The organism is Bacillus sp. 9.4 (assembly GCF_055486415.1).
Genome location: NZ_JBVFMU010000007.1, coordinates 1 through 57,671 on the forward strand (window position 1 = coordinate 1; position 57,671 = coordinate 57,671).

Here is a 57,671-nt window from a genome sequence, read left to right on the forward strand (position 1 = left end):
AAAGCACTTGATAAAGAGGTTACTCTATTAAAAGGCAGATCATCAGTAAGCTTAGGCTGCGATAAGATCAGTACAGTAAGTTTGTATTTCTGTGGTAACTAAGATTACTCACTGTTTAGACTAAAGGAGGTAAAACAAATGAAAAAGCTATTATCACTTCAGCATAAAGCACTTGATAAAGAGGTTACTCTATTAAAAGGTAGATCATCAGTAAGCTTAGGCTGCGATAAGATCAGTACAGTAAGTTTGTATTTCTGCGGTAACTAAAGATTACTCACTGTTTAGACTAAAGGAGGTAAAACAAATGAAAAAATTATTATCACTTCAGCATAAAGCGCTTGATAAAGAGGTTACTCTATTAAAAGGCAAATCATCAGTAAGCTTAGGCTGCGATAAGATCAGTACAGTTAGTTTGTATTTCTGTGGTAACTAATGATTATGGACAACCCTACTTAAAGAAAAGAGAGGGGATCATCCTCTCTTTTCTTTGTATTACCCAAAAAGTAAATACAATAAACTATTTAAAAAATATAAAAGGAGTTGGATGAAATGTCAAGAGGAAAGCAAATCAGTAATATCCTGAAATTGCAGAGCTTAGAAAGTGGTCCAGTATATACTGCAGGAGCGACAGGAACTGTTGAAGGTCAATCACTTATTTCACCTGCTAGTATAGCTTTTTGTTTAACTCCTCTTCCTGTCAGTACCATGAGTGCAGCTTTTTGCAATAACTAATCTCTTGAGAGGGTTGTAAATATGGACTTACGATACTTCAAATACTTTATCTCGACAAACAATTCTTTTTATACAAAGCCCGATACCCCTAACAGGGAATCGGCTTTGTATATTTCTAATATACCTAATAATTATAAAACCATAAGAGAAAATCATTGGATTCATGTTATAAACAAAGAGCATAAACTTCCAATGCAAGGTTGGAAGATACATATAAGTACTACAATAGATTCTGCAGAAAAAACATTAGAAATTGTATCAAATGTCCTATTCGATTACAAAATCTCTTTTAAATACGTTAAAAGCTTATGGGAATTAAGTATTAAAAATTCAAAATACAGCAATAGGTCTGCTGCGGGTAAGTTTATTACAATTTTCCCGCCAAATGAACAAGTATTTTTAAATTTGTTAGAAATATTAAGCAGTCTGCTAGATACTCTTCCTAGAGGCCCTTATATTTTAACTGATAAAAGATGGTACGAAAGTAATGTATATTTTAGATATGGTGCATTTTTAAGTATGTATTATTATGAAAATAATAAAAAGGTATTTGCTATTCAAAGTCCTTCTGGTGACTTAGTTGAAGACTCAAGAAGTCCTCATTATTCTATACCCGAATTTATCACTGAACCTGCTCCAATAAGAGAGATGGATAATAAATTAGAAAACGAAATAGCTGAACCTACTCCATTAGATGATATAGAGGTTATCCATGCAATTCATTATAGTAATGGAGGGGGAGTCTACTTAGCCCTAGATATACTAGACAAAAAAGTTATCCTTAAGGAAGGAAGGCCAAACATTGGATTAGATAGTCTGGGAATTGATGCCTTTACAAGAATAAAAAATGAAGCGATGATTTTAAAAAAACTTGAAGGAACGCGTTACCCCGTAAAAATATATGATTTTTTTAAGGCGTGGGAACATCATTTTATTATAGAAGAATATATTGAAGGCACATCACTTAGAACTTGGCTTGCAACAAAATATCCTTTTTATACGAATGAAACAAATAAAGAATACTTAAAAACAGTATTAAAAATTTTGAATCAATTAATAGATGCTCTAACTGAAATACATAATCAAGGAATAGGGATAGGAGACTTACAGCCCTCAAATATTATTATCACATCAGACGAAAATATACGATTGATCGACTTTGAGACTGCAAGTTTTATTGATGATAGTGTACCATCGGGTTTAAAAACATTTGGTTTTACTGGCGGGCCTAATATGACGAGAAAACAAGCGGATTGGTTTGCGTTACTAAGAATATCGAGATATTTATTTTTACCTATCGGACCAGTTCAAGATATTTCTTCAAAAATTTTAGAGGCACATGATAAATATATTGAAAATTATTTTGGCATCGAAGCTATAAAAATAATTAATAAAATACAAAAAATTTGTTCTCAAGTTCAGGCAAATCCAGCTAAAGATTTATTGAATGTTGAACATAACCATATTAAAGAAATGTCACTAAATGAAGTAAAGATGTTACTTCAAAATAATATAATAAATAATTTGTTTGTTGATGAAAGGGTAATCCCAGGAGATATTAGACAGTATGAATTAGAAAATGGATTATTTAATATCTTAACTGGCGGTTTTGGAGCTGTATTAGCCTTTAATAGAACAAATATACAAAATAAAAAACTAAACGAATGGGTAGGTAATCAATCTTTAAACGATTTATTGAAGATGGAAAATGGACTATTAACTGGCAAGGCTGGAATAGCCACTAGTTTATGGGAATCAGGTTATTATGACAAAGCAAAACATCTTTTTGATAGCATTAATCATTTTAAAAATAACAGTGATATAACGTTATCATCTGGACTATCTGGAATCGGTTTAGCTTTTTTAGGCCTTTCATATGAAAAAGACTCTATCAAATATCTTAACAAATCTATAGAAATTGCAAACCGGCTAGAGGAATTATTAGAAAAAGACGTTTCAATCGTTCCTTATGATATGGATATAATACCTCGTGGTCTTATTAATGGTTGGTCAGGTGTTTCACTTTTTTATTCTTCTTTATATAAAAGAACTAAAAATCATAAATGGCTTATTTTATCGAAAAAAGCTATTGAAAAAGATTTGATCACTGGTAAATTCGATGATTACGGCGTTTATCAATTAGAAGATATCACTAGAGTAGTCCCTTATTTAGATGGTGGAAGCGCTGGAGTGGGATTGGCATTAATTGAATTAAGTTTACTTTTAAAGGAGGATTTATGGGAGAAAGAATTGGAAGGTATTTACAAAATAGCGAAATCGAAGTGTTTTTATAATTGTGGATTATTTAGAGGTACTGCCGGGATAATGGCTGTTAGTAATGCAATTGATAAATATTATAACCGGGGTATAAATGCTGATAATTTGAAAACTTTAGATCTACACCTCTTTAAAGGAAAGGTCGAAATATATACTCCTGGAGACTTTGGGTATCGTTTATCAAATGATATATTTTCCGGTTCATTAGGATTGTTGCTCGTAATACAAGGTATTATAAACAATACTAATTATATGTGGCTCCCTGTGATGAACATCAAAAAAGTATTTGAGTCTAACTCTTAATTATTTATCTCCCTCAATTAAGAGTGTAGGTAGAAACTTTTCTAATATTTTTTTGAATATGGATATCCGAACTAAAAAAGGAGATTATTATGAGACCTAAAAACCCCTTATTCTTTTTATTATGTAAAATAAAACTTCCATTATTATTAATTTTGTTTGCTATTTCTATTTCATCTATAGGCAGCATTAGTGGTTTGTTTATACCTCTATTTACAGGTAAGGTTGTTGATAAATTTTCTGAGAACACCTTTGATTGGAGATTTATAGTAATTTTTTTATGCATGTTTTTAATTAACGCGATCTTGAGTGGTATTGGGTTATATTTGCTCAGTAAAATTGGTGAAAAAATGATTATGGCAATTCGTTTTATGCTCTGGGAACATATAATCAAATTAAAAACCTCTTTCTTTGATAATAATGAGAGTGGTTCAATAATGAGTCGTATCACAGACGACACCAATGTTATCAACGCTTTTGTATCTCAAAAATTACCCAATATAATACCTTCTATAATCACTATTTTAGGCTCTGTTATCATTTTATTAAGAATGGATTGGCAAATGACTCTTATAACTCTTATTATAGTGCCTATATTTTTAGCAATAATTATCCCTTTAGGCGGAATGGTAAGGAAAATCTCAAAAAAAGCACAATCCGAAGTCGCAAGCTTTAGTGGTTTATTAGGGCGTGTCTTAACAGAAATACGTCTTGTAAAGATATCTAATACAGAAAATCAAGAATTGAAAAATGCTTATAACAACCTTTTTGAAATATATAAATTAGGGTTAAAAGAGTCTAAGATCATTTCAATTATACAACCTTTAACTAGCCTCATCCTTTTACTGACTATAGGAATTATTCTGGGATTTGGCGGTATAAGAGTCTCAACGGGTGTAATATCTGCTGGCACCCTAGTAGCTATGATTTTCTATGTCATACAATTATCAGGCCCTTTGACTAATTTTTCAACGTTACTTACAGACTATCAGCGTGCGATAGGAGCTAGCCAAAGATTAAGTGAAATTCTACTTGAGCACAAAGAAGAGCTAGAGTCCAATAAGAATGCTTTAGATATTGATTTCAGCAATCAAAATTTGAAATTTTCAGAAGTAAGTTTCAAATATGATGATAAACCGATTTTGAATGAAATAACTTTTGATATCCCAAGTAGAAAGGTTACTGCTTTTGTAGGACCGTCTGGTTCTGGTAAAAGTACTATTTTCAATTTAATTGCACGTTTGTATGAATTACCCCCAAGTAATGGGAGCATATCACTCGAAGGAATACCGATTAACGAATTTAACTTATCAGATTGGCGGAATAAAATTGGATATGTAATGCAAACCAACGCAATGATAAATGGCACCGTAAAAGATAATATTACTTATGGAATCAAAAGAGAAATTAGTGAAGATGAAATTATTAAGTATTCTAAATTGTCTAATTGCCATGAATTTGTTATGTTGTTAGATAAAGGTTATAGCACAATAATTGGCGAAAAAGGAGTGAAGTTGTCAGGAGGTCAGCGTCAACGAATTGATATTGCAAGAAATTTTATTAAAGATCCTGATATTCTATTATTGGATGAGGCAACAGCAAGTTTGGACAGTGAGAGTGAGAGAAAAATACAGAATTCACTAGAAGAATTAATGAAAAATAGAACTACAGTAATAATAGCTCACAGATTAGCAACAATTAAAAAAGCAGATCAAATCATTTTCTTAGACCAAGGAGTGATTACTGGTAAAGGAACTCATGACCAATTAATGCTTACCCATGAAAAGTACAGGCGATTTGTGTCAGCCCAAAAATTGGCTAACTAACTAAGTTACGAGCTCGCCCCTTTAATCTATTTATTAGTGAATTTAACATAATCATCTAAATCATTTATGTTAAATGAATTAAGATACCTTACAAATTTAGTGTAATCTTAACAATAGTAAGATGAGGAATACTTTTTGCATTAGTTAAACTGAAAAGCAGCTAATTATTCGGCATAGTCTGTGGATGTTATGTCTTGATAAGTAGTAATAAATATTACTTTAGCTGTAATTTGACTGCATATACTTTGATTGAGAACATAAAATGGTTATAGAAAAAGACGGATAACCCGGTTTTAAAGTAATTATAAAAAGGAGTTATAACGATGGTAAAAAGATTTTTTCTGGTTTTACTCACACTAATTATGTCTATAGTTGTTATGCTAGTGGCTGCTAAAAATTCTCCTGGAGATAATGTCATTTCATTTGAACAGCCTCGAATCTTAATGATATCAATTGGGATAGTGGTATTTTTATTCATTCCTCCGTTAGTCATGTCCTTTTTTGGTAATTGGGTTGTAAGAATCGTATCTGGTGTATACCAATGTTTTATCGTTCTAACCTTTCTGGGGCTCATTCCAATAGGATTTCTTATTCCCGATGGCTTTTTAACCATTGTTGTTTCTATTGCAGGAACTTTAATCAGCATAGTTAGCGTTGTAGTAACCTTTATTGATAGGAATAAAGAAGTTAAATCTTAGCTGAAATAATAAAATAAGGTTAGAAGGCTTTATCCTTAATTTCAAGGAAAGGAGCTTTCTTTTTTTATAGGTTTATATGTTGCGAATGACTAACGCCCTTGATGACTGATGGTTGCTTTTAGTGTAGATACTCGGAAAGAAAGTTACAGGGTGTATCTTAACAGTTCCTAAATCTATAGCTCCCAAATTGTTCATTTACAATAAAATAAATCCACTCAAAGGGCTGCAGTTTCTTGTCCATAATTTCTCGGTGTCCTTGAAATTCCAAGAATAGACGCAGAGCTTCGGACTGTAGAGGGAACGGATGCGGATGATTTGGAAAAAGGAGTCGGCCACTACAAAGGCAGTTATTTTCCAGATGAAAACGGACAAATTGTTCTATCAGGTCATCGGGATACTTACCGTATTCCGCCGGACAGGGGAACTAAAAAAAGGTGATCAATTAAAGGTTCTGCTGCCATATGGGAGCTTTTCATATGAAATAGACAAAACAAAAATTGTAGACAAAAAGATACGTCTATTATTACCCTGCAGCATAACAAAGAGGAGCTCATTCTGACAACTTGTTACCCGTTTTCATATATCGGTAATGCACCAAAGCGGTATATTATTTATGGAAAACGGATTTGAGAAATCCAGAATATCAAAGATTAGGCTGACGAATTTTCGTCAGCCTTTTTCGTCAGGTTCTTTCTGCATTCTGGTCCATAATTAAATCAAAGTAATCTTAGTAAACATAAAAGTATTTTATGTTTTTGTATAAGTTTACTTTACTTTTACATAAGGTCGATTTATAATTTGGTTCAAGAGGTGATGGTCATGAAGAAAGATTTTGGTGATTCGATCTCAAATAAGGTTTATGAATATCGTGTACTTGCCAGATTGTCTCAGCAAGAATTAGCAAAGAAAGTCGGGGTTTCCAAACAAACCATCTTTGTAATGGAGAAAGGAAATTATGTTCCGACTCTGCTGTTAGCTTTTCGAATTGCCGAATTTTTTAATGTAGATGTAAACGAGATTTTTACTTATGAGAAAGGAAATGATCAAAAATGAAAATGAATTCGATCACAGATACGATCACTAACGCTATTTTTTCTCCTTTAAAGTCCTGGGCTGAACATTCTCCGGGAAATTGGAGTATTCTCATTGGCAGCGGATTTGTATTGCTTGTAGTCGGATTGATTCTGACATTCGTATTTACTAAAAAAATGGGTAAGACTGACGAAAGAACAAACCAAATCGCTTTAAAAGGAAGCCTCTGTACGTTATGTGCACTAATTTTTTGCGACTTGCTTTTCCCAAAAGAATATATGTGGCAAGTTTTCTTCTTATTTAAGTATTCTATTGCATTCTTCGCTTCAGCAATCTATCTAGCTGTTCGATATAAAAAAGATTTTTTGTGAATTCAATAACCGAGAAAGATAGTGTCTCTGAAGTTTTAATTGTTTTAGGAGAGGGAACGAATATGAAATCATTTTATAATGAGATTTGGAGAAGTGAGGAAGTGGGTTTTTGCTCACCAATTATTAACCATAATTCATACAAACTTATCGAGATGATGTAAAGTGGAGTTAGAAAGTGTAATGAAAATAAGCTTTCATAACTAATGTTATGGATTTATTATGTTGAGGGCCCAGTGGGGGGAATAACCCGTAAAGGTTCAAGTTCTCTCGACCGCACCCAAATAATACCAAGGGCTTAACCATCTTTGGTGTTATTTTTTTGCGGAAAATACGGCAACAAATGTACCTCATTGTGGAGTCCACTAAAAAAGTGCTGACTTCTGCACAACATCGTTGCGCGAGTCTGCACTTTCTGCGATTATGGGGAGTTTATTTAATCCGTTGTTAGCCGCGCCGATACTTGGCTTTTAGAAGCTTTTTTTAAGTGGCTAAAACTAACAAATTTTTTGCCTTCTTCATCCCATAGGCGGAACTTTAACGATTTAAGGCTTGTTGCCAGTGTAATGGTCGGAACGTTTTGCAATGGTTTAGTGTTGTTATGCACTTTTTCAAGCTTATAGTTTGGGACTCTCGGGCTTAAATGATGAACATGATGAAAACCGATATTGCCTGTTAGCCACTGCATGACTTTTGGAAGTTTATAAAAAGAGCTTCCTTCAACTGCTGCTTTTACATATTCCCAATTCTCATCTTCTTCAAAATAAGAATCCTCAAACGTATGCTGAATATAAAACATCCAAATTCCGAGAGAGCCCGATATCATAAAAATCGGCACCTGAACCAGCAGGAAGTTTTGCCAGCCAATAGCCCAACATAAAAGTGCTGCCAAAGCGACGATCCCCAGGTTCGTTACATACGTATTCATCCGTTCTTTGCGTTTTGCCCCTTTTCGATTAAAACGATTGGCAATCCCGAAAACGTAAATCGGCCCAATAATAAACATAACAAACGGATTTCTGTACAATCGGTACATTATTTTTGTCTTAGTTGAGGCTTTCTTATATTCCTCAACCGTCAGTACCCAAATATCGCCTGTACCGCGTTTGTCCAGATTGCTGCTTGTCGCATGATGGACAGAATGGTCGTGCGCCCAATGATCAAAAGGATGCAGAGTCAGAATTCCTGTTAATGTTCCAAGGATTCGATTCGCCTTTCTGTTCTTAAAAAAGGAATAGTGGCAGCAATCATGAAAGATGATGAAGGTTCTCACTAAAAAACCTGCCGCAACAACAGAAATCGCTAATGTAAGGAAATAAGAAATCGACAAGCTCTTATATGCCAAACACCATAATAGGAAAAATGGCACCAATGTGTTAATGATTTGACAAATGCTTTTGTGTAAATCGGACTTTTCATAAGGTGTAACCAGTTTTCTCAAAGTCCTTAGGTTTTGTTCTTTCATATTCAAAAGTTTCCCCTTCCCTGGTGATCTTCTAAGTGTAGAAAACGTTTTATAGCCTTAGAAGGCCCAACGTTATACACCCCATATATGATAAGTATTCTTCCCACTCATCTGTAAAATTATTGGAAATAATAAACTGATTTCCAGTTTATTATTAGCAGAGTCAGCCGGGATACAAAAGGCGTATGAAGATTATACCCAGCACTTTATTGGGTCAAACTCTCTCAATGCTCCCCCATGGGGATCGATTTATTTGACCGTGAACATTGATTGTTTGAGGAAAAAAGGAATGAAGTAATGGGTATATCCATGAGTGACTGTTTGGAAACATCTCCAGAAACAAAGTTTTACAAGTGAACAGCCCTGCTTTTAAAAGATTATCTTGCTCTTGAACAAGAAACAGCTGAGCTAAGTACTATTAAGCAAAGAAAAAGGTTTGAAGACACTCGTGATTCACTTTTCACGGTGTTTTCAAACCAAAGTTTTTAATAGGCCTCTTACTCTGCGCTGGTATACACATGTTTAACAAATAATACCATGAATAAATCAGAAATATAATTTGCAGTTATTTCCGATTCCTGATATAATAAAGAAGAATTATTTTTGTTCGGTGTAAAGGATAGTATGAATATTGACTTTTCGTCTTGATGATACTTTGGGCAAGGATAGTATATACTGTGTGGTTACACACTAGGAGGCAACAAAAATGGAACAAGGTACAGTTAAATGGTTTAATGCAGAAAAAGGTTTTGGTTTTATCGAACGCGAAAATGGAGACGATGTATTCGTACACTTTTCTGCAATCCAAAGTGACGGATTCAAATCTTTAGACGAAGGTCAAAAAGTATCGTTTGACGTTGAGCAAGGTGCTCGTGGAGCTCAAGCTGCTAACGTTCAAAAAGCTTAATTTTCAATCGTTTATACAAACAGGCTCTTTATATAGGGCCTGTTTTTTTATGTCTATATCATACTCAATAAAAAACCCTACTCAACGTTCGAGTAGGGAGATGCTACAAGGTAATAGAAAAAGATTTAAAACTTCAAAGGTTTGTTTACAGTATAACATACTGGATTGACAATATGCGGAATGTATATAAATTATTTAATGTTTTGTTCAAATATAGCTCTTTTTTTCACTAACCTGTTCGTTAATTTAAGTAAGATTAATGAATTATAAAAATGGTTTCATCTGGATGTTATCAACTCGCATATCTCTTTTATGAAAAGAAGATAAACAATTATTATTCAATGTGGCAGTGGATATAAGAAATTCTTAAAAATAATGAGGAGATCGATTGTTTTTTTCTTCTGGAAATAATCACTTAGAGATACCTAAAACAATGAAAGCCCTACCTCTCTTCCATCCTTACGGCTCCTTGTCCGTGCCAGTGTGAATCAGGATACTAATAACAAGTGACTATTTTATTGAGTTTTTTGGTAAAACTTCAATCTTCGCAGAAGAAATGTAAATAATAAAAATGGATTAGAATGTAGGAATAACAAAAGAGGTCGTTAATGTTCTAAACATAAGTTGGAGAAGATTTGCTTTTCATCATAATATTCCGAAATATTTTTTGGGATCAATACACTATCTAACCGAAACTTTTTATTTGCTTTTCAGTGATTCCTTTAATTACTTCCAGTTCACTAATCAAAAATTCATATGCATTATCCAGCATTTTTTTTTCGCTTGCATTAAGTGCTTTTTCTTTCTTCATACGCATTAAATCACGTACAACTTCAGCGCCTTCTTGTATTTCACCCGTTTTTATTTTGTCCGTGTTTATTTTATACCTTTGCTTCCATGGCAGTAACCTATCTGATTCTCCATGCTGAAAAATGTTCATAATGTGTTTTAATGCAAGTATATCGGTAACTGGTCGTATATTCGAACTCAATATTTTACGCGTTGGAATCATAACTGTCATATTACTGATTGACATTCTTATGACATAATACTGTTGTTTTTCCTCTAAGAATTCTTTTTCTTCTATGGCTTCAATTATACCTGCTCCGTGCATTGGATAAACAATGTTATCGCCAATTTGAAACATATCATCCACCTCCATATATGGTAACCTTCTTAAGATTACCATATATGGAGGTGGAATATCAAAATTTTAATAATAACATGATCGAATTTTTGATGTCAATAACTTTTTTTAAAAAAACAGATCAAGCAAAAACAATAGGGAACGTGTCGGATTTCCAATCAAGGAAAAGGTCAATTGATCCGTGTATATCCTAAAACTTCGACTAATTAACATAGATCAGTTTTTCATTGAAAATGAGATATTAAATCTCCTTTTTAGGTATCTTTTTTGTAAGGGGAATTCTGTATTGCTGTTAAATTTAATATCTTTACAAGAACCGCATGATTCCCTGCCCCTTTCATTGGCTTATTATTTTGTTGCCTTAATTTCAGAAGGGTGATAAAATACCAATTAACCAAACATCCTATGTTTGATAAGTGCTTTACAGGAGGATAAACAAATGCTTCAGAAAACAAACCGGCAGACGCTGGTTGAGCAAGTCGCTCTACAAATGGAAAGTTTGATCGAATCAGGTAAGTGGGGTGTCGGGATGCGCATTCCTGCCGAACCTGAGTTGATGACCGAGCTGAATGTTAGCCGCAATACATTAAGGGAAGCAATTCGGGCATTGATACATGCAGGACTTTTGAAGACGAAACAAGGTGACGGAACATATGTCTGCTCTTCAAGTGCTTTGGGGGTCGTATTGAAAAAACGCATCTCGCGCACCGATACGTTGCAAACATTAGAAGTTCGGTATGCTCTTGAACGTGAGGGAGCCCATCTTGCTGCACAACGCAGAACCGATGACGAGGCCCGCGAACTTCTTCTCCAACTGGAACGCTGTGAGGGAGCGGCAGAAATCGGTAACATTGATGACTTTGTAACAGCGGATATCTGTCTACATCAAAGCATTGTAAAGGCGTCGCATAATGAAATATTGATCGAAATATACAGCCATATCGCTGAAGCATTACAAGATTCGATTACAAGCCTGACTAGTTTTGAAGTCGATACGGATTTTTTGGAAATGCACCGACAACTAGTCGAAGCGATTGTCGGTCAGGATGCGGATCGTGCCGTGGAGGCAGTTCATCGTTATATCCAGGAATCGAAGGATGTTATCGCCGCTGAAGAGGGGGAGCGGCCATGAGCGTACAAAGTGGTACCAAACCAACTGAGACAAAGCGTTCGCTCTCATTGAGTTGGCCGATCATCATAGGCATCGTCCTTATATCACTGACGATGCGGTCACCGTTAACGTCGGTAGGCCCACTGGTAGGATCGATTCACGAATCTCTTGGATTATCGCATACCGCGGCAGGCTTGCTTACAACATTGCCGCTGCTTGCTTTCTCGATTCTTTCCCCCTTCGCGCCAATCTTGGCACGCCGCTTCGGGATGGAACGGATTATACTTTATGCATTGGTTCTGCTTATGCTAGGTATCACTGTCCGCTCGCTGACTGCAACAGTTCCTTTGTTTGCAGGCACCGTTTTGCTTGGGCTCGCAATTGCGGTATGCAACGTGCTAATTCCAAGTATTGTTAAACGAGATTTTTCTCGTAATGTCGGTCTTATGACAGGGCTGTATTCAGTGTCGATGAATTTATGCGGTGCGATAGCTTCCGGTGTAAGTGTCCCAATCGCCCGCAGTTTTGGCTGGAATGGCGCACTTGCAGTCTGGGGCCTGCTCGCTCTGATAGCTGCACTATTCTGGTTTCCTAAAGCGCGGACGAGTCAAGCGTCAGCCATGGTAGCAACTAGCGGTGCGTCGACGCGGCGAAGTCTGTGGCGTTCACCGCTGGCATGGATGGTTACACTTTTTATGGGATTGCAGTCTCTGCTTTTCTATGTATTGATCGCTTGGTTACCTGAAATCATGACAAGCCGTGGCTTGAATGAAGACAGCGCTGGCTGGATGCTATCGCTATTTCAATTCGCCTCGCTTCCCGTATCATTCATCGTACCGATTGTTGCCGGACGCATGAAGAACCAGCGTTTACTGGTTGTCATGATGACTATCCTGTTTTTTGTTTCATTGGGTGGCCTTTATTTCGGCGATAATGCACTTATTTTCTTATGGACAATTTTACTCGGAATTTCTGGGGGATGTGCGTTCAGCTTGGCTATGATCTTTTTAAGCTTGCGGACGAAGGATGCCTCCGATGCGGCTTCTTTGTCGGGGATGTCGCAATCTGTTGGATATTTGCTGGCTGCAACAGGACCGACCTTGTTTGGTTTGCTCCATGACGTCACGGCAAGCTGGAACTTCCCAATATTACTTTTGCTTATGGTCAGCATTCTGCTGTTCATATTCGGCATGGGTGCGTCAAAAAATCACATGGTATAAGAGGTTTGTTTCAGTAAAGCTTTTGCTAGAGAGCCCATGGAACTGCCTAAGCCAACCGAATCATTGAGCATTGTATTATACAGATGTCCCAAAATTTATGACGTGCTATTAGAAAGAGAGCATAGATACTCAAATATTGAAGTTTCCAGCTGAAACAGTGTAGGCCCAACATGAATATAAAATAAGGGTAATAAATGACTTCAAATGCTAAAATGACGTGCTTTTGTAGCTGAAAATAGAAGACTTCCACTTTATTGAGATCATTTTTGAAACACACCAAAATTCAGGTGTGTTTTTATTTTGCTTCCTTTTTAAACTCATGACGTTCCACTAATTGCTAGATGAACAGCCGATTCATACATGAGAAGAGGCACCATTAACAGGGAATTGAATAAACCTTATGAATTAATGTCTCATATGAATTTTTTTGTATGATAATGGCGTCATATTCATCGCTTGTTGAAATTTACTTATGAAATAACTGGTACTGTTAAATCCAACTTGATAAGACACTTCTGTCACATTGGATTCAGGGTGTTGCAGTAATAATAAGCTTTTTTGAATTCTATAATCCATTACATAACGTAATGGCGACTTATTCAGCATTCGTTTAAAATAACGGCAGCACTCAGAACGGCTCAGTTGGCCAGCTTTTGCAATGTCCTCTAATGTGATTTTTTCAGCATAATGGAGATGGATCCAGTTTAACATTTGTTTCATTCGATGACTTTTTATCATTTCAGATTGATCGTACTCTAATTGAAAACCATTAACTACCAGGTTTTTCCACATTAACGTTAATTGCATCGTAATGTCAATCTCATAGAGCGATGTCTTTTGTTGAATCAATTGATTTATTTTTTTAACAGCATCTAGAATATTTTTTGCCCACTGTTGATTTCCATCCAAAAATAAATAGGACAAATTGGTTGAAAACATATAGGGCTGAACATAGCTTGAATACAGTTCCTGAGATAAAACGAAATGGGGTGACACATTCAAGCAAATATACGTACAATCCGAGCCTTCCTTTTCTTCGGCCATGTGCAGGCAGCCACTATTGATAAATAATCCATCCCCTTCGTGAACCTCTATTTTTTCTTCATTTATTTGAAAAAGAGCTATCCCTTTTAGTATCAAAACAAATTGGATTTCATCATGCCAATGAAGCGGAATATAGCCATTTATATTTTGATTGATCCTTGTCTCGTAACAGGCAACTGGTAATTCTACCGTTCGATGCTCTGTTAATTCTTTTAAATTTTGATCGATCACAAAATTCTTCATTCTGACTTCTCACCTCAATATATTTATATTTTTTCATTCAATTTGAGTATTTTTTATCATGTTTTGCATTTATTATAACACTATTATTATATTTATTAGTGAGGAGTCATGTATGAATACTTCCAATAGAAGAATGGGATTGTTCTATGTTATAACAGGGGCGACATGTTGGGGAATTGGAGGCACAGTAGCCAAAAAACTTTTTCAAGAATATCAAATTGATGTCAATTGGCTTGTAACGACACGCTTGCTTACGGCTGGAATGTTACTTTTAATGCTGCAACTGTTCAGAAAGGATCGGTCTCAGGTTATTGAGGTTTGGAGAAACAAAGCGTCGGCTGGCCAGCTTCTTATTTTTGGCCTATTGGGAATGCTAGCTGTGCAGTACACATATATGGCATCCATTCAACATGGGAATGCTGCCGTTGCTACATTATTGCAATATTTATCCCCAGTAATCGTCATTATCTACACGCTTTTGCGAAAACAAACGGTTCTTACCAAACAAGATATCATTACTGTTGTACTTGCTTTAGTGGGTTGCTTTTTTTTGTTAACAAATGGTTCAATATCTCAACTTTCAGTGCCGGCAGCTGCAGTAGTATGGGGAGTTTTATCAGGATTCGCGGCAGCTTTTTATACTTTATATGCCGTTGGTTTATTACATAAATTTGATTCTCTTGTCGTTGTAGGTTGGGCTATGATTATTGGCGGTTTTGCATTGGGTTTTATCCATCCGCCATGGCAACTGGATTTTCAACGATTAACTGCTGAGGCGTATGCATATATTTTATTTGTGATATTATTTGGAACAATGATTGCGTTCTGGTTCTTCATAAAAAGCTTGGAAAGCCTTTCTCCCAAAGAAACAAGCCTATTAGGCAGTTTAGAACCTCTATCCGCTGTTGTAACAACTGTCGTTTGGTTAAAAGCGCCATTTGGTTCTTTTCAATGGATTGGTGCTATTTGTATTATAGGGATAACTTTAATATTGGCTTTACATAAAGAGCCTTCTATGCAGAGTGAAAAATCTTTATTAAAGATTAGGAATCATGCAAATCGGGATATATAAGGGATTTTTTTGTTTACATGAACGGTACGGCAATGAAAAACACTGGTGGAGTTTGAGCCCTCTCGGCAGTATCAAAAATACCAAGGGTTTTGACGCCCTTGGTATTTTTTCTTCAAGAACCTTCAATTCTTCTTCTCTGATCGAAAAACGTATTACTTTTTTGTAATTGGTATCCAAATTTCACTTTTAAAAGATGGTGATGTTACATCCTTATGCTCGTTCCACAATATTTCTGGACCTTCTATTTGTTCGTAATATGACGATGGAAACCATTCGGAATAAATGCGTCCCCATACTTCTTGCAGTGTATCCGGAAATAGTCCGATTGATTCGAATACAGCCCACGTTGAGGCAGGAACTTCAAGCCGTGAGAAGTTATCTGGACACTGTTTCGTTGTGGCTGCGCCAATATAGTGATCGAGCTCTCCGCTTTCCTCTGTCCGACCTTCAGAAAAATTCGTGGATGCACTAATGAGTCCTGATGGTGCTACATTAGAAAGCTCTTTTAGTTTATTTATTGCTTTTTCATCTAAACTTTCCCACATAGATGCAATCTCCGGATTAATCCCTTTAAAAATAATAGGAACTCTTTTTTTAATGCCAGCGATGCGAAATGCCTCTTTTTCTTCAATACGGTAGTTCATTTCATTTCCTCCTTTAATTGTTAGCTGGAAGGTCATTCGTGGATAAGCTTTAAGGGGATGGCCATTAAGTCTGGCTTTTGATGGGTTTATGGCATGTAAATTTTGGAATGCCCGTGCAAAAGAATCAGGTGAGTTATAACCGTACTTTATTGCAATATCAATCACTTTTACATTGCTGTCTTTCAGTTCAAAAGCTGCAAGAGTAAGACGTCTGCGACGAATATATTCCGATAATGAAATACCTGCAAGGAAGGAAAACATCCTTTTAAAATGATATTCAGAGCAGAAAGCAAGCTTTGCTGCCTCTTGAAAATCAATATCGTTAGTGAGGTTTTCTTCAATATACTTTAACGCCCTATTCATACTTTTAAGCAAATCCATTTATTTGGCCTCCTTTAACCAAAGAATAACAGGAGTGAAATGTATTTATCCGACATTCTGTGCACAGTTTTGCAGGATGACTTATATGAAATAAAGTAAGTGATTCACTTGTATTTGTACAGGTTTTATTGAAGCATGCTGTTCATAAAAAGGCATCAATATAGAAAGTTATAATTGTCTTATAAGCAGCACGTTCATATAATTGAGTGAAAAAGGATGCGTATCATGCCTATCAATTCTTTTGAAAACTATCCGATGAGCTGGAAGCCATCGATTGATAAAGCTGAAAAGCCTATTTATAAAGCACTTGCAGGGCAATTGGAACAGAATATTTTAAACGGAGTTTTATTACCTGGAACAAAACTTCCTCCACAGCGAGAATTGGCCGATTATTTAGATTTAAATGTGAGTACGATTTCAAAAGCATTTAAAGTGTGTGAGTTAAAGGGGTTGTTAAGTGCGACTGTAGGGAGCGGCACATTTGTATCGTATGATGCGTTATCGAATTCGTATTTACTTGAGGATACAAAGCCGAAACATTTAATTGAAATGGGAGCAATACTTCCAGATCACGCTTCATATGAGCCCTTGTTACTCCAACTGAAAAACATGGTTCAGGAGGAGGATTATGAAAAATGGTTTAGCTACGGCCGGGCAGGCGAAAGCCTTTGGCAAAAAGATGCAGCTGTAAAGCTCATCCAAAGAGGCGGATTTGAAACATCCGTTGATCACATTTTATTTGCAAATGGAGGGCAAAATGCGATTGCCGCGACTTTGGCGAGTCTTTGTAAGCCTGGAGACCGCATCGGTGTTGACCATCATACGTACCCTGGATTAAAAACTGTTGCATCATTGCTTAGTGTGCAAATCGTACCGATAAAATCAGAGAACGATGAAATGAGTCCGGAGTCACTTGAATATGCGTGTAAAAATGAAAATATTAAAGGTTTGTATTTAATCCCGGATTATCATAATCCGACGACTTCCTTTATGTCTGTTGAGAATCGAAGAATGGTTGCAGACATTGCAAAGAAATATAATCTGTTTGTTATTGAGGATGCATCGTACCATCTTCTTAGCAAAAAGCCGCTTCCGGCACTCGCCTCATTCGCACCGCAACAGGTTATTCATATTGCAAGTTTATCAAAATCGTTAGCGCCAGGCCTGCGTTTGGCTTATGTAGCAGTGCCGAGACAATATAAGGAGCCAATATCAAAGGCGCTTTATAATTTAAATATAACCGTTTCCCCGCTATTAGCTGAACTTACTGCACGCACGATTGTATCAAATCAATTTGAAGTCTTAATTGAGAGTCATCGTGAACAAACCATTCGCAGAAATCAACTCGTAAACCGATATGTTGCGGGATATACATGTTTAGGTGTTGAAACAGGCATTTTTCGTTGGTTGTTGTTACCGGGTAAAATGTCTGGTGCCGAATTTGAAGAATTGGCTGCTCGACATGGCGTGCAAGTGTATGCGGCTGAACGCTTTGTAGTGGGAAATAGTTGTCCTGAAAGGGCTGTAAGGGTTTCTGTCTGTGCACCAAAAACACTTGAAGAGCTTGAACAAGGATTAATGATCCTGAGACGTTTGCTAGACGATCTTACCTAATATTGTTTGCCATACAATTATGACATTGTATGGCTTTTTTGTGCGTGTTATGATGATCCACATCTAGAGGGAGGTTTATACAAAATTGGCTTTTAGAAAGGAAGGTCAGATGATGTTAGACAAGGACAGCGTAAAAGCAATAGATGTTCAAACTGCTTCATTACAAAGCTACATCAGTTCACCAGAAAAACAAAAATCGTTATACAAGCGTACACTATTCGTTGTGAGTATCTCACAAATTTTTGGCGGTGCGGGGCTGGCGGCAGGAGTGACTGTCGGTGCGCTTATTGCACAGCAAATGCTTGGCACTGATGCGTTTGCTGGTTTGCCTTCTGCTTTATTTACTTTAGGGTCAGCAGGATCTGCATTAATTGTTGGAAGACTTTCTCAACGTTATGGCCGTCGAACAGGTCTTTCAGCTGGCTTTATGATTGGCGGACTTGGAGCAATAGGCGTTATTATGGCAGCAATCATAAATAGTATTTTCTTGTTATTTATTTCGTTGCTTATTTACGGTGCAGGAACAGCCACAAATTTACAGGCCCGTTATGCTGGTACAGACTTAGCAAATCATAAGCAGCGAGCGACTGCTGTTAGTATAACCATGGTTTTTACTACATTTGGCGCAGTGGCAGGTCCAAGCTTAGTGAATGTGATGGGGAATTTCGCTCTTTCTATTGGTGTTCCATCACTTGCTGGCCCTTTCATTTTAGCCGCAGCAGCATATATGTTAGCAGGTGTGGTCCTTTTCATTATGCTTCGTCCAGATCCGTTAGTTATAGCAAGAACAATAGAAGCGGCAAATGAAGAGCCTGGTGATAAAGGACATTTGGCGGCAACTGAGCATACAGAAAACAAAAAAGGGATAATCGTTGGGGCAACGGTTATGGTTCTTACCCAAATAGTAATGGTAGCTATTATGACAATGACACCGGTTCATATGAGACATCATGGGCATGACTTGGGTGCAGTCGGTCTTGTTATTGGTTTTCATATAGGTGCTATGTATCTCCCTTCACTGGTTACAGGTGTTCTTGTAGATAGGTTGGGACGTACCGCAATGGCTATTTCCTCTGGAACAACGTTGCTTTTGGCAGGTGTAATAGCAGCATTTGCTCCGGGAGAATCTATGATTCTTCTCGTCATTGCTCTTTCTTTACTTGGATTAGGGTGGAATTTTGGTTTGATAAGCGGGACTGCCCTTATTGTAGATTCAACTGATACTGCCACACGAGCTAAAACGCAGGGGACAGTGGATGTTCTGATTGCGTTGTCAGGAGCTGCTGGCGGGGTACTATCTGGAATGATTGTGGCAGGTTCAAGTTACCTCGCATTATCACTTATTGGAGGGATTTTGTCCTTATTACTCATTCCGGTGGTGGTATGGTCTAGGGGCCGCTAAAGGGTAGGATTGTTTAATTTACATTAATTTGTTATATTGTTAGATAAAGTCTATTGCAGCATCTAATATTCTAACGAACTATAGTTGCTCCATTAAATCTATTATAAAGATATGACCAGGATTCCTTATAGCTGTGTCACTCACTGCATATTCTTTAATTGAATCACATAAAATGGTTATCGGATTTGAAAAAGGCAGGATTACTCGCTTTAGGTAAAGGAGTCATAACGTTGTTAAAAAGGTTTTCTCTTGTTTTTGTTACACTAATGATGTCTATACTTGTTGTTTTAGCGGCCGCTAAAGAGTCGCCTGGAGATCATGTCATCTCATTTGATGAACCTCTTATCTTGATGATCTCAATTGGGATCGTTGTATTTTTATTTATCCCTCCATTAGTCATGTCCTTTTTTGGCAATTTGGTTGTAAGAATAATATCTGGTGTATACCAATGTTTTATCGTTTTCACTTTTCTGGGGCTCATTCCAATTGGATTTCTTATTCCCAATGGCTTTTTGACAATTCTAGTTTCTATTGCAGGAACTTTAGTCAGTATAGCTAGTGTTGCCGTAACCTTATGCATTGGCAAGAATAAAAAAGATATATAATAATTGAATTGTTATTTTTTCAGATTGTCAGTGGAATAATAAAACAAGATGAGAAGGCTTTGTGGGCCTTCTTTTTTTTGTTGTTGCATCATCCCCACTTTAAGCTTAATCTATTGAATAATAAGAGAAGGAACCTATAGAAGAATAAAATAAATACCGAGATGTCAAAAATAAAACTGGACTTCATTATTGTCAATTCACGTAAATGTAAAAAGCTTGGAAAGAGAGGAATTCCTTCATGACAAATAGCAGAACGAATCCGAAGGTTGATGAATTTTTAAGTAAAGCGAAAAAGTGGAAGGAAGAATTTGAGAAGTTGAGAACCATCATTCTTGACTGTGAGCTGACTGAAGATTTTAAGTGGATGCATCCTTGTTACACATACAATAATAAAAATGTCGTTTTAATACATGGGTTTAAAGAATATTGTGCGCTTCTGTTTCACAAAGGTGCCCTATTACAGGATACCGATGGAATTCTCATTCAACAAACGGAGAATGTACAGGCGGCGCGCCAGATTCGGTTTACAAATGTTCAGGAAATAAATGAGCTAGAAAACATTTTGAAAGCCTATATTCACGAAGCCATTGAAGTTGAAAAAGCCGGTTTGAAAGTGGAAGTTAACAAAAATATTGAATTGAACATTCCTGAAGAACTTCAAAAAAAATTCGATGAAATCCCTGCATTGAAAATTGCTTTTGAAGCTTTGACCCCGGGACGGCAAAGAGCGTACACTCTTTATTTTTCTCAAGCCAAACAATCCAAAACCCGAGAATCGAGAGTCGAAAAATATGTGCAAAAAATTCTCGATGGAAAGGGATTAAAGGATTAGGCACGCCAAGGTTCAGGCTAAAGGAATAGCATCATAGCGTAATAAGGTCCTTTCTATAGAAGAAAAAAACAAGCATAGTAAGATGCTTGTTTTTTCTTAGGACAACATTCACTTACTGCTGAAATGCTTCTTTTGATTAACATTGTATGCCACTAGACAGCGTTATAAAATATTAATGCAACACCTAGAAATAGCTCAATGGTACGGCTCATCACAAATAGAATGCCTAGGAGAACTAATAGAACCGGAAGATTTTTAGCAAGTTACTACAGTTCAAACTTTGTTTTTATATTAATATATCTTATTTCCTTATTAACCCTTTTTTTTAGTCAGGTGCAGACAAACGAATACTGATTAATGAATCATCATGATATCAATGAGCCGCTTGATTTTTTCATCGTCGCCTGTATCAACGTACACTGTTTTTCTGTTTTTTATGATACTCTCAGTCACTTCCCGCATGACGCCTTTTTCTACATCATCAGCGGAATCCCAGCGTAATGGCACATTATATACATGAATCGTGCCATCCCCATTGCCATGATAAGTAACTGATCCATCCACTAAACGAGAACCTGCTAACTGGGTTACATCTTCTGGATAGCTGGCACTTGTATCATCATTAGGATTAATTGGCTCGCCAGCCGAAATATGTCGAACATTTAATTCATCTATCTCTTGATTAGGTCCAAGTTGAAGCCAAACTCTGGCATATTCGATTTTTTCCGAAGAGTATGCTGCCAATACATTGTCTTCTTTGCTTTTCTCTTCTGCTGAAGAGGTCTCATTTGAAGCTTTTGTTGCGGATTCTTCTGATTCTGTTGTTGGCTCCGATTCATCCTTGCGTATTTTGGTGCTCTCTTCAGTCTCAGTGTGTTTTTCGTCAGTTTGTACAGCAGAAGCTTGATTTGAATGTTGTTGTGCTTCTTCATCCTTACTGCCCGTACATCCAGCAAGCAAAATCATGAGCAGCAGGGCAGTAATACAAAAATATATCTTTCTGTATTTCTTCATTCTTTCATTCCTCTCCATTAACTCAGGTCAGTTCATATATAAGTTTATGTATCTAAATATTACCATGGGATAGATAGGATGATATTGAAAACTGTTTAAGAAGAGGAAATGATCTTGAATAGCATCGCAAGAACTTAAGAATTCTTAAGAAGTTTTGCCCCTTTTTCTTCAGGTTTTGAATGTAAAGTGGGATATAAATGCAAAACAAATGGAGAGATTAGATATGAAACGCCTGTTATTCTTATTTCAGTATATAGTGAATCCGAGAACTGTTGGTGCGATCCTTCCTAGTTCAAGGTATCTTGGAGATAAAATGGTGGAAGGAATTGATTTCAAGAAGGCTGCATACATTGTCGAATACGGGCCGGGTACGGGTGTATTCACAAAAAAACTGCTTGAAAAAAGAAGACCTGAAACGACTATTTTATTAGTGGAGCAAAATGAAGAATTTTATTTACTATTGAAAGAGACATTTAAAGACGAAAAGAATGTATTCATTGTAAATGGATCTGCTGAAAATAGCAGCCAGTATGCAAAGGATTATGGTATGCCTTATATAGACTATGTGATTTCTGGCCTTCCCTTTGCAAGCTTGCCAAAAACGGTTTCAGCCAACATTTTATTAGATACCGCAAAGATTTTAAAAAAAGATGGTCAATTCATTACTTTTCAATACACTGCGTTGAAAAAACCGTTTTTTGAACAGTTTTTTACCAAAATAGATGTAAAAAGAGAGCTTAGAAATGTACCGCCGGCTTATGTCTTTAGCTGCTCGATGCCGCAAAATGATTTGGAGGAATTATATGGAGTCGAACGTTCTTATTGTTGATGATGACAAAGACATTAGAAATCTCATCTCTGTTTATTTAGAAAATGAAGGCCTGCACACTCAAAAGGCTAAAGACGCAATCGAAGCTTTAAACCTGCTGGAACAAAAAGAATTTGACCTCATGATTTTGGATATTATGATGCCCAACATGGATGGAATTGAAGCATGTATGAAGATTAGGCAAGAACGAAATCTGCCTATTATCATGCTTTCTGCAAAATCGGAGGATATAGATAAAATTCAGGGACTTGCCGCGGGCGCCGATGATTATTTATCAAAACCGTTTAACCCATTAGAATTAATCGCCAGGGTTAAATCTCAGTTAAGAAGATATAAAAAATACAATACTGATACAAGCAGCACGAAGAACATCATTGAAATTGGTGATTTGACCGTAAATACAGATACACGGCAAGTATGGGTGCGGGGCCGGGAAGTGAGGCTGACCCCAAAAGAATTTGATATACTCGAACTTCTTTGCATGAACAAAGGAATGGTTTTGAGTGTGGAGAAGATATATGAAGCAGTATGGAAGGAAGACTTTTTTAAGTCGGACAACACTGTCATGGTTCACATTACAAAAATCAGAGATAAAATAGAAGAGGATTCCAAACATCCCATTTACATCAAAACTGTTTGGGGAACGGGATATAAAATATGAGAAAGTTTGGAAATAAGCTGGTTGCAAAGCTTCTTGGTGCGATTGCAATTAGTTTTCTTGTTTCATTGGGTATCATGGCACTCATTATATTATCGAACGTCTATCTACAAAAGATGAATTATCTCAAAGAGTTTAGCATCCGGAGCAGCTATTTTATGATACTGCTTCAGTTTTCGGCAGCTATTCTTACTTTTATTGCAGTTTTTTTTATCATGGCACGGAAAAAAATATTATATTTGAAGCTTATTACTGAGAGTGTTCATCATATTGCTAATGGAAAATTAGGCTTGACCATTAGGATTGAAAGTAGGGATGAATTGACCCGGCTTGCACAAAACATTAATGATATGTCCAAAGAGTTAGAAAAAAAGTTTGAACACGAAAGACAGTTAGAAAGGTCGAAAAGTGAACTGATTTCAAATGTATCCCATGATTTAAGAACACCATTAACATCAATTATCGGATATTTGGATTTATTAAAAAAAGGGCAATACGACAGCAAAGCGCAATTTCAGGAATATCTTCAAACGATTGATTCGAAATCGCAAAGACTGAAATACCTGATTGATGAACTGTTTGAGTATACGCATTTATCGAGCCCGGACGTTAAGTTAACCTGTAAAAAAGCTGATTTGTCAGGTTTATTGGAACAAATAATAGGAGAATACATTCCTATTTTTGAAAAGGAACGAATAAGTGTTCAAAAATCAATTGCAGAAGACAATGTACCTGTTGTAATGGATATAGAAAAGATGGTTCGCGTTTATGATAATCTCTTTATGAATGCGATAAAATACAGCAGGAAACCATCTGAATTATTCATAAGCCTTGAGATCATTGGTGACAAAGCACTTTTGAAAACTTCTAATCAAGTTAAGGGTTTTCCGGCTGACAATATAGACAAATTGTTTGAACGGTTTTTAAGGGGTGATAAGGCAAGAACAGATCAACAAGGAAGCGGCCTTGGGCTAGCTATTTCAAAAAGAATCGTTGAGCTTCATAATGGTAATATCCATGCGGAATATAGAGAAGGCTGGATGAGCTTTATTGTCGAACACCCATTGCATATATAAAAGCTTATGGAGGAAAGTTTCCATAAGCTTTTTTCTTTTAGAATAAAACTTAAGAAACCTTAAGAATTTTACGGAGAGTTTCTTCATTCTTATTGCTTATCATGTAGGTATGGAAAGTGAGGAGAGTGTAGAAATTGAAAAATAAATTTCTTATTTTAGCTTTGTGGTTTTTAGCCATTTATATAGCAAAGGAATATCATTTACTGTCACTCGATATGGATGATTTACAGGAATTTATATCGGAGAATACAAAATACGCAATGCTGCTGTTTATTGCGCTCTGGATCATTAGGCTTCTCTTTTTTATTCCAGGAGTAACTCTCATGTTTTTAGGGGGGATATGCTTTGATCCAATTGTTAGTTTTATATTATCGATGGTTGGCATTTTTTTGAGCGAGACCTTGGTTTATCTTTTCTCTAGAATATTTTCAAGCGGAAAAATGATGAAGGATTTGGAGCAGAAACATCCAGAACTAAAAAAGTTATTGGAGACTTACAATTATAAGTTTTTGGCATTGGGGATGATTTGTCCGATAGCCCCAACAGATGTCGTTTGTTTTTTATCAGCAGCAGTGGGGTTAAAATACCGTGTTTACATTTTAACTGTCGTTATTACGAATATTCCCCTATTGATTTTTTCTAGCTTTATTGTCATTAACTTTAGCGAGTCGTTAGCGGGTACTGTTTTGGTTATCGTATCATTTGTTTTGATTTCAGTCGTATCTATTAAAATGTGGAACAGCCTTAAACAGAAGCAAAACACATAGGGGGATAAACTTTAGGTTGTAGATGATGTGATGTTCTGGATATGAAAGAAGATACCATGCAAAACTGGTATCTTTTTTATGTGAGTTTTCCGTAATAACCTTTATATTTCATATATGACAGTTAGTTGAACTATATCGAATCAATTTGAGGAAACTGATTGATGATATATTGCTTGAAGTTTTCGGTGACAGGTGGTAGATATTTCCCTTCAATCCAAGAGATACCGACTGTACGCTCAAACCTTGGCCAACTAATCCGAACCTTTGCGATATTTGTTTGGTCTAACCCTTTAAAATCAGGAAGAATTGAAACACCAAGACCCGCTGCCACAAAACCTGCGATTGTAGCAGCTTCCTCACCTTCAAATACAATGTTTGGGTTAATATTAACCTGTTCAAATATATGATCTATTGTTACTCGAAGAGCGAAACCTTCCTTCATTAGCACAAAAGGCTCATTAGCTATTTCGTTTAACGTAATATCCTCACGAGTAGCTAACACATGATTTTTGGGCAAAAATAAAAAGAGCTCCTCCTTCCATAAGGGTTCCCACATTATATTTGATTCGACTGGAAAAGAAGCAAGCAGGCAAAGATCTAGTTCACCTGATTTTAGTTTATCTAAAAGCTGATTAGAGTGAGACTGGTTTAGTTGGAAATGAACATTTGGGTATTGATTCTTAAATGCTCCAATTAAATTTGGAACGATAGTCGTACCCAGAGTATGTAAAAAGCCTAAAGACACTTCACCTTGATCTGGTTTTAAAAGGGATTGAATTTCTTCCTTTCCTTCAGTAAATTCTTTAATTATGGAATCGACCCTCTTGAGGAATCTTTCCCCATTTTTATTTAATTTTATGGACCGGCCTTGTCTATCAAAAAGCGGAACACCTAATTGATTTTCTAATCTAACAATAGATCGAGAAAGTGCTGGCTGTGTAATTGATAACGTTTCAGCAGCTTTCGTTACATGCTGTATACGAGCAAGAGTTTGGAAGTACTCTAATTGTTCCCATTCCATTAAAAAAATCCTCCTTTTTTATAATTCATTACATGAAGGAATTAAAATCATATTTATTATGCATTATACATCATAATTTATGAGTGTTATGATAAATTCATCAACAAAATATATAAACTCTTATATAAATTTTAAACTAATTATGTGTTCAGAAGGAGGACTATTTTAATGAACTATCGAATTGAAAAAGATACTTTTGGAGAAATAAAGGTGCCTGCTGATAAGTTTTGGGGAGCGCAAACACAACGTAGTAAAGAGAACTTCAAGATAGGTTCTGAAAAAATGCCAAAACGTATTGTTAAAGCTTTTGCTATATTGAAGCGCAGTACAGCGATTGCTAATAATCGTTTAGGGAATTTGGATAGTAAAAAAACAGAGGTTATTACTGCAGTTTGTGATGAAATTCTTGAAGGTAAATATGCTGACAATTTTCCACTCGTTGTTTGGCAGACGGGAAGCGGTACACAAAGCAATATGAATGTTAACGAAGTTATAGCAAACCTTGCAACACTTTTATTAAAAGAGAAAGGCTCTACACAAACTATACACCCAAATGATGATGTCAATCGCAGTCAAAGCTCGAATGACACTTTCCCAACAGCGATGCATGTTGCAGGTGTATTAGCTATCTATGAACAATTAGTTCCTGCACTTGATCAACTTCGGAACACATTAGATGAAAAAGCAAAAAAATTCAATGACATTGTAAAAATAGGTCGTACACATCTTCAAGATGCTACACCTCTTACCCTTGGACAAGAAATTAGCGGTTGGGTATATATGATTGATCGTTCGAAAGAAATGATATTGGAAGCAACTGAAAAAATGCGTGAACTTGCTATCGGGGGTACGGCAGTAGGGACAGGCATTAATGCACATCCACAGTTTGGAGAAGTTGTCTCAGAGGAAATCTCGAAGTTTACAGGCCAACAGTTTAAAAGTTCACCTAATAAGTTCCATGCCTTAACTAGTCATGATGAAATAACGTATGTACATGGTGCTATGAAGGCATTAGCTGCTGACTTAATGAAAATTGCGAACGATGTTAGATGGCTTGCAAGCGGTCCTCGCTGTGGGATCGGGGAAATTTCAATCCCGGAAAATGAGCCTGGCAGCTCCATTATGCCAGGAAAAGTTAACCCTACTCAATGTGAAGCCCTTACCATGATTGCGGCTCAAATTATGGGGAATGATGCAACTATTGGTTTTGCTTCAAGTCAGGGCAACTTTGAACTAAATGTATTTAAACCAGTTATTATCTATAACTTCCTTCAATCCGTGCAGCTACTGAGTGATGGAATAAAATCTTTCCATGATCATTGTGCGGTTGGTATTGAACCTAATGATAAAACCATTAAAGAAAATCTTTCCGGATCTTTAATGCTTGTTACAGCATTGAATCCTTATATAGGATATGAAAATGCTGCGAAAATTGCTAAGTTTGCTCATAAAGAAGGCTTAACGTTAAAAGAGGCTGCTGTCCAACTCGAACTATTAACGGAAGAACAATTTGATGAGATGGTTAAACCAGAAAATATGGTGAAACCAAACATGTAAATCTTTTGAAATAAAAAACTAGTTACTAATCAGTAACTAGTTTTTTATAATTGTGATGAAACCATGAAGGTGTTCTTACTTCTATATAAGGTTTTAATCGATGAAAGAAGCTTGTATGTTACTATGATTGGGTAGTTACATAAACGTGACACCAATAACCAATCGGATAATGCTTTAGACCAAGCCATTGCTTGATCACGAAGTGGGGATAGACGCCAAACTGACGAAAGAATGTCATAGATAGCAACATGAGATCTCTGTTCAATCATTTTACCGTCTTCAATACGCAAAAGACACCGGCAACTGGAGTTCTGTATGCTTCCAAAACAATCGGCTGCAATGTCATCTTCAGCTCTATCGCTTTAATTGGCATTTAAAATCCGGGAAAAGCATCAAAGTTTTTTTCATATTCTATTAAACCATCTACACCCGGAAACGGTGTATCTAATTGCGGGGTAGAATACAAAGTCTTTTTAAGGCACTGTACTTCAATCGTTTCAAAAACGACGCACTCATTCTGTATTGTTCTCACCGGACATTATAACCTTACCCGTCATTAAATAAGCATTTAAAATGAGTATGATTCGCCATCATCAGGCACTAACACATCAGAGGAGATTCCTTTTTCATGAATAAAGGATTTTAATTCTTCTCTTGATAAACTCCAATGGTTGACAGCTTCCATGTGGCTCACGATGATTTTTGCTTTTGCTGCAGCCTTATACGTTTCATAGATATCTTCTTTACCCATGACGAGAGAACCGCCTTCATAGAATTGATTATCTCCGCCGTTCACTACAACGATTTCCGGCTGGTGTGTATCAATCTCTTCTTGAATCGCATCATACCAGACTGTATCTCCAGCTACATATAACGTTTTCTCACTTTTGTGTTTGAACACAACGCCGCATACAAGGCCTGCGAGTTTTAAAATGTCTCCTCTTCCGTGTTCGCCTTTTGTTTTAATAAGCTGAATCCCTTCAAAGACCGTATCTTTTGTTAAAACTTCGACATTTTTGAATCCGGCATTTCGTATTTCTGTTGCGTCTTCTTCATTTTGGGAGAACAGCTTGATATCTTTTGGCAATACCTCTTTAGCTGCCTCATCCCAATGGTCGAGGTGTAGATGGGTAACAATAACAGCATCGATATCGTTAATAATATGGTCAACAGAGGCTGGCAATTCAACCAAAGGATTGTTTTGATCCTGTCTTGGGGCATTTGGGAATGGGGGATAAGCACCCTTCTCAGCTAACATTGGGTCTATTAAAAACGTTTTGCCCGCATATTCGACAACAAGTGTGGCATTACGAATTTGCTGAATGTTCATGTGTAAAACTCCTTTTCTTTAATATCTGTATAGTGTACAGACAGCAGCTGAATAAATACATGGAAAAAATCAAGTCTTTCTGTCGATTGACTTGATTTTTGAAAGTATGTAATTTATTTTGTATAAATTGTCATTAAGGCAGAATCAGATTAATTAAATAAAACAAATGTTAAAGCAATGTGCAGGACTGCACCTTTTTAGAGAGATGATGAACAGAAAGATTTTAGAAGGGATTTGATTTCATGTTGGATTACACAGACATGCAAATATTAGAGGAGTTATCTCAGAATAGCCGTATTACGATGAAAGAATTAGGTGATAAAGTTCATTTAACAGGGCAAGCAGCAGCCTCAAGGGTTGCCAAGTTAGAAGACAACGGCGTCATAGAGGGATATACAATTAAAGTGAACCAAGTGAAATTAGGGTATTATATACATGCTTTGCTTAATATCTATACAAAAAGCACCCATCATCAGCCATACCTGTCATTTATCAAAACACAAAAGAAATATGTCATGAATAATTATAAAATCAGCGGGGATGGCTGTTATCTTCTAGAATGCAGATTTCCGTCTAATGAAGCATTAGATCAATTTTTAGTGGAATTAAATAAGAATGTCAATTATAAATTATCGATTGTGATTAACAAGTAGGAAAAACCTTTTCACTTCTTTATGTGAGGTTCAAGTCCTCTCGGAAGCATGAAAAATACCAAGAGCCGCAGACTCTTGGTATTTTTCATGCTTTCATTTATTTTACTCATCGGCCGATCAGCCTTACTTTGCAAATCTCCGAGCTGCTGCAACGCACATGATAACGGCGATATTCACTGCTACGAGTGCCCAGCCCACTTTCTCGTGCAGAATCACTGAGGCAAGCAGCAGCCCAAAAAAAGGCTGGAGAAGCTGGAGCTGCCCAACCGCCGCAATTCCGCCTTGGGCAAGACCTCGATACCAGAACACAAAGCCGATCAGCATGCTGAATAAGGATACATATGCAAGACTGAGCAATGCGGGAACGCCGATGTCCGACCATGAGTCCGGCGTAAAAAAGAACGACAATGGCAGCATAAGAGGAAGCGACAGAACGAGTGCCCATGAGATCACCTGCCAATTCCCCAGACGCCGTGAAAGCTTGGCCCCTTCTGCATAACCAAGACCGCATACGACGATAGAAGCCAGCATGTACGCGTCACCAAGCGGGGATGAACCTCCCCCCTGAATCAGGGCGAAACCTGCTACTAGCAAGCTGCCGGCGGCTGAGAAAATCCAGAAGACAGGCCGAGGGCGTTCACCTCCGCGCAGTACGCCGAAGACCGCCGTTGCAAGCGGAAGAAGTCCAATGAAGACAATGGCGTGTGCGGATGTGACATGCTGAAGCGCTAAAGCTGTCAGCAACGGGAAACCAATCACTACGCCAAACGCTACCACTAATAATGAAATGAGATCTCTTTTGGCAGGATGCTGCTGCCGGAAGATGAGAAGGAGACCTCCCGCCAGTACACCAGCTATCGCAGCGCGGCATACGGTGAGGAACAGCGGATCGAAGTCCGACACAGCCAAACGGGTCGCAGGCAGCGAGCCGCTGAAAATGAGTACGCCTATAAAACCATTTATCCAGCCATTTGTTCGTTTGTTCATTACAATCACTCCACATATCTTTCTTGTTCATTGTCTGTATTTTCTTAACAAAACCAATAGCTAAGGATTACAATGACTATAAACTGGAATTGGCCTTTTATAAACAGCCAGTTTTCATAAAAAAATGCATACCAGTTAGGAGAACAACGCGCAAATGGATATCACGCCTTTTTTGAATAGAAATCTGGATATTCCGCTTTATCAGCAGCTTTACCGATATTTTCAAGAAAACATGCATCGGGGCCGTATTCAAAAAGGAATGAAGCTTCCTTCAAAAAGACTCCTGGCGAATCAGCTTTCCATCAGCCAAACGACTGTAGAACGTGCTTATGAACAGCTCGCTGCTGAGGGCTATATTGTGAGCAAGCCAAGAAGCGGGTGGTTTGCTGATTATCATGATTCTGATTTTGCTTATGATAGAATGCCAAGCACAACACCCATTCAACAAGAAGCAGAAGAAAATAAACAATGGATTGATTTTCATTATGGGAATGTAGATTCTTCTTACTTCCCTTTTTCCGCATGGCGAAAAAGCATGGTCAATAGCTTAGACCAATATGGACACGAGCTTTATCGGCCGGGACATGTTTTAGGAGAGTTTGAGCTGAGAACACTCATTGCAGAGTACCTGTATCAATCTCGGGGTGTTCATTGCGGCCCTGAACAAGTGATTATAGGTGCCGGGAACCCTATTCTGCTGCAAATCTTGTGCCAAGTTTTTGAGCCGAATATTTCTATAGGGTATGAGGATCCTGGTTATCCAAGAGCACGCAAAATTTTTGAAGCCAATCGCATGAATATTGTTCCGATACCAGTCGATGATGAAGGAATCTGTATACAGAAGATCAAAGAACAGCAGCCAAACCTTGTATATGTCACACCCTCCCATCAATTTACGCTGGGAACCATAATGACAATTAACAGAAGAATTCAGCTGCTCAAATGGGCGGCCGAAAATCAATCCTTTATCATAGAGGATGATTATGACGGGGAATTTAGGTACACAGGACAGCCGGTTCCTTCTCTGCAAGGGCTTGATCAGCATAACCGTGTCATTTATATGGGCACTTTTTCTAAGTCTCTTTTGCCCTCGCTGCGTATCAGCTATATGATTCTTCCTTCACCTCTTTTAAAAAAGGGGCATGAAATTACGTCCTTATATAAGCAAACAGTGTCCTGCCACAGTCAGCTAACCCTAGCTGAATTTATAAAAAATGGAGAGTGGCAAAAACACATCAACAGAATGAGAAAACTTTACCGCAAAAAAAGAGCCATTGTATTAGAGGCAGTGCAAAGGGAATTAGGAGAGCATGTCAGAATTCGTGGAGAAAACTCTGGGCTTCGTATCTTACTTGACGTTTATTTGCCATTTGGTGAAAAAGAGTTAATTGGGAAGGCGAAAAAACATGGAGTAAAAATTTATCCTGTTTCTCTTTCTTATCAACATCATCCTCCTGCAAAAACGGTCTCGCTCGGGTTTGCAGGGGTTTCTGAATCCGACATAAGAGAAGGCATAAAAAAACTGAAGGCTGCCTGGAAGATATGAGGGAGCTTTCAGTTTAGCAAAACGGCCAAGTGACGGAACTAAGTGTTGAGAGCTGTTCAATATTTTTTAAGTATATGATGAGTTCCAGCAGTCCAGCCCACGATATGTCTGTTTAGCGAAAAACAGAATTTTTTATTTGCTCATCACAGTGCTAAAATAAACAAAATAGACAATTGAAAAAATAGAGGTGTAAGAATGAAGTTAGATGAGTTTACAATTGGCCAGGTCTTCAAAACGAAATCATTAAAAGTATCAAAAGATGATATTATGCGGTTTGCGGGTGAATTTGACCCTCAGTATATGCATGTAGATGAAGAAAAAGCGAGTAAAGGCAGATTTAATGGAATTATCGCTTCCGGCATACAAACACTGGCCATATCTTTTAAACTTTGGATTGAAGAAGGTTTCTATGGAGACGATATTATAGCCGGAACAGAGATGAATCATATGACATTTATAAAACCCGTATATCCGGATGATGAATTGTTTACAATTGTTGAGGTTCTTGATAAGCAGCCAAAGAGAAATGAATTGGGAATACTCACAGTATTGTTATCTACTTATAATCAAAAAGAAGTAAAAGTGTTTGAAGGTGAGTTATCCGTATTGATGAAACGATAACTCAGAAAGCCCGCTTTTCGCGGGCTCGATTGAAGCAGATGGGTGAAAGATGTTAGCGGGTTTCTTTTGAAAAATAAGAGGTTAAAATATCATAAACAATAGGCAAAGAAGTAAACCCCTCATTTTCTAGAAAATGACCCCCGTGCTGGACTTCGTATAACGCAGCGTCAATTTGTTGTGCCAGCTCCTTGCTCCATGAAAATGGAACAATTTGGTCGTTCTTAGAAGCAATGACAGCACGGTGCTTCGCGGACTCGATGATTTTTTGATGATCAGACGATCCCTGTGTAAATTCATCTAACATCTGTAAAGTGGGCAACGATTTGGCAAAGCCGGAAACAAGTATGATTCCGCCAAGCTGTTTTCGTAATTGAATATGTTCCAAAAATCTCAAAATGGCAGGGCACCCTAAGCTGTGCGCAACCAAATACGTATTTTCGTGTAAAGTGTGCTGATATAAAGAGAGTGTATCCAGCCAATCCTCAAGTCTTGGCTGGAGCGGATTAGGCATGTTTAAAATGTCTGCTTGGACCCCATCTGCGAGCAGACGTTTTTTCAGCCAAGGGAACCAATGATTTGTTGAGGAGGCTCTGTAGCCATGAATGATATAGACTTGTTTTGTCATTATTTCCTCCTAAGAAATATTTTCATTCAGTATAAAATTCCTCTCATTGGGAAACAAGTACGCACTTTTTTGTAAGTAGCTTTATATATGAGGCACTCCTTGTGCCATTCCCCACTTACACATCTCATCTATGAGGGGGTACAAAGATCGCCCTCTGTCAGATAACGAATACTCTACTTTCAGTGGGGTTTGAGAAACCTCAGACCGATGAATAAGGCCGTCAGTTTGCAATTCCTTAAGCTGTGCGCTTAACATTTTATGGGTGATGAAGGGCATAGCCCTTTTCAGCTCGCCGTATCTCATCGTTTTTTCACACCCTAACTCATAGAGTATTCTCATTTTCCATTTGCCCCCTATAAGAGACAAGGTGTATTCAAATGGGGCTTGTTTACTGCGGCACAGGTTATTCATTGTAATCAAACCTCCTTTTTTAAGTATCATATCAGAATAAATTAGGATTTTCGGTGTTGAAGTTTGAGGGCGATTCACGATCTGAAGTGAAAGGGGCCGCTTGCTCAACAGGCGGCACGGTACATGAATGTTCTAAGTCAAAGAGGGTTACCTTACTGTTAATTACTTTATTTAAAAAAACGCATGTTTTTAGCTGAAAATATCTATTATGGTATATTTAAATATAACGAAATATTTGAGAAATGAGGAATGGTATGAATACACCCAAAAAACATAAGAAATTTAAAGCGAAAATGATTCTCCAAATCATCATGGTTATCATTGGAGGAATCATAGCGGCATATGGACTAGAAACAGTGCTCATTCCAAACAGTGTATCTGATGGAGGAGTGACGGGTCTTAGCATCGTTGGTTCACAGCTATTCAACTTGCCGCTGGGGATTTTGATTGCTGTGATCAACATTCCATTTGTCTGGTTAGGATATAAGCAAATTGGGAAAAGCTTTGCATTATTATCAATTATCGGAATCGTATCGCTTGCCGCGGGGACAAGCTTTTTCCACCACACACCCGCAATTATAGAAGGAGATACCCTTTTAATTACCGTTGTCGGCGGGATTATCCTTGGATTCGGAATGGGGCTGGCGCTGCGTAATGGCGGCGCATTAGATGGAATTGACATGCTTGCTGTGCTGCTATCCCGAAAACTGCCATTCGGAACGAGCGATCTCATTCTATTCTTAAACCTTTTCGTGTTTATTTTTGTTTCCACAGTATTTGGCTTACAAGGGGCATTGCTTTCAGTCATTGCTTACTACATTGCATCCAAAGTGATTCATGTTGTGGAGGAAGGCTTAAGCGGCTCTAAAACCTTTCAAATTATTACAACCCAACCTGAATTAATGGTAGAGACAATACGTGATCAATTAGGCCGAAGCGCCACATATAAAGAAGCTTACGGGGGTTTTTCCCACGAGAAATTTAAAGAAATCACATGTGTCATCAACCGTTTAGAAGAAACCAAACTAAAGGAAATTATTAATGATATTGATAAATCTGCCTTTGTCACCGTATATGACGTAGCTGAAGTGAAGGGCAGCAATTTTAGAAGTCTTAATCATCATTAAAAAATAGAATGACCTTTTTAACCGTAATTGACATGCCGCGGGTAATTTAATCAAAAACACTTTTTGAGGCTTGTGGGTGTCACCGGTGAAGGTCTGAATCACAGAAATACCAAGGGCGTCAAAACCCCTGGTATTTTTTCTGGTTTATAGATTTTATCTTCAGCTTTACGTGCTGCTTCGAGCTTATCAATCCTGTCTTTATATTTTTCTCCCCAATCCTTCATGTGCAGGATAACAGGTTCTAATGTTCTTCCAAACTCAGTTAAAGAGTATTCGACTTTTGGAGGGACCTGTTTATAAACCTCGCGGTGAATCACGCCATCCCGTTCCAATTCTCTTAATTGTAGCGTGAGCATACGCTGGGTAATTTTTGGGTATAGTTTTCGAAACTCATTAAACCTCTTTTTACCGTCAATGAGATGATAAAGAAGAATGCCTTTCCACTTACCTCCGATGATATCTAATGTTGTCTCCACCGGACATCCTTCAAAGTCATCAGAAGAATAATCAATGCCGAGTTTACGATTTCTCAAGCTGTTCACTCCTAATAGTATACTTTTTGATACTATATACATTCAATGTGCGTACTTTTTATATTTTAATATACATCATATAATGATGTCACATCTAAGGAATGAAAGGAATGGATTATATGAAAACACTCGTACTCGTTGTACATCCGAATATAGAATCCTCTCGTATCAATAAAAAGTGGAAAGAAGCCGTTTTAAGTGAACCAGATGTAACTGTCCATGATCTTTATGAAAAATATCGCGATCAACCAATTGATGTGGAATTTGAACAACAGCAGCTCCTGGCCCATGACCGTATCGTTTTTCAGTTTCCATTATACTGGTACAGCAGCCCACCGCTTTTAAAACAGTGGTTTGATGAAGTGTTTACGTTTGGCTGGGCTCATGGTCCCGGCGGAAATAAATTGAAGGGGAAAGAGTGGGTAACTGCCATGTCCATCGGTTCACCTGAACACTCTTATCAAGCCGGCGGATATAACTTGTTTTCGATAAGCGAGCTGACAAAACCGTTCCAAGCATCTGCCCATTTAGTAGGCATGACCTATCTGCCTTCCTTTGCCGAATATCGCGCCAATACAATCAGTGACCAAGAAATTGCCGAAAGTGCGAATCGGTATGTAAAGCATATTACAAATATAGAATTAAACCCGAAGGTTCGCCTGCAAAGATATTTGAAACAGCTGGAGGGTGTCGATTTAACATAAAGATTGATTTTGGAAAATCCTGTACTCACCAAGCAGGATTTTTTCTTGTTCAGCAGAGGGATTTTAACATATAGCGAAAAAAGAAGAAGCCACCAAAAATAAGCTATTTGCTTGGTCCTGACTGCTTATTTTTGGTGAAAGACTTATTTCTCTGTGATGAAATAAAGCAAAGCGATGACCGGAAAAGCGATTCCAATCCATAATGCTGTACTCCATCCCCCTGAGGCATATGCCCATCCTCCAATTGATGACCCTATCGCACCGCCTAGAAAGAAGATCGCCATGAATAATCCGTTTAATCGACTGCGAATTTCAGGCGCCAACGAAAAAATAGCACGTTGACTGAGCACAAGGTTTGCAGATACACCCATGTCTAACAGAATAGCTGCGGCCACTAGAACTGTTATACCGACGGGGGAGCTGCTCTGAATCATGAGCGGCAGTAATAAAGAGACAACGACAACACCGAGAGCGATTCCAGTGGCAAGCCTGGTTAAGCCTCGATCAGCCAGGCGGCCGCCTATTGGTGCAGCGACTGCACCCGCAATGCCCACCAATGCGTAGAGTGCTATTGCCTTCTGAGAAAAATGAAAATCAGGACCCGACAATAATAAAGGAACGGTAGTCCAGAACAAGCTGAAAGCTCCAAATACAAACGCATGATAGATGGCACGGCGGCGTAAAACTGGAGTCGTGCGCAGCAGTTTCCACATTGAACCGAGTAAGGCAGTATAGTTTGTATTTGCTGTTGGTTTTCTGGCAGGAAGCACTTTTGATAATACGATGGCCAGGATAACACTTACCACGGCGGACAAAGCGAATATTGCATTCCACCCCCAGATATCAGCGACTAGACTAGATATCGGACGGGAAAGCATAATACCGAGTAATAAGCCGCTCATGACATTGCCAACAACCCGGCCGCGTGCAGCGTCTGATGCAAGGTATGATGCAAATGGAACAAGCACTTGGGCTGCGATTGATCCCAATCCGACGAAAAACGCAGCTGCTAAAAACAGTGTTCCATGCTTCACAAATGCTGTTAGTGTCAAAGCCGCTGCGCTTAGAAGGAGCGATGCAACGACAAGTTTTTTGTTTTCGATAATATCTCCTAAAGGGACAAGGAATAGTAAGCCGGCAACGTATCCGATTTGGGTGAGTGTGACGATCAATCCAGCACTGCCTGGAGAAAGTCCAATTGCCTTACTAATTAATCCGACCAAGGGTTGTGCATAGTAAAGATTAGCAACAATGATACCGCATGCAGTTGCGAGAAGAAGGGTTAAACTGGGTGAAATCCTCTGAACTGCTTGTTTGTTTCCATTAGCCATATGAATGAACTCCTTTTTAAGTGGTTTTTTGAGTGTAATCATGACTTCTCACAAGTGATTTTATAAACTGAACGTTCAGTTTCGTCGATTAATAAAAATAATATACTAAACGTTCAGTTTTGTAAATGGATTTCTGTTTTCTTTTTTTATTCAAGTTAAGTATACTGAACGTATAGTTTATATTGCGGGAAGGAATGATTTATGTGCAGAGTAAACGAGGGCGGCCGCGTGATGAAGGAACGCATAAGGCGATTCTCTCTGCAGCCTATGACCTATTGCTGGAAAAAGGCTTCGATGCGGTGACAGTCGATAAAATTGCCGAGCGTGCGAAAGTAAGTAAAGCAACGATTTATAAATGGTGGTCTAACAAGGCTGCCGTTATCATGGACAGCTTTCTTTCGACCGCGACGGACAGGCTGCCTGTGCCTGATACAGGGTCGTCAGTACAAGATATAGTAACCCACGCCACGAATTTAGCTAGGTTTTTGACAAGCCGGGAAGGAACCGTTATTAAGGAATTAATAGGTGCAGGGCAGTTGGATGAAAAATTGGCAGAAGAATATCGCACGCGATTTTTCCAGCCTCGCCGCCTCCAAGCGAAAGGCCTTCTAGAAAAGGGAATTCAGAAAGGTGAATTGAGAGAGAATCTTGATATTGAAGTAAGCATAGATCTCATTTACGGACCAATTTTCTATCGTCTGCTTATAACAGGGGATGAGGTGAATGATTCCTATGTGCATGATTTGGTGATGAACGCGTTTAAGGGAGTTCAAGCTACCTCTGCTACAGAGAGTATGTAGCTGATAAGAACTGCAAAAGCTACGGATTATATGACAAATTGGTTCTCTCTAATCGCAAAGTGAGAGATAAGATTTTTGTTGCTGAGCGGAATTATCGGATGTCGAAAAAGAAGTCATTCAATCGTGAATACATAACATCATATTATTACATTTCCTTTTCATCGATTGGAACAAGGGTTCTATACTTCAATGGAATATCGCAAAGTTGGAGTATTTAAAGAACAGGGGAAAATCGATGGCCATTATGTAGGTGTCATGGCAATGGAAAAAATACTTGCAATGTAAACAGGCCTCTAAAGAGACCTGTTTTTTAATATCCAGAGGATCTGTCTATTTTCAGCTTGGGCTCTATGACCACTCCCATAACTGAAATAGTCTAATATTTATACCGGAATATTTGATGTTCCAAATATAAGAGATTGTTTATATAAATAAAAGTTTATATAATGACGGGGGCGCTAAGGAAACGCGGGGAGCGACTCAGGTTTTCGTTTCAAAGTTTTGATCCTTAAGATATACGGAGCGCTACATATGGAAACGTAAAGGGGAATGTATAATCATTTGGCGTGTATATAACGATTTCTTATATATTGATTTGGGAAGGAGGAGCTCATATGACGATTGATGTTGCGGCGATGACTCGTTGTTTGAAAACACTTAGTGATCAAACTAGGCTTATAATGATGAGATTATTTCTTGAAAAAGAATATTGTGTCTGTCAATTGGTTGATATGTTCGAAATGAGCCAGCCCGCCATAAGCCAGCATTTGCGGAAATTAAAAAACGCAGGTTTTGTGAATGAGGACAGAAGAGGCCAATGGCGTTATTATTCAATAAATGGTTCCTGTCCTGAGTTTGATACATTGCAATTGATCTTACATCAAATTGATCAGGAGGATGAATTGTTAAACCATATCAAACAAAAGAAAATTCAAGCGTGTTGCCAGTAAGGAGGCATTAGATTGACATCAATGGTTTTAGCTGTATTCATCTTTTTATTAACTCTAGTATTAGTCATATGGCAGCCGAAAAATTTATCTATAGGGTGGTCAGCCTGTGGAGGCGCAGTGTTAGCGCTGATTGCAGGTGTTGTCAATTTTCATGATGTGTTAACTGTGACAGGGATTGTTTGGAATGCGACCTTGGCTTTTGTGGCTATCATACTGATATCGTTAATTCTTGATAATATCGGTTTCTTTGAATGGGCAGCGCTTCATATGGCTAAGGCTGCAAAAGGAAACGGTGTGCGGATGTTCGTTTATGTATCTCTATTAGGGGCTATCGTTGCCGCGTTATTTGCAAATGACGGTGCAGCTCTTATATTGACACCAATCGTATTAGCGATGGTCAGAGCATTACATTTTAATGAAAAATTGGTTTTTCCTTTTATCATTGCCAGCGGATTTATTGCGGATACCACTTCGCTTCCTTTAGTAGTGAGCAATTTGGTCAACATTGTTTCAGCGGACTATTTTCATATTACGTTTATTGATTATGCATCCAGAATGGTTGTCCCGTACTTGTTTTCGCTGCTGGCGAGCATCATTGTACTTTACCTTTTCTTTAGAAAAAGCATACCAAAACGCTATGATCTGACTGAGGTTAAAAAACCTGTTGAAGCAATTAAAGATCAAAACATGTTCAGACTGTCATGGTATATCTTAGGGCTGCTGTTAATTGGATATTTTGCAAGTGAATTTTTTTCTATCCCTGTATCAGTGGTAGCGGGTAGCATTGCGATCATTTTCTTAATCGCTGCGCAAAAGAGTCCGGCCGTCCATACAAAGAAAGTGGTGAAAGAGGCGCCATGGGCTATCGTATTCTTTTCAATTGGCATGTATGTTGTTGTGTATGGGGTCCGAAATGCCGGATTAACTGATGTCCTTTCAGATGTGATTCAAGCCGCAGCTGATCAAGGATTGTTTGCTGGGACAATTGGAATGGGCTTTATTGCGGCGATTCTTTCTTCCATTATGAATAACTTGCCGACTGTTATGATTGACGCATTGGCTATTGCCGGTACAGATACACATGGGATGATGAGAGAAGCGCTTATTTATGCAAATGTGATCGGTTCAGATTTAGGACCTAAAATAACACCGATTGGTTCCTTGGCGACATTATTATGGCTTCATGTTCTTTCGCACAAAGGTATGAAAATTTCCTGGGGCACGTATTTTAAAACAGGAATTATCCTCACGATACCCACTTTATTGATCACACTTGTCGGCCTGTATATTTGGCTGCTGATAATCCATTCTTGTTTCTAAAAGGACAAGGTCACTATATCAAGGAAAACAATGCACAGGTAACTCTTGCCGCAGTCAAATGGCTGAAGGGTGGGGGAGAAAATACCTTGGGGACAAGTGGAATGTGTACAGCGCAGGAATCGAAGCTCATGGATGACATCGAGTGCTGTCAAAGCAATGAAAGAAGCAGGGATTGATATTTCAAATCAAACATCGGATAAATTTGATGATCCGGCAAAAGCACACGGAACAGAAGAAGTGTTTCCAAAGGGTCCGTGCTGAAATTGGTGACCGTTTAAAACAGTTTGCTGTAACTGGGGAATAAAGAATCGATATACTCAGCGTTTTCTTGGGTTATATAATGCAATGTGTTGTTCAACAGGTGTCTGCGGGCTGAGTGCAGACACCTGTTTTTGTTTTTTTATTTGTCTGAGATTCGTAACAGGGAAGTTATTTAGCTGGTGATAGAGGAAAATTGATTTTGTGAACAGAATCAAGAAGAAGACGGTGTTTTAAAGGAGTTGTCTGTTTTGCAGGAATTAACAAAAGAAAAGTATAGTAGCTTAAAAACAATGTTTGATGACAAATATTGTCCCACATTTGTCTATTCAATATTAGACCAAATCATTCCGGGAGCTGTTTATGCAGATGATCAAACCTTTCCTAAATCGTTTTTTATAGGAACTGAATCAGGCATTTATTTTATTGCGGGAGACCAAGGGAATCGGGATTTTCATGATTTCATTGCAGGATATTATGAAGAACAAGTGAAATCATCAAAACGATTTACCTTGTTTTCTTCCAGTGATACATGGGATAGCGTACTGAAACCCATACTGAAAGATGACTTAAACCAAATGAGAAGAGCTGCATTTTCTTATAAACGAAAATATTCCAAAAAGACTTTGCAACTGCCAAAGGGTCTTGTATTGAAAAGAATAGACGAAGACATCATTTCACACAGCACAGCGTTTAACAGCGCGTATTATGAGGAGTATTGGGATTCTGTCTCACAGTTTGCTTCAAAAGGTTTTGGATTTGCCGTATTACATGGCAATCATGTAGTAAGTGAGTGTACTTCTATATTTTTAGGGCATAATCGAGCGGAAATGGATATCTATACACTTGAGGAATATAGAGGACTGGGGTTAGCTTATTGCGTAGCAAATAGGTTTATAGTGTTTTGTATGGAAAATGGGATTGTTCCTAGCTGGGATTGTGATATCTGCAACAATTCGTCCATTGCATTAGCAGCTAAACTAGGGTTTAAGAAAATAATCGAATACTCTCTTTTTTATTCCGGGAAATCATAAAAAAGAGAAGAGGCAAGAACTCTTCTCTTTACATGAGTAAGCGGTTGGTGAATACCGGTTTTTATTTTATTAAGAATCTAGATTTAATTGCTGGCGAAGTTTCTTCGATAAGTCCTTTCTCGTTTCATCAGTTACAACATGATACCATAAGTGATCTATCTTTTTATCCTCACCTTTTATTTCGATCTGTTTGACATGTTGAACGGCTTCTTTATAAGAGCGTTGAATATCAATCATTTTATCAAGTGTTAAGTTGGTTTGTAGATTTTTTTCTAAGGCAGCCAAAATTCCTTGATAGTTTTTTAATGATTTTAATTGTGCTCCTTCGTGAATAATTTGGTTAATGATTTCTCGCTGCCGCTGCTGCCGCCCAAAATCACCGCGAGGATCTTCTTTTCTCATCCGTGCGTATTTAAGGGCAACCTTTCCATCCAGGTGCTGTTCCCCTTTTGGTATATGCACCCCTTCAAGGGTAAAAGGGAAATCATTATTCACTGTGATTCCGCCAATCTCATCTACAATATCTTTAAACCCTTCCATATTGACTTTGATATAATAATTGATTGGAATGTTTAAAAATTGTTCAACGGTTTGAACGGCACCTTCAATACCCTCGTAAGTATATGCTGCGTTCATTTTAATATTGGTATTCTTTGATCGCATAAATACTCTGGTATCACGCGGTATACTTACCATCGTCGATGTTTTCGTCTCTGGATTTAAAGTCAGTACGATCATCGAATCCGGCCGTCCTTTATCACCGGGGCGCTCATCTACTCCCAGCAAAAGAATCGATATAGGATCATGTCCAAGACTAGCATCTTGTTGCTTAGAATCTCTTTGCAGAGGTTCATACATATGGTTGACCGATTTTGCTACGTTTCGGTAAATGCTATAGCAGGTCAGGCCTCCAATGGTTAACAAGAGGGCTAGAACAAACAATAAAATACTCTGCATTTTCAGTTTCCTTCTCCCGATTTTCACTATCAAATTCCTTTCTGATCAAGTTGAATATTTATATGTTGTACTGGTTCTTAACGGTTCTCTAATAAATAATTCTTTTATCTCCGTGATATTTTGTAGTTCATATAAGATACTTTAAATTTATACTTCAATTGAATCTGAATTGTACCGGTTTGATTGAATCATGAATTGCTTTCATTTCGTATCCGCTTTCCCGGAAATATTTTAATAATTGTTCCAAATACGCCGCGGTAGTTGGCTTTTCATGCATTAATACAATAAGCGGCTCTTTTCCTTCAAGGGTTTTGACTTGCTGAATGACACTCTTAACAAACTCTCCATGAGTGTACTTCCAGTCCTCTGAGTCAACCGTCCAATCCCACAGGTTAAAATGATCACGCTCCACAACATCTCTAAAAGGGCCAGTAATGTAAGGCTTTGACCCGTAAGGTGCTCTTATTAAATGCGTGTTGACTTTGGTTGTTTCTTTAATGTAGTCCAATGTATTGTTCATTTCTGCAGCAAAGCTTTCAGGGGATTTATAGATTTCGGAAACCTGGTGCGTCACGCCGTGAGACCCAACAGAATGGCCGTTTTCCGCCATTTTTCTCACAATATTAGGATTTCGCTCGATATTTGGTTTTAACATAAAAAACGTTCCCTTTGCATTGTATTTATGAAGCAAATCCATAATTTTCTCTGAAGCAGCAGGGTTTGGTCCGTCATCAAATGTTAAATAAACGACCTTCCCGATTTCAGCAGGTTTTTTTTGTTCTTTTTTCTGTGCTGAATTTTTGTGTGTTTCTATATGCGCCTGCTCAGAAGCGTTTGTACTTTCTTTTATTGGTTCCTGCTTTGGGCCGGCAAGTGCCTTCCAGGAAATGCATAGTAACGTTACACCTAGAATAATCAATATCCCAAAACCTATTTTTCCTATTTGATTCAACTTACGATCCCTTCTTGGTGAATTTGACACTTTTTCCAACTCCTCAATTGTAGATATCAAAACTAGTTTTCTCGCGAACGAGTCACATAAATTAGAAGGCCAATGAAACTTTGGAGACAAAGCCCGGTAAAAATGATGCTCTTTTAATATAGATGGGAGTTATCGCAGAAGTTTGATCAATTTGTAAACAAAATGTCAACAAATGAAGGAATCATTGTTATGTAATATCTTGCAGGTATAAGAAAAAACCTTATTTCTATTCAATAGAAATAAGGTTTACTTGAAGGATATGATATAAGAGCGATCGTCAAAAAATCGGGCTGATGAGTTTTCCATAGAAGTATACTGGTTTTGTTCATAAACAAGCAGGTTGCTGCCATCTGGACTCCAATATATTTCTGATGGGTTGGCGCCGTGGTATATAGGTTCTGCGTAGAGGACATTTTTCCCTTGCAGCTTTCCTGCATAAGTATTGTCCTTGTCATATAAAGAGTAAGCGATCTTCTTTCGATCATTAGATATGGTAAAAACAGCTACATTTTCGAGCAGAACAGAGAGCTCACTGTTTCTGAGGTCGTATTCGTATAAGGTTTCTCCGATACCTAAAAATACAAATTGGTCATTGTTTAACCAAACAGGTTTACCATAGGGGCTAATCTGCCGCTTATTTTGAATAGTGATGCTGTCACCGCTGATGGTCCCCGTCATAATGCGATATTGTTGCCCTTGTAACATGGTAAGCAGCAAACTGTGTCCATCATCTGAAATGGAAACTGCCGTAAGCGAATCCTTTTCATCAACATTCTTCAATGGATACGTTTTGAGGGTTCCGGAATCTATGTTGAATACATTGACCGCAGTCTGGTCATTTTTTGTCGTGTCAATGACAAGATAACAAATGTATTTGCTATTATTTGACCATGAAATATCCTGTACAAAGGCATCCTTGCTAGAAGAAAAGCTGGCTACTTCCTTTTTGTTTCTGTTCGTCAGTGATATTAGATTTAGTGTTATCTTATTTGATGACATCGTTAATCCGGCGATACTTTCCCCGTCGGGAGACAACTTAAGGTTGGAAGTATTGCGGTCAATGCTCTGCAGAGTTTCAGGTTTTTCAAAAGGATAGGAGACATTCTGAAGATGCTGCGCTTTACCTTGCGTTGTGTCATTTCCTTTGAAAAAACCAACTACAGAGTTTGATGAAGACCAGCCAAGCAACTGGTCAGCTTGAGGGAGGCGATATATCTTCTTCACCTGAAAGGAGCCCGACTTCTGATCGTCATCAATCTGGCTCTCTTCCTTGTTTGGAATGATAATGGTTTCAGATCGCTTGCCCATATTATAGCTGGATACAAAAATCAAGGAAATCAATAATATCCCTGACAATATAATAAACCGTTTGTTCTTCATGATCATTTCTCAACCTTCATGTAAGCTAGTTCAATAGTGATGATTGTATGGTTTTCTTCGTAGAACATCTTGATTGTTCCTCCATGTTTTTCGACAATTGTTTTAACTATGCTTAACCCCAACCCTAAACTTCCTTCTTCCGTCACCTTTTGGTTTATTGAATAAAAAGGCTGAAACACTTTTGTGTATTGGTTGTCGTCATATGGATCACTTGGATTTTTGAACATAAAAAGAACCTGATCTCCCGCAACTTTAGCCTGAATCATGATTTCTGAATGAGATAAACTGTATTTGATCGCATTGTCCAAAAGATTAATAAAGAGTTGGCGCACTCTATTCTTTTGACCATACACATAGAGACTGTCTTCTATCTCATAGGTGATCTTCTTTTTATATCGTTCTGCACGAAATTTCATAGATTCGCATACATCTTTCAAAATCGTTCCTGTATCAATCCTATCGAATTGTTCTTTAGAGGTTTCTCTAGATACCTCAAGAAGTTTTATAACCAAATTGTGCAGACGCCGGCTTTCTTCAACAATATGATTCATTCCTTTATCAAAAAACGCCTGATCTGATTCCCCTTTTTGTTTTATGATTTCAGCATAGCCTTGAATAGAAGTCAGAGGTGTTTTCAGTTCATGGGTCATATTGTCAAAAAAACGTTTTTCCTGTTCATTAAGTTCCTTTAACCTGTCCCGATCTTTTTCGATAGTTGAAATTTGATCCCTAATTCTGGTGATCATATCATTGAAATTAACCGTAAGCTGGCCAATTTCATCTTTTCTAGAAAAATGGATATCCACATCCAGCTTTCCCTTTTTGACTTCTGAGGTGGCCTCTGTCAGCTTGACGATTGGAATCGTGATGTGTCTGGAGAGTATATAAGAGAAAAGAAACGCCGCCACAAATATCGCAAGAGCGATATAAAAAATAATATTTAAAATCTCTCCGCTTTGTTTGTAAAGCAAATTAAAATCTTTAGAAAAACGCAATATGCCAACTTTTGCACCATCAATGACAACTGGATAAGAAAAAAACACCTGTGCTTGATTTCGATCATAGGTGATATGATAAGCATTTTTTCCGTTAATTGCTTTTGCTAGGTCATCGTCAATGCCTTGTGAAAACATTGTTTTATTAGAAGAAGACAACAAAGTGCCATCTACGGTATAAACGCCTACATTGCTTTCTGTTGAATGAGTTAAACTATCCACTATTTCATCGGCCATATCGCCGAAGTATAGTTCATTGTTTTTATAATGATTGATTAAAAATGCTTGATTGATATACACGATGCTGTTTTTTTTTAACTCTATTAAATCTGAGGTTACAATTTTTTCATTGCTTGACCAAATGACGCTTTTGACCGTTTGATTGAGCACTAGGAAAGAGAGAGAAAAAATCAGAAAAAAACCAATAATAAATTTACCCTTGATCGTCCGTAACACTCTCTACTCCTCCTGCTTCTCGAATTTATATCCAATGCCAAACACTGTTTTAATGAGGTCGCTTGCATCCAGTTTTTTACGGAGTCTTTGGATATGAGTATCTACCGTACGTGTATCCCCGGCAAAATCGTAGCCCCAAACAAATTCCAACAGCTCTGAACGTGTAAAGATTTTTCCACGATGGTCAATCAATGTCTTAAGCAGATCAAATTCTTTAGGAGTCAAATCAACAATGATCCCATCTTTTTTTACTATTCTTTCGTCTGGGATCATCACAATATTTTTTAATTGAATGTGATCCTCATTAGACGATCCTCGATCATTCACGTGGTTAGCTTGTTCAAGACGCCTGAGTATTGTACGAATTCTGGCGATAACTTCACGCAAGTCAAATGGCTTTGTAATATAATCGTCAGCCCCAAATTCCAACCCAAGGACTTTATCAGTGATATCTGACTTTGCGGTGATCATAAGTATAGGGATATTATAGCGTTGGGTCACTTTTTTACAGATATCCAATCCGCTGCAATCTGGCAGCATCCAATCAAGCAGCAGAAGATCGGGTTTGAATTGGTCTAGCTGTTTCATCCCTAAAGCTCCGTTAGATTCAGTACACGTTTGAAAACCTTCCTGCGTAAGCCCGTATGAAAGCAGATCTGCTATTGCTTCATCATCTTCAATAATAAGTATTTTCGTTTTATCCATTATTTCATTCATTCCCTGTTTCATGATTAAATTGAATATATCTATCTTAGAGTCTGCAATATCACTCATTATAGCATTCTTTTTAATAGTGATTATTCAGAACTTCAGACCAAACTATAATTGGATATATTTTCACCATCGTCAACAAAATCGGGGGAATTGAGCTATCGTTGGATTAGAGGACTATGGTAAACAATGCAATTTTAATTGATAAATGAGCTTATTAAAAAGATACCAAATGATGCGGGTATCTTCTTTATTTATGTATAAGAGCGTTTCCATATCGTTTGATTTTATTGGGTGTTAAATAGGTAAAACATACCCCGCCAACTGTAACCACTCCGCCTAGCAGAGAGATCAGTGTGGGTATTTCGCCGATCCAGATCCAAGATATGATCAAGGCTAAAGCCGGTGTAACATAAAGTGAAAGGGTTGCTTCTGAAGCACCGACGAGTGAAGTGACATATGCTAGTGCGAAGTAAGGAATAACCGTCGGCAATAATCCTAAGTAAACGATAGACAAAGTTGCGCTTATTGAAGCGTTCATCATCTCTTCGCCTAAGCCTGGCAGAAACACAAGCATAGGTATTGTTCCGCCCCAAATGGTAAATGTAACAAATGGAATAAAACCATATTTTTTTATATAGCTAGGTTGAAAAACGAAATAAATACTCTCCGAAAATGCTGCCAGCAGGATGACCAAGATACCGCTCATTGAATATGTAAAGTCTCCCGCCCCAAATGCAATCAATAATACACCCAATAAACTGATCATAGAGCCAAGCCATTTCGTAAATCCAAAATGCTCTTTGTAAAACAGGCGGGATAGCATGGCTGAGAAGATCGGTGCCGTAGTAACGAGTAAGCTTGCAACCCCTGCACTAACTGTCCTTTCGCCAATATTTAATAAAATGTGATACAGTGCAAAACCTAAAAACCCTAAAAGAAAAATGGCAGGAATGTCTTTCAAGTCGGGTAGGCGCATCTGAGTCAAAACAGCAAAAAGCAATAATGCCATAGAGCCGATTAACAAACGACATAAAGCAAGGTGTTCTGGTGTGTACCCTTCTAGTCCTGCGCGAATTCCCGGAAAAGCAGATGCCCATAAACCAATCATGAGACTATGAGATATCATTATTTGAACTGTTTTCTTTCGCATTCCTCTCACTCCTCTTTACAAAAACCAACCAGTTATTTAATGTGTGTTTATATTAATAAAGATTTGGTGATATAGCTTCAACCAGTTAAACGGATTTTGACCCAACCAATTTATTTTAAGGAGACCGATTCTATGAGCTTTCCAGAAGAAAAAAAGATGAAAAAGCTCCCTAAGTACAGACAAATCGTTCATTTTATTAAAGAGAAAATAGGAAATGGAGAGTGGCCGATTGGAAGCAAGATTCCAAGCCAGCGCACGCTTGCAAAAGATTTTCAGGTAAATCGGAGCACAGTGATTACAGCCTTAGAGGAATTGATGGCCGATGGGTTAATAGAAGGCACAATGGGGAAAGGCACAGTTGTTATCAACAACACATGGACACTGATGGCTAAGAATTCTGCTCCCGATTGGGATCGATATGTCACCTCTGGTATTCAGATGCCAAGCCGAAAAATCGTTCAAGAGATAAATCAATCAGAATCAAATACAGACCTTATACAGCTCAGTAAAGGTGAACTTTCAGCTGAGATTTTTCCTTTGGCTGTTATGAAAGAGATGATGGGGAAGGTATCTCAACACATGGAGGCATTCGGATATGAAGAACCAAAAGGTTACTTACCTTTGAGGGAGGCATTGAGCAACTATTTAAAAACCATTGGAATCAACGTCTCATCTTCTTCCATTCTGATTGTCTCAGGAGCGTTGCAAGCCTTGCAGCTGATATCAATGGGGCTGTTACAAAGAGGATCAACCGTTTATCTTGATCAGCCCTCCTACCTTTATTCATTACACGTATTTCAATCAGCTGGTATGAAGCTGACTGGACTTCCTATGGATAATGAAGGACTTTTGCCTGAAAATGTTCATTTAACAAGAGGAGAGCGGGGAAGGGCTATCTTATATACAAATCCATGTTTTCACAATCCGACTGGTATTCTCATGTCTAAAAAGCGGCGGGAAGAAATCCTAGCAGTAAGTGAGAATACACAGCTTCCTATTATTGAAGATGACATTTATCGTGAGTTATGGATCGATGAAATTCCGCCATATCCTATTAAAACAATTGATAAAAATGGACACGTACTGTACATAGGAAGTTTATCGAAAACATTAAGCCCAGGCTTGAGGATTGGATGGATCGTCGGACCGGAACCGGTGATTGAGCGTTTATCTGACATTAAAATGCAAACAGATTACGGATCCAGTTCTTTATCCCAAAGAGTAGCGGCAGAGTGGTTTACTTCCGGCCAATACCAGCAGCATGTAGAAAAGGTTAGGCAGCAATTAAAGGTGAGAAGAGAATTGGCCTTGAGTGTTTTAGAAACTCATTTGAAAGATGTGGCGACATGGAATATCCCAAAAGGAGGATTTTTTGTCTGGATAAAAATATTGCCTTCCATATCAATGAAATTACTTTATACTAAAGCCTTATCAAAAGGGATTCTGATCAATCTCGGCAGTATCTATGCTCAGGAAAAAGGGAATTATATTCGCTTATCATATGCTTATGCATCTCTTGAAGACCTTCAAAAGGGGATTTATGAGTTGGGTTTAATGATAAAAGAACTGGCAAGTAAGTAACTTTTATATCCTTAAATGGATGTTTCACTAAAAAAGAGATCAAGCCTAATGATCGCTTGATCTGATAATAACAAGGGTTACTAGAATAGACCAAATCATGGTTCGGTCTTAAAATGATCATGTCTCTGAACGAAAAGTCTTTCCGACTTCTCTTCCTAAACCAAAGTAATGTCTGAAATTATAGATAAGCGGGCTCCATTTGGAAGGGTTGATATGGTTTTCGTCTAGTATAATACTTTCCTCGGCATGAAAATGTAGTGCCTGCGTCTCTACAATTGCGAATGACGATTCATATTCTGGAAACCGAATGTGTTTCACTTCGGCTTCTATTTGAATAGGACATTCTTTGATTCGTGTTGGTGATACTGTTTTTGATTGTAAAGGCGTTAACCCTGCTGCCTCGTATTTTTCTTTTTTATATGTAAATCCGAGCTGTTTCTTCAAAGGCGGTATACTCTTTTTTCCGCTATAAGATGAAATTCTTTCAACGTTTTCCCATAATTCCGGGCCAGGCAAGTTTATGACACATTCTTTGTGTCTTTCCAAATTGTCGATGGCTTTTCCTCCCAGTCCTACTCCAAGGATTATATAATGTCCAAGAGCCCAAGAAGAAGACATAGGACTAATATTAGTGGTTCCATCCTCATTCAATGTGGTTAGAAGAAATGTCGAGGTACCATAATACATGATCTTGGGTTTGATTTCTTTAAATCGACGAGTGTCTCGTTTTTTGATGTCCAATGTTTTTTCCTCCTTGTCACGCTTACATTTATATTGTAAAGGATTAACATTTCAACTATCATCGAAATATGAATGTAAGGAGGAAAATCATGAATCCTAATATTGCAAAAATCTCTTCGTTGCTATCAGATCCCTCGCGTTCTTCCATTCTTCTCAGTCTGATGGATGGAAGGATACACCCTGCGGGAGAGCTTGCATATCTCGCTAACATTAAACCTCAAACCGCAAGTTTTCACCTGAATAAATTGCTTGAAGCAAAGCTGATTAGCGTAGAGAAGCATGGGAGACATCGGTATTACAGATTGTCTGACTCAGATGCTGCAAATGTGATCGAACAATTGCTTCATATTGCGCCTAAAGCAAAAGTCAAATCTTTAAAAGAGTCAAAAGAGAAAAAGGACTTGCATTTCGCCCGTACCTGTTATGATCATTTGGCAGGTTATGTGGGCGTGCAAATGGCACATTCATTAGTTGAGCAGGGGATGTTAAAAAAAGTTGATTTAAACTTTGAGGTGACTTCAGAGGGTGCTTTATTCTTTTCAAAGTTAGGCATCAATGAAGAGCAACAACGGAATAAGAGGAGAGCCTTTGCCCGCTGCTGTTTGGATTGGAGTGAACGGCAGCATCATATTGCAGGAGCATTAGGAAACGCCCTATTGGTGCGCATGTTAGAAGAAGAGTGGATCGTTCGTATGCCGAAAACGAGAGCGATTAGGATTACACAAAGCGGGAAAATCGCGTTTGAAAAGCACCTAAACGTGAAGATTTAGGATGTTGAAACGGAAACATCAGATGATGCGGTACGAAATCTAGGGAGGAGTAAGATTTGTTCTAATCTTACTCCTTCTTCTTATTTTGAAGCAGCTCGATTCCCCATTGCAATTGAGATGCGGTTCCAACTGTTTATTTGATTAATGATCAGAACAAGGTCAACATATTGTTTTTCATCAAAATGTTCCCGCACCCGATGATATAGCTCATCAGGAACCCTTTTAGATGGAATGAGCGTGATGTGTTCAGATAGTTCGAGAGCCGCTTTCTCTTCAGGTGAGTAAAAATCACATTCATTCCAAGCATGTAAACAGTAAATTCGCCGTTCAGTTTCTCCCATTTTGCGGGCATCGGACGTATGCATATCTATGCAGAAGGCACAGCCGTTCATTTGAGAGACTCTGATTTTGATTAGTTCTCTCGTCGTTCGGTTAATTGAGGATTGTTTCGTGTATTTCTCCATATCCATCATGATTTTCATACCTTCAGGTGCAATCTCATAGTAGGACACTCTTTGACTCATAAGGCAAGACTCCTTTCCATAGAATACCTAGATTGTATCCCGGTATTGATCATTTTACCAATGTGCGGTTTGAATGACAGCTGTATCACCGTCTTTTGGAAAGAAGTTTCTTTAAATAAAAATAAGGGTAGCCAGCAATGATGAGTGGAGCTGCTAATGCAAGCAGTATCCATGAGCCTGATTGGCTGTCTCTAGTGACTCTAATGAATATATAAGTACCGATCAGAAAATATAATAAAGCACCTAGAAACCAATACATGTTCAATCCTCTTTTTCCTTGCTTTTTGGTTGCGCATTTTTGGTCATATGGCTTAATCGATCAGGGTTCTGATTTTTTAATACCTTCTCAGTCCGGATTCCTTTTCTCTTTAATGATAAAATTGTGAGATCAATCGATTTCAATGATGATCATTCCTTCAATGAATAGTAAGTTCCTTATGATTTTAAAGGTAAATTTGAAAAGATAAAACGTACATAGAGGCAGAACGTTCATGTACGTTTGGGCAATGATCACTTATTGGAAACTCTAATGTTTCCCTGCACCTGATATTGTTGTGTTCCTTCTCTTCCTATAAAATGATTGGATACATGTATGTTTGCACGTTGAAATATGGGTTCGATTGTCATGAATCTCTATTCGGTGAAACAGGTAAAGGAAGTGGATAAGGTTTGCTTATAAGGAATCCTTTCAAAGATAAATATTACTCACATGATAGGCGGGCATTAAACATGCTTGCACTCAGAGTGCCGGGCCTGGCTTTTATTCTCATGATCTATATAGCCTCTATCGTGCTGCAATTTGTTTCTGGGGGCTGGTCCATTTTATTGCTTTATGCGTTTACCATATTAATCGCCATTTTTGCTTTGCTTCATTGGCACTCATATCGCTGGGTTAAGAAAAGGGTGGTTCTGTATTTTGTGATACAAGGTTTGATCACCTTTACACTTGCTAATCTCATGACTGGCTACCTTATGCTGGTCATCATTGGCCTTTATGCATTTTTGATTGGACAAATTATAGGAATGGCAGACAGAAGAAGGACTTTTCTCATTCTTTATCTATTGCTGCTGCTGGTCATAAATTCGGCGTATCACCTTCATAAAGGTGAAGTTTTGCATTTTATTGTTATTGCTGCGCCGATCATGATTGTCATCATCACTTATGCCGCAACATTTTTTGCCCAAGTCGATGAAAAAATAAAAGCTCAATTGACTCTTGAAAGGCTGGAGCTGGCTCATCAGCAGGTAGAACAGCTGACGCTGCAGAACGAAAGACAGCGGATGGCCCGAGACTTACACGATACGCTTGCTCAAGGTCTTGTCAGTTTAAATATGCAGCTGGATGCGATTCATGTTCATCTCGCCAAAGGCAACACAGAGAGAGCGAAGGAAATCATACAACAATCGATGAAAAGAGTGAAAAGTACATTAGCTGATGCACGTTCAGCTATTGACGATCTCCGCAGCAAATCAGAAGAAATCGGTGTTTTAAAAGAAAGAATTACCTCGCTAATGGATCATTTTATAGAGTCGACAGGCATGGCTTGTTTATTAGATTACAGATTGCATCAGGTGCTGGATGTGCGTACAGCTGAAAACTGTTATTACATCATTGGAGAATGCATGACGAATGCGGCAAAGCATGCTGAGGCGAAAACAATCTGGATATCCATTTGGGATGATGAAAAGGGAAGGCTCCATTTAACAGTTAAGGATAACGGCAAGGGATTTGATGTTGAAAAAGGAAAGAAAAAGAGAGGACATTATGGGCTTCTTGGCATACAAGAACGCGTCAGGGCAATAAATGGCCAATTCAATATCAAGAGTACAAAATTGAAAGGAACACAAATTGAGATCACTGTACCAATTCAGGGAGAGATGCAAGATGAATAAGGTTTTAATCGTTGATGACCATCTTGTCGTGAGGGAAGGTCTGAAGCTTTTAATTGAAACGAATGATCAATACACCATTATAGGAGAGGCGGAAAATGGAAAAGTCGCAGTCCGTCTTGCAGATGAATTAGAACCGGATATCATTCTGATGGATTTGTATATGCCGGAGATGAGCGGGTTAGAGGCCATTAAACAAATAAAAGAAAAACACGATACCCCCATCATTATTTTGACTACATATAATGAAGATCACTTAATGATCGAAGGGATTGAATTAGGAGCGAAAGGATATCTGTTAAAGGATACGAGTTCAGAAACCCTTTTTCACACAATGGATGCAGCGATCAGAGGAAATGTGCTATTGCAGCCTGATATCCTTAAACGTCTGCAAGAAATCCAATTTGAGCGGATGAAAAAGCAGCGCAGTGAGACGCAGCTGACAGAAAAGGAAGTCATTGTTCTAAAAGCAATTGCTAAAGGTCTTAAAAGCAAAGCGATTGCCTTTGATTTGGGCGTCTCTGAGCGAACAGTAAAGTCCAGATTAACGTCCATTTACAATAAATTAGGCGCGAATTCAAGAACTGAGGCAGTAACGATTGCCATGCAAAAAGGTATTCTGACAATAGACAACTAAACTGCATATTTGAAAATTGCCCAAACGTACATGCCCGAATGTACGTTTTTTTCATTTCATTGTCAACTACAATGAGAAAGAATGTGATCAAGCAATGTGTTGAAAGGAGATTATCATGTCAAAAATGTTATATACATTAGGAGGATGGGTTGCTCGCAATCGCATAAAAGCAATATGTGCGTGGATCGTTGTGTTAGTTGCTGCGATAGGCCTTGCAGTAACCTTGAAACCAAGTTTTTCTGAGGATATGTCCATACCTGACACACCTTCGGAAAAAGCGATGGATGTGATTCAAAAAGAATTTCCTCATGGTCCTGATAAAGGGAGCATACGGGTTATTTTCGGTGCTGGTGATGGGGAGAAACTTACTGGGAAGCCAGCAAAAAAAGCAATAGAAGATACGTTCAAAGAAATCAGTAAAGATGATTCTGTTGACTCGATTGCAAGTCCTTTTGTGACAGGGACAATCGCGAAAGATGGCACAGTTGCCTATGCTGATATCAAGTATAAATCATCAGCAGATGATATAAAGGATTACTCTATCAAACACTTAAAAGACAGTTTGAAAATGGCTGATGATGAAGGATTGCAAACTGAGCTAAGCGGAGATGTACCGGGAGCCGAGATGGAGATAGGCGGTGTCTCTGAAATTGTCGGCATTATCTTGGCTTTTGTCGTTTTAGCCATTACATTCGGTTCTTTATTAATAGCAGGTTTGCCGATTTTAACTGCAATGATTGGTTTAGGTGTAAGTATTGGACTGGTTTTGATTGGGACACAAGTATTTGATATTGCTTCCGTCAGTCTTTCATTAGCCGGAATGATTGGCCTTGCTGTTGGTATTGATTATGCTTTATTTATTTTTACGAAACACCGCCAGTTTTTAGGCGAAGGCATACAAAAGAATGAATCAATTGCGAGAGCCGTAGGAACAGCGGGAAGCGCAGTCGTTTTTGCCGGACTTACTGTTATCGTTGCACTTTGCGGATTAACTGTCGTTAACATTCCTTTTATGTCTGCGATGGGGCTGACAGCAGGGCTTAGTGTACTGATGGCTGTTTTGGCTTCCATCACCCTTGTGCCTGCGGTCTTATCGATTGCAGGGAAGCGGATGATTCCGAAATCAAACAAGAAAATAGAAAAACAAAGCACTGAAACAAATGTCTGGGGACGCTTTGTCACCAAAAATCCTATCATTCTAAGTGTATGCAGCATTCTGATTTTGATCGTCATTAGTATACCATCTATGCATTTGGAACTGGGCTTGCCTGATGCTGGGATGAAAGCTAAGGATAATCCGGATCGCCGGGCATATGACTTGCTTGCCGAAGGCTTTGGAGAAGGATTTAATGGCCAATTAACAATCGTAGCGGATGCCACAAATGCTACAGAAAATAAGGCGGAGGCTTTCGCAGATGCAGTGAAAGAAATAAAGGGTTTAGACCATGTAGCAAGTGTCACCCCTGCAATGCCTAATAAAGAAGGGAACTTTGCCATCATTACGGTCGTTCCGGAAACAGGTCCAAATGATGTCACAACGAAAGATTTGGTACACGATGTACGCAGTTTGTCAGATAAAAACGGAGTAGATTTGCTTGTTACTGGATCGACTGCAGTGAATATTGACATTTCAGATCGCCTGAATGATGCGATACCGGTGTTTGCTGTACTTATTGTTGGATTTGCGTTTGTATTGCTGACCATCGTTTTCCGTTCGCTGCTTGTGCCGCTTGTTGCTGTTGCAGGTTTCATGTTGACGATGACAGCCACTCTTGGGATTTGTGTATTTGTCTTGCAAGACGGGAATCTCATCGACTTTTTCAAAATACCTGAAAGAGGGCCGATACTCGCGTTCCTGCCGATTTTATCTATTGGGATTCTGTTCGGGTTAGCCATGGATTATCAAGTATTCCTCGTCAGCAGAATGCGTGAAGAATATGTAAAAACAAAGAATCCAGTACAAGCCATTCAGGCTGGATTAAAACACAGTGGTCCTGTTGTTACAGCAGCCGGCTTGATCATGATCTTCGTTTTTGCAGGATTTATCTTTGCAGGCGAAGCTTCTATTAAAGCCAACGGATTAGCACTTTCCTTTGGTGTGCTCTTTGATGCCTTTATTGTAAGAATGACACTGATTCCAAGTGTCATGAAGCTGATGGGGAATGCAGCCTGGTATTTGCCGAAATGGTTAGACAAGATTATTCCGAACGTGGATATAGAAGGGCATCAACTGACAAAGGAAATACAGCCGGAAATAGATCATGAACAAAAGAAACAAATCAGTGTGTAATAGAAAAAGCAGATCTTTAATGATCTGCTTTTTTGCTTATGGTGGTATTTGGAAGATGGAGTCGGCAGTTAAAAGGAGACACTTATGGCACAATCACTCATTTTCGGTATGGATGGAACTTTGTTTCATATTGGCGGAAGCTGCGTCATACTAGCAGGCATCCCAGGAGAAGTGATAAAGCATATCAAATGATTTTTTTGACGCTGCCTTCTCTCCGTGATGCCTAGGTTCTTGATAATTCTAAGAATAAACCAACTGATTATATAAGAAACCTAAAGAAACAAGCACACAAAACCAGCTGCGGGTTTTGTCCAAGAAAAATAGAGTCCATAAGAGAGACTCTATTTTTTGAAATGCCCGGCTAGAAGCATATTGCAGGACTTTATGAATGCAAATCACTATCTTATAAGCCCTTACCGTGAAATGCCTGTTTCTGCATTGAAAAAACGCATTACACGTTCATTTACGTAAGCGGGTTGTTCCATCGATAAAACATGTCCGGCATTTTTAATGACTTCCGCCTCAATATCAG

Annotated in this window: 60 protein-coding genes and 2 pseudogenes (1 of these 62 running past the window's edge); 39 read left to right on the plus strand and 23 right to left on the minus strand. The window is 38.1% G+C overall.

Features of this window, described 5'->3' with window-relative positions:
* The 10 genes and pseudogenes from ACZ07B_RS20700 to ACZ07B_RS20745 form a co-directional block, all read left to right on the plus strand.
* Positions 1-102 (plus strand): class III lanthipeptide (locus ACZ07B_RS20700; protein ID WP_464877664.1); only part of this gene is annotated, 102 nt, incomplete at its 5' end.
* A gap of 36 nt (positions 103-138) precedes the next feature.
* Positions 139-267, plus strand: a complete 129-nt coding sequence (locus ACZ07B_RS20705; RefSeq protein ID WP_187290710.1) for a class III lanthipeptide — start codon at positions 139-141, stop codon at positions 265-267.
* A gap of 37 nt (positions 268-304) precedes the next feature.
* Complete coding sequence (locus ACZ07B_RS20710) at positions 305-433, plus strand: class III lanthipeptide (RefSeq protein ID WP_187290712.1); 129 nt, start codon at positions 305-307, stop codon at positions 431-433.
* A gap of 116 nt (positions 434-549) precedes the next feature.
* A complete protein-coding gene (locus ACZ07B_RS20715; protein ID WP_029317383.1) occupies positions 550-732 on the plus strand; it encodes a hypothetical protein in 183 nt (60 codons plus the stop codon).
* 21 nt (positions 733-753) lie between these two features.
* Positions 754-3,312 carry a class III lanthionine synthetase LanKC gene (gene lanKC / locus ACZ07B_RS20720; protein WP_464877627.1) on the plus strand — a complete coding sequence of 853 codons (2,559 nt, stop codon included), beginning with the start codon at positions 754-756 and terminating at the stop codon, positions 3,310-3,312.
* A gap of 89 nt (positions 3,313-3,401) precedes the next feature.
* A complete protein-coding gene (locus ACZ07B_RS20725) occupies positions 3,402-5,135 on the plus strand; it encodes an ABC transporter ATP-binding protein (RefSeq protein WP_088325336.1) in 1,734 nt (577 codons plus the stop codon).
* 323 nt (positions 5,136-5,458) lie between these two features.
* Positions 5,459-5,833 carry a hypothetical protein gene (locus ACZ07B_RS20730; protein ID WP_029317380.1) on the plus strand — a complete coding sequence of 125 codons (375 nt, stop codon included), beginning with the start codon at positions 5,459-5,461 and terminating at the stop codon, positions 5,831-5,833.
* Positions 5,834-6,094: 261 nt separating this feature from the next.
* Positions 6,095-6,463, plus strand: a pseudogene (locus ACZ07B_RS20735) (sortase).
* Between the two features lie 189 nt (positions 6,464-6,652).
* A complete protein-coding gene (locus tag ACZ07B_RS20740) occupies positions 6,653-6,886 on the plus strand; it encodes a helix-turn-helix transcriptional regulator (RefSeq protein WP_003240464.1) in 234 nt (77 codons plus the stop codon).
* A complete protein-coding gene (locus tag ACZ07B_RS20745; RefSeq protein WP_247070406.1) occupies positions 6,883-7,236 on the plus strand; it encodes a DUF2178 domain-containing protein in 354 nt (117 codons plus the stop codon). Before ACZ07B_RS20740 ends, ACZ07B_RS20745 begins: the two co-directional genes overlap by 4 nt.
* A 433-nt stretch (positions 7,237-7,669) precedes the next feature.
* Here ACZ07B_RS20745 and desA read toward each other — a convergent pair whose 3' ends face one another.
* Positions 7,670-8,698, minus strand: coding sequence for a Delta(5) desaturase DesA (desA, locus tag ACZ07B_RS20750; RefSeq protein WP_335451503.1), 1,029 nt, complete (start codon positions 8,696-8,698; stop codon positions 7,670-7,672).
* A gap of 139 nt (positions 8,699-8,837) precedes the next feature.
* Between desA and ACZ07B_RS20755 the strand changes: the two genes are divergently transcribed.
* Positions 8,838-8,996, plus strand: a complete 159-nt coding sequence (locus ACZ07B_RS20755) for a molecular chaperone TorD family protein (protein ID WP_349897605.1) — start codon at positions 8,838-8,840, stop codon at positions 8,994-8,996.
* A gap of 408 nt (positions 8,997-9,404) precedes the next feature.
* Positions 9,405-9,605, plus strand: a complete 201-nt coding sequence (gene cspC, locus ACZ07B_RS20760) for a cold shock protein CspC (protein WP_003234247.1) — start codon at positions 9,405-9,407, stop codon at positions 9,603-9,605.
* A 685-nt stretch (positions 9,606-10,290) separates the two neighbouring features.
* Here the strand turns inward: cspC and ACZ07B_RS20765 are convergent.
* Positions 10,291-10,752, minus strand: a complete 462-nt coding sequence (locus ACZ07B_RS20765; protein ID WP_464877628.1) for a CarD family transcriptional regulator — start codon at positions 10,750-10,752, stop codon at positions 10,291-10,293.
* Between the two features lie 439 nt (positions 10,753-11,191).
* Between ACZ07B_RS20765 and ACZ07B_RS20770 the strand changes: the two genes are divergently transcribed.
* On the plus strand, positions 11,192-11,884 hold the full coding sequence (locus ACZ07B_RS20770; protein ID WP_134155704.1) for a FadR/GntR family transcriptional regulator: 693 nt from the start codon (positions 11,192-11,194) through the stop codon (positions 11,882-11,884).
* Positions 11,881-13,083 (plus strand): CynX/NimT family MFS transporter, encoded by a 1,203-nt coding sequence (locus ACZ07B_RS20775; protein ID WP_464877629.1) that lies wholly within the window; start codon positions 11,881-11,883, stop codon positions 13,081-13,083. Before ACZ07B_RS20770 ends, ACZ07B_RS20775 begins: the two co-directional genes overlap by 4 nt.
* Before the next feature lie 405 nt (positions 13,084-13,488).
* Here ACZ07B_RS20775 and ACZ07B_RS20780 read toward each other — a convergent pair whose 3' ends face one another.
* Positions 13,489-14,370, minus strand: coding sequence for an AraC family transcriptional regulator (locus ACZ07B_RS20780; RefSeq protein ID WP_464877630.1), 882 nt, complete (start codon positions 14,368-14,370; stop codon positions 13,489-13,491).
* 112 nt (positions 14,371-14,482) lie between these two features.
* Between ACZ07B_RS20780 and ACZ07B_RS20785 the strand changes: the two genes are divergently transcribed.
* Positions 14,483-15,442 (plus strand): DMT family transporter, encoded by a 960-nt coding sequence (locus tag ACZ07B_RS20785; RefSeq protein WP_464877631.1) that lies wholly within the window; start codon positions 14,483-14,485, stop codon positions 15,440-15,442.
* Between the two features lie 152 nt (positions 15,443-15,594).
* Here ACZ07B_RS20785 and ACZ07B_RS20790 read toward each other — a convergent pair whose 3' ends face one another.
* Complete coding sequence (locus ACZ07B_RS20790; RefSeq protein WP_464877632.1) at positions 15,595-16,467, minus strand: AraC family transcriptional regulator; 873 nt, start codon at positions 16,465-16,467, stop codon at positions 15,595-15,597.
* A gap of 225 nt (positions 16,468-16,692) precedes the next feature.
* Here ACZ07B_RS20790 and ACZ07B_RS20795 point away from each other — a divergent pair, with 225 nt between their 5' ends.
* The 4 genes from ACZ07B_RS20795 to ACZ07B_RS20810 all read left to right on the plus strand — a co-directional run bounded on the left by ACZ07B_RS20795 (position 16,693) and on the right by ACZ07B_RS20810 (position 20,920).
* Positions 16,693-18,081 carry an aminotransferase-like domain-containing protein gene (locus tag ACZ07B_RS20795; RefSeq protein WP_464877633.1) on the plus strand — a complete coding sequence of 463 codons (1,389 nt, stop codon included), beginning with the start codon at positions 16,693-16,695 and terminating at the stop codon, positions 18,079-18,081.
* A gap of 109 nt (positions 18,082-18,190) precedes the next feature.
* Positions 18,191-19,483, plus strand: a complete 1,293-nt coding sequence (locus ACZ07B_RS20800; protein ID WP_464877665.1) for an MFS transporter — start codon at positions 18,191-18,193, stop codon at positions 19,481-19,483.
* Between the two features lie 230 nt (positions 19,484-19,713).
* The gene (locus tag ACZ07B_RS20805) at positions 19,714-20,088 is read left to right on the plus strand and encodes a hypothetical protein (protein WP_014478947.1); all 375 of its coding nucleotides are present in this window, start codon (positions 19,714-19,716) and stop codon (positions 20,086-20,088) included.
* Between the two features lie 238 nt (positions 20,089-20,326).
* The gene (locus ACZ07B_RS20810; protein ID WP_069322394.1) at positions 20,327-20,920 is read left to right on the plus strand and encodes a YdeI/OmpD-associated family protein; all 594 of its coding nucleotides are present in this window, start codon (positions 20,327-20,329) and stop codon (positions 20,918-20,920) included.
* Between the two features lie 354 nt (positions 20,921-21,274).
* Here ACZ07B_RS20810 and ACZ07B_RS20815 read toward each other — a convergent pair whose 3' ends face one another.
* A complete protein-coding gene (locus tag ACZ07B_RS20815) occupies positions 21,275-21,934 on the minus strand; it encodes a hypothetical protein (RefSeq protein ID WP_217020391.1) in 660 nt (219 codons plus the stop codon).
* Between the two features lie 223 nt (positions 21,935-22,157).
* Between ACZ07B_RS20815 and ACZ07B_RS20820 the strand changes: the two genes are divergently transcribed.
* The 4 genes from ACZ07B_RS20820 to ACZ07B_RS20835 all read left to right on the plus strand — a co-directional run bounded on the left by ACZ07B_RS20820 (position 22,158) and on the right by ACZ07B_RS20835 (position 25,264).
* Complete coding sequence (locus ACZ07B_RS20820) at positions 22,158-22,763, plus strand: class I SAM-dependent methyltransferase (RefSeq protein WP_464877634.1); 606 nt, start codon at positions 22,158-22,160, stop codon at positions 22,761-22,763.
* On the plus strand, positions 22,738-23,424 hold the full coding sequence (locus ACZ07B_RS20825) for a response regulator transcription factor (RefSeq protein WP_217020388.1): 687 nt from the start codon (positions 22,738-22,740) through the stop codon (positions 23,422-23,424). Before ACZ07B_RS20820 ends, ACZ07B_RS20825 begins: the two co-directional genes overlap by 26 nt.
* A complete protein-coding gene (locus tag ACZ07B_RS20830) occupies positions 23,421-24,497 on the plus strand; it encodes a sensor histidine kinase (RefSeq protein WP_464877635.1) in 1,077 nt (358 codons plus the stop codon). Before ACZ07B_RS20825 ends, ACZ07B_RS20830 begins: the two co-directional genes overlap by 4 nt.
* A 134-nt stretch (positions 24,498-24,631) precedes the next feature.
* Positions 24,632-25,264 carry a TVP38/TMEM64 family protein gene (locus tag ACZ07B_RS20835; protein ID WP_217020385.1) on the plus strand — a complete coding sequence of 211 codons (633 nt, stop codon included), beginning with the start codon at positions 24,632-24,634 and terminating at the stop codon, positions 25,262-25,264.
* A gap of 130 nt (positions 25,265-25,394) precedes the next feature.
* Here the strand turns inward: ACZ07B_RS20835 and ACZ07B_RS20840 are convergent, their stop codons facing one another.
* Positions 25,395-26,285 (minus strand): LysR family transcriptional regulator, encoded by an 891-nt coding sequence (locus ACZ07B_RS20840; protein ID WP_464877636.1) that lies wholly within the window; start codon positions 26,283-26,285, stop codon positions 25,395-25,397.
* A 168-nt stretch (positions 26,286-26,453) separates the two neighbouring features.
* On the opposite strand from ACZ07B_RS20840, the gene fumC reads away from it, so the two are divergent.
* Entirely contained in the window at positions 26,454-27,842 is a 1,389-nt protein-coding gene (gene fumC / locus ACZ07B_RS20845) for a class II fumarate hydratase (RefSeq protein ID WP_134155677.1), read from the plus strand.
* A gap of 568 nt (positions 27,843-28,410) precedes the next feature.
* On the opposite strand, the gene ACZ07B_RS20850 is transcribed toward fumC, so the two are convergent.
* Positions 28,411-29,172: an MBL fold metallo-hydrolase gene (locus ACZ07B_RS20850; protein WP_133953624.1), complete on the minus strand. Its 762-nt coding sequence runs from the start codon at positions 29,170-29,172 to the stop codon at positions 28,411-28,413.
* A gap of 242 nt (positions 29,173-29,414) precedes the next feature.
* Here ACZ07B_RS20850 and ACZ07B_RS20855 point away from each other — a divergent pair, with 242 nt between their 5' ends.
* Entirely contained in the window at positions 29,415-29,825 is a 411-nt protein-coding gene (locus ACZ07B_RS20855) for an Lrp/AsnC family transcriptional regulator (protein ID WP_041519106.1), read from the plus strand.
* Positions 29,826-29,948: 123 nt separating this feature from the next.
* Here the strand turns inward: ACZ07B_RS20855 and ACZ07B_RS20860 are convergent, their stop codons facing one another.
* Positions 29,949-30,812, minus strand: a complete 864-nt coding sequence (locus ACZ07B_RS20860) for a DMT family transporter (protein WP_464877637.1) — start codon at positions 30,810-30,812, stop codon at positions 29,949-29,951.
* 154 nt (positions 30,813-30,966) lie between these two features.
* On the opposite strand from ACZ07B_RS20860, the gene pdxR reads away from it, so the two are divergent.
* On the plus strand, positions 30,967-32,358 hold the full coding sequence (gene pdxR, locus ACZ07B_RS20865; protein WP_464877638.1) for a MocR-like pyridoxine biosynthesis transcription factor PdxR: 1,392 nt from the start codon (positions 30,967-30,969) through the stop codon (positions 32,356-32,358).
* A gap of 195 nt (positions 32,359-32,553) precedes the next feature.
* Positions 32,554-32,979, plus strand: coding sequence for a MaoC family dehydratase (locus ACZ07B_RS20870; RefSeq protein ID WP_116316440.1), 426 nt, complete (start codon positions 32,554-32,556; stop codon positions 32,977-32,979).
* A gap of 52 nt (positions 32,980-33,031) precedes the next feature.
* On the opposite strand, the gene ACZ07B_RS20875 is transcribed toward ACZ07B_RS20870, so the two are convergent.
* On the minus strand, positions 33,032-33,604 hold the full coding sequence (locus tag ACZ07B_RS20875; protein ID WP_464877639.1) for an alpha/beta hydrolase: 573 nt from the start codon (positions 33,602-33,604) through the stop codon (positions 33,032-33,034).
* Between the two features lie 81 nt (positions 33,605-33,685).
* On the minus strand, positions 33,686-34,015 hold the full coding sequence (locus ACZ07B_RS20880; RefSeq protein WP_464877640.1) for a winged helix-turn-helix transcriptional regulator: 330 nt from the start codon (positions 34,013-34,015) through the stop codon (positions 33,686-33,688).
* Positions 34,016-34,269: 254 nt separating this feature from the next.
* Between ACZ07B_RS20880 and ACZ07B_RS20885 the strand changes: the two genes are divergently transcribed.
* Positions 34,270-35,142: a YitT family protein gene (locus ACZ07B_RS20885; RefSeq protein ID WP_042977057.1), complete on the plus strand. Its 873-nt coding sequence runs from the start codon at positions 34,270-34,272 to the stop codon at positions 35,140-35,142.
* Between the two features lie 98 nt (positions 35,143-35,240).
* On the opposite strand, the gene ACZ07B_RS20890 is transcribed toward ACZ07B_RS20885, so the two are convergent.
* The gene (locus tag ACZ07B_RS20890; RefSeq protein ID WP_464877641.1) at positions 35,241-35,675 is read right to left on the minus strand and encodes a winged helix-turn-helix transcriptional regulator; all 435 of its coding nucleotides are present in this window, start codon (positions 35,673-35,675) and stop codon (positions 35,241-35,243) included.
* A gap of 110 nt (positions 35,676-35,785) precedes the next feature.
* Between ACZ07B_RS20890 and ACZ07B_RS20895 the strand changes: the two genes are divergently transcribed.
* Positions 35,786-36,379, plus strand: coding sequence for an NAD(P)H-dependent oxidoreductase (locus ACZ07B_RS20895; RefSeq protein WP_129092262.1), 594 nt, complete (start codon positions 35,786-35,788; stop codon positions 36,377-36,379).
* Between the two features lie 143 nt (positions 36,380-36,522).
* Here ACZ07B_RS20895 and ACZ07B_RS20900 read toward each other — a convergent pair whose 3' ends face one another.
* The gene (locus tag ACZ07B_RS20900; RefSeq protein WP_464877642.1) at positions 36,523-37,710 is read right to left on the minus strand and encodes an MFS transporter; all 1,188 of its coding nucleotides are present in this window, start codon (positions 37,708-37,710) and stop codon (positions 36,523-36,525) included.
* Positions 37,711-37,913: 203 nt separating this feature from the next.
* Between ACZ07B_RS20900 and ACZ07B_RS20905 the strand changes: the two genes are divergently transcribed.
* The 5 genes and pseudogenes from ACZ07B_RS20905 to ACZ07B_RS20925 all read left to right on the plus strand — a co-directional run bounded on the left by ACZ07B_RS20905 (position 37,914) and on the right by ACZ07B_RS20925 (position 42,072).
* Complete coding sequence (locus ACZ07B_RS20905; RefSeq protein ID WP_015715300.1) at positions 37,914-38,510, plus strand: TetR/AcrR family transcriptional regulator; 597 nt, start codon at positions 37,914-37,916, stop codon at positions 38,508-38,510.
* Positions 38,511-39,124: 614 nt separating this feature from the next.
* On the plus strand, positions 39,125-39,460 hold the full coding sequence (aseR, locus tag ACZ07B_RS20910; RefSeq protein ID WP_464877643.1) for a metal-responsive transcriptional regulator AseR: 336 nt from the start codon (positions 39,125-39,127) through the stop codon (positions 39,458-39,460).
* A 12-nt stretch (positions 39,461-39,472) separates the two neighbouring features.
* Positions 39,473-40,780 carry an arsenic transporter gene (locus ACZ07B_RS20915; protein WP_326237349.1) on the plus strand — a complete coding sequence of 436 codons (1,308 nt, stop codon included), beginning with the start codon at positions 39,473-39,475 and terminating at the stop codon, positions 40,778-40,780.
* A 58-nt stretch (positions 40,781-40,838) separates the two neighbouring features.
* Positions 40,839-41,084, plus strand: a pseudogene (locus ACZ07B_RS20920) (low molecular weight phosphatase family protein).
* Between the two features lie 196 nt (positions 41,085-41,280).
* Positions 41,281-42,072, plus strand: coding sequence for a GNAT family N-acetyltransferase (locus ACZ07B_RS20925; protein WP_464877644.1), 792 nt, complete (start codon positions 41,281-41,283; stop codon positions 42,070-42,072).
* A 69-nt stretch (positions 42,073-42,141) separates the two neighbouring features.
* Here the strand turns inward: ACZ07B_RS20925 and ACZ07B_RS20930 are convergent, their stop codons facing one another.
* The 6 genes from ACZ07B_RS20930 to ACZ07B_RS20955 all read right to left on the minus strand — a co-directional run bounded on the left by ACZ07B_RS20930 (position 42,142) and on the right by ACZ07B_RS20955 (position 48,706).
* Entirely contained in the window at positions 42,142-43,029 is an 888-nt protein-coding gene (locus ACZ07B_RS20930; protein ID WP_464877645.1) for an LCP family glycopolymer transferase, read from the minus strand.
* Between the two features lie 154 nt (positions 43,030-43,183).
* The gene (locus tag ACZ07B_RS20935; RefSeq protein ID WP_174223528.1) at positions 43,184-44,011 is read right to left on the minus strand and encodes a polysaccharide deacetylase family protein; all 828 of its coding nucleotides are present in this window, start codon (positions 44,009-44,011) and stop codon (positions 43,184-43,186) included.
* Positions 44,012-44,257: 246 nt separating this feature from the next.
* Complete coding sequence (locus ACZ07B_RS20940) at positions 44,258-45,397, minus strand: WD40 repeat domain-containing protein (RefSeq protein WP_464877646.1); 1,140 nt, start codon at positions 45,395-45,397, stop codon at positions 44,258-44,260.
* Complete coding sequence (locus ACZ07B_RS20945) at positions 45,394-46,842, minus strand: HAMP domain-containing sensor histidine kinase (protein WP_134155650.1); 1,449 nt, start codon at positions 46,840-46,842, stop codon at positions 45,394-45,396. The genes ACZ07B_RS20940 and ACZ07B_RS20945 overlap by 4 nt, the downstream gene beginning before the upstream one ends.
* 3 nt (positions 46,843-46,845) lie before the next feature.
* Positions 46,846-47,547 carry a response regulator transcription factor gene (locus tag ACZ07B_RS20950; protein WP_024572364.1) on the minus strand — a complete coding sequence of 234 codons (702 nt, stop codon included), beginning with the start codon at positions 47,545-47,547 and terminating at the stop codon, positions 46,846-46,848.
* 256 nt (positions 47,548-47,803) lie between these two features.
* A complete protein-coding gene (locus ACZ07B_RS20955) occupies positions 47,804-48,706 on the minus strand; it encodes a DMT family transporter (protein ID WP_464877647.1) in 903 nt (300 codons plus the stop codon).
* Between the two features lie 132 nt (positions 48,707-48,838).
* Here ACZ07B_RS20955 and ACZ07B_RS20960 point away from each other — a divergent pair, with 132 nt between their 5' ends.
* Complete coding sequence (locus tag ACZ07B_RS20960) at positions 48,839-50,287, plus strand: aminotransferase-like domain-containing protein (RefSeq protein ID WP_024572366.1); 1,449 nt, start codon at positions 48,839-48,841, stop codon at positions 50,285-50,287.
* A 117-nt stretch (positions 50,288-50,404) separates the two neighbouring features.
* Here ACZ07B_RS20960 and ACZ07B_RS20965 read toward each other — a convergent pair whose 3' ends face one another.
* Complete coding sequence (locus ACZ07B_RS20965) at positions 50,405-51,028, minus strand: flavin reductase family protein (protein WP_024572367.1); 624 nt, start codon at positions 51,026-51,028, stop codon at positions 50,405-50,407.
* Between the two features lie 89 nt (positions 51,029-51,117).
* Here ACZ07B_RS20965 and ACZ07B_RS20970 point away from each other — a divergent pair, with 89 nt between their 5' ends.
* Positions 51,118-51,798 (plus strand): ArsR/SmtB family transcription factor, encoded by a 681-nt coding sequence (locus ACZ07B_RS20970; protein ID WP_014478969.1) that lies wholly within the window; start codon positions 51,118-51,120, stop codon positions 51,796-51,798.
* 80 nt (positions 51,799-51,878) lie between these two features.
* On the opposite strand, the gene ACZ07B_RS20975 is transcribed toward ACZ07B_RS20970, so the two are convergent.
* From ACZ07B_RS20975 to ACZ07B_RS20985, 3 genes are all read right to left on the minus strand, one after another.
* The gene (locus ACZ07B_RS20975; protein ID WP_232567110.1) at positions 51,879-52,322 is read right to left on the minus strand and encodes a carboxymuconolactone decarboxylase family protein; all 444 of its coding nucleotides are present in this window, start codon (positions 52,320-52,322) and stop codon (positions 51,879-51,881) included.
* Positions 52,323-52,407: 85 nt separating this feature from the next.
* Positions 52,408-52,587: a hypothetical protein gene (locus tag ACZ07B_RS20980; RefSeq protein ID WP_072175193.1), complete on the minus strand. Its 180-nt coding sequence runs from the start codon at positions 52,585-52,587 to the stop codon at positions 52,408-52,410.
* Positions 52,584-52,724 carry a hypothetical protein gene (locus ACZ07B_RS20985; protein WP_072175194.1) on the minus strand — a complete coding sequence of 47 codons (141 nt, stop codon included), beginning with the start codon at positions 52,722-52,724 and terminating at the stop codon, positions 52,584-52,586. The genes ACZ07B_RS20980 and ACZ07B_RS20985 overlap by 4 nt, the downstream gene beginning before the upstream one ends.
* Positions 52,725-52,991: 267 nt before the next feature.
* Between ACZ07B_RS20985 and ydfH the strand changes: the two genes are divergently transcribed.
* From ydfH to ACZ07B_RS21000, 3 genes are all read left to right on the plus strand, one after another.
* Positions 52,992-54,215, plus strand: coding sequence for a two-component system sensor histidine kinase YdfH (gene ydfH / locus ACZ07B_RS20990; protein WP_425671387.1), 1,224 nt, complete (start codon positions 52,992-52,994; stop codon positions 54,213-54,215).
* On the plus strand, positions 54,208-54,849 hold the full coding sequence (gene ydfI, locus ACZ07B_RS20995; RefSeq protein WP_015382876.1) for a two-component system response regulator YdfI: 642 nt from the start codon (positions 54,208-54,210) through the stop codon (positions 54,847-54,849). Before ydfH ends, ydfI begins: the two co-directional genes overlap by 8 nt.
* Before the next feature lie 115 nt (positions 54,850-54,964).
* Positions 54,965-57,139, plus strand: a complete 2,175-nt coding sequence (locus ACZ07B_RS21000) for an MMPL family transporter (RefSeq protein WP_124060041.1) — start codon at positions 54,965-54,967, stop codon at positions 57,137-57,139.
* 413 nt (positions 57,140-57,552) lie between these two features.
* Here ACZ07B_RS21000 and ACZ07B_RS21005 read toward each other — a convergent pair whose 3' ends face one another.
* Positions 57,553-57,671 carry the 3' end of a carboxylesterase gene (locus ACZ07B_RS21005; RefSeq protein WP_464877648.1) on the minus strand. The gene runs 784 nt beyond the window's last position, so only the last 119 of its 903 coding nucleotides appear in the window; its start codon lies off the right edge, out of view; it ends in the stop codon at positions 57,553-57,555.

Excerpts from the sequence above, each read along its gene's own strand:
- ACZ07B_RS20705 (WP_187290710.1), top strand. The coding sequence starts at position 139 with ATGAAAAAGCTATTATCACTTCAGCATAAAGCACTTGATAAAGAGGTT.
- ACZ07B_RS20710 (WP_187290712.1), top strand. The coding sequence starts at position 305 with ATGAAAAAATTATTATCACTTCAGCATAAAGCGCTTGATAAAGAGGTT.
- ACZ07B_RS20715 (WP_029317383.1), top strand. The coding sequence starts at position 550 with ATGTCAAGAGGAAAGCAAATCAGTAATATCCTGAAATTGCAGAGCTTA.
- lanKC (WP_464877627.1), top strand. The coding sequence starts at position 754 with ATGGACTTACGATACTTCAAATACTTTATCTCGACAAACAATTCTTTT.
- ACZ07B_RS20725 (WP_088325336.1), top strand. The coding sequence starts at position 3,402 with ATGAGACCTAAAAACCCCTTATTCTTTTTATTATGTAAAATAAAACTT.
- ACZ07B_RS20730 (WP_029317380.1), top strand. The coding sequence starts at position 5,459 with ATGGTAAAAAGATTTTTTCTGGTTTTACTCACACTAATTATGTCTATA.
- ACZ07B_RS20740 (WP_003240464.1), top strand. The coding sequence starts at position 6,653 with ATGAAGAAAGATTTTGGTGATTCGATCTCAAATAAGGTTTATGAATAT.
- ACZ07B_RS20745 (WP_247070406.1), top strand. The coding sequence starts at position 6,883 with ATGAAAATGAATTCGATCACAGATACGATCACTAACGCTATTTTTTCT.
- desA (WP_335451503.1), bottom strand. The coding sequence starts at position 8,698 with ATGAAAGAACAAAACCTAAGGACTTTGAGAAAACTGGTTACACCTTAT.
- cspC (WP_003234247.1), top strand. The coding sequence starts at position 9,405 with ATGGAACAAGGTACAGTTAAATGGTTTAATGCAGAAAAAGGTTTTGGT.
- ACZ07B_RS20765 (WP_464877628.1), bottom strand. The coding sequence starts at position 10,752 with ATGTTTCAAATTGGCGATAACATTGTTTATCCAATGCACGGAGCAGGT.
- ACZ07B_RS20770 (WP_134155704.1), top strand. The coding sequence starts at position 11,192 with ATGCTTCAGAAAACAAACCGGCAGACGCTGGTTGAGCAAGTCGCTCTA.
- ACZ07B_RS20775 (WP_464877629.1), top strand. The coding sequence starts at position 11,881 with ATGAGCGTACAAAGTGGTACCAAACCAACTGAGACAAAGCGTTCGCTC.
- ACZ07B_RS20780 (WP_464877630.1), bottom strand. The coding sequence starts at position 14,370 with ATGAAGAATTTTGTGATCGATCAAAATTTAAAAGAATTAACAGAGCAT.
- ACZ07B_RS20785 (WP_464877631.1), top strand. The coding sequence starts at position 14,483 with ATGAATACTTCCAATAGAAGAATGGGATTGTTCTATGTTATAACAGGG.
- ACZ07B_RS20790 (WP_464877632.1), bottom strand. The coding sequence starts at position 16,467 with ATGGATTTGCTTAAAAGTATGAATAGGGCGTTAAAGTATATTGAAGAA.
- ACZ07B_RS20795 (WP_464877633.1), top strand. The coding sequence starts at position 16,693 with ATGCCTATCAATTCTTTTGAAAACTATCCGATGAGCTGGAAGCCATCG.
- ACZ07B_RS20800 (WP_464877665.1), top strand. The coding sequence starts at position 18,191 with ATGATGTTAGACAAGGACAGCGTAAAAGCAATAGATGTTCAAACTGCT.
- ACZ07B_RS20810 (WP_069322394.1), top strand. The coding sequence starts at position 20,327 with ATGACAAATAGCAGAACGAATCCGAAGGTTGATGAATTTTTAAGTAAA.
- ACZ07B_RS20815 (WP_217020391.1), bottom strand. The coding sequence starts at position 21,934 with ATGAAGAAATACAGAAAGATATATTTTTGTATTACTGCCCTGCTGCTC.
- ACZ07B_RS20820 (WP_464877634.1), top strand. The coding sequence starts at position 22,158 with ATGAAACGCCTGTTATTCTTATTTCAGTATATAGTGAATCCGAGAACT.
- ACZ07B_RS20825 (WP_217020388.1), top strand. The coding sequence starts at position 22,738 with ATGGAGTCGAACGTTCTTATTGTTGATGATGACAAAGACATTAGAAAT.
- ACZ07B_RS20830 (WP_464877635.1), top strand. The coding sequence starts at position 23,421 with ATGAGAAAGTTTGGAAATAAGCTGGTTGCAAAGCTTCTTGGTGCGATT.
- ACZ07B_RS20840 (WP_464877636.1), bottom strand. The coding sequence starts at position 26,285 with ATGGAATGGGAACAATTAGAGTACTTCCAAACTCTTGCTCGTATACAG.
- fumC (WP_134155677.1), top strand. The coding sequence starts at position 26,454 with ATGAACTATCGAATTGAAAAAGATACTTTTGGAGAAATAAAGGTGCCT.
- ACZ07B_RS20850 (WP_133953624.1), bottom strand. The coding sequence starts at position 29,172 with ATGAACATTCAGCAAATTCGTAATGCCACACTTGTTGTCGAATATGCG.
- ACZ07B_RS20855 (WP_041519106.1), top strand. The coding sequence starts at position 29,415 with ATGTTGGATTACACAGACATGCAAATATTAGAGGAGTTATCTCAGAAT.
- ACZ07B_RS20860 (WP_464877637.1), bottom strand. The coding sequence starts at position 30,812 with ATGAACAAACGAACAAATGGCTGGATAAATGGTTTTATAGGCGTACTC.
- pdxR (WP_464877638.1), top strand. The coding sequence starts at position 30,967 with ATGGATATCACGCCTTTTTTGAATAGAAATCTGGATATTCCGCTTTAT.
- ACZ07B_RS20870 (WP_116316440.1), top strand. The coding sequence starts at position 32,554 with ATGAAGTTAGATGAGTTTACAATTGGCCAGGTCTTCAAAACGAAATCA.
- ACZ07B_RS20875 (WP_464877639.1), bottom strand. The coding sequence starts at position 33,604 with ATGACAAAACAAGTCTATATCATTCATGGCTACAGAGCCTCCTCAACA.
- ACZ07B_RS20880 (WP_464877640.1), bottom strand. The coding sequence starts at position 34,015 with ATGAATAACCTGTGCCGCAGTAAACAAGCCCCATTTGAATACACCTTG.
- ACZ07B_RS20885 (WP_042977057.1), top strand. The coding sequence starts at position 34,270 with ATGAATACACCCAAAAAACATAAGAAATTTAAAGCGAAAATGATTCTC.
- ACZ07B_RS20895 (WP_129092262.1), top strand. The coding sequence starts at position 35,786 with ATGGATTATATGAAAACACTCGTACTCGTTGTACATCCGAATATAGAA.
- ACZ07B_RS20900 (WP_464877642.1), bottom strand. The coding sequence starts at position 37,710 with ATGGCTAATGGAAACAAACAAGCAGTTCAGAGGATTTCACCCAGTTTA.
- aseR (WP_464877643.1), top strand. The coding sequence starts at position 39,125 with ATGACGATTGATGTTGCGGCGATGACTCGTTGTTTGAAAACACTTAGT.
- ACZ07B_RS20930 (WP_464877645.1), bottom strand. The coding sequence starts at position 43,029 with ATGCAGAGTATTTTATTGTTTGTTCTAGCCCTCTTGTTAACCATTGGA.
- ACZ07B_RS20940 (WP_464877646.1), bottom strand. The coding sequence starts at position 45,397 with ATGATCATGAAGAACAAACGGTTTATTATATTGTCAGGGATATTATTG.
- ACZ07B_RS20950 (WP_024572364.1), bottom strand. The coding sequence starts at position 47,547 with ATGGATAAAACGAAAATACTTATTATTGAAGATGATGAAGCAATAGCA.
- ACZ07B_RS20955 (WP_464877647.1), bottom strand. The coding sequence starts at position 48,706 with ATGCGAAAGAAAACAGTTCAAATAATGATATCTCATAGTCTCATGATT.
- ACZ07B_RS20960 (WP_024572366.1), top strand. The coding sequence starts at position 48,839 with ATGAGCTTTCCAGAAGAAAAAAAGATGAAAAAGCTCCCTAAGTACAGA.
- ACZ07B_RS20970 (WP_014478969.1), top strand. The coding sequence starts at position 51,118 with ATGAATCCTAATATTGCAAAAATCTCTTCGTTGCTATCAGATCCCTCG.
- ACZ07B_RS20975 (WP_232567110.1), bottom strand. The coding sequence starts at position 52,322 with ATGAGTCAAAGAGTGTCCTACTATGAGATTGCACCTGAAGGTATGAAA.
- ydfI (WP_015382876.1), top strand. The coding sequence starts at position 54,208 with ATGAATAAGGTTTTAATCGTTGATGACCATCTTGTCGTGAGGGAAGGT.
- ACZ07B_RS21000 (WP_124060041.1), top strand. The coding sequence starts at position 54,965 with ATGTCAAAAATGTTATATACATTAGGAGGATGGGTTGCTCGCAATCGC.